The sequence below is a fragment of the Streptomyces spiralis genome (assembly GCF_014654675.1).
Lineage (GTDB): Bacteria > Actinomycetota > Actinomycetes > Streptomycetales > Streptomycetaceae > Streptomyces > Streptomyces spiralis.
Window position 1 is genome coordinate 1 of sequence record NZ_BNBC01000056.1, and the last position, 57,671, is coordinate 57,671.

Genomic DNA, 57,671 nt, shown 5'->3' on the forward strand with positions numbered 1-57,671 from the left:
TCCCGCGCACGGAGGAGGTCGAGCTGTCCTGGAAGATCCTCGACCCCATCGAGGAGTACTGGGACAAGCACGGCAGGGCCGTGCAGTACCCATCCGGGACCTGGGGGCCGGCCGAGGCGGACGAGATGCTCGCACGAGACGGACGGAGCTGGCGCCGGCCATGAAGATAGACCTCACGAACACCACAGCGGGCGCCATCGATCGCGCCCTGGTCCGCGGCCGCCGGGCCATCGGCACACCGGCCGTGGGCATGGTGCTCACCCTCGTCATCGTCACCGACGAGGAGAACGCCTACGACGCCCTCAAGGCCGCCGGTGACGCCTCCCGCGAGCACCCCTCGCGCACCCTGGTCGTCATCAAGCGGCACACCCGGGCGGCCCATGAGCGCACCCTTCCTCGGCTCGACGCCGAGGTCCGGGTGGGTTACGAGGCCGGCACCGGTGAGACGGTGGTGCTGCGTATGTACGGCGAGGTTTCCGAGCACGCCGACTCGGTCGTGCTGCCGCTGCTGCTGCCGGACGCACCGGTCGTCGTGTGGTGGCCGGTGAACGGCCCGCTCGACCCGGCGAACGACCCGCTCGGCGCGCTGGCCCAGCGCCGGATCACCGACCTGTACGCGGTCGAGGACCCCATGGCGACGCTCCAGGCCCGGGTCCGCTCGTACGCGCCAGGCGACACCGACCTCGCCTGGACCCGGCTGACCCTGTGGCGCTCCATGCTGGCCGCCGCCCTGGACCAGGCGCGGGTGCCGGTGATCTCGGCGACCGTCGAGGCCGAGGCGGAGAACCCGGCCGCCGAGCTGCTCGCCCGCTGGCTGGAGGCGCGGCTCGGCGTCACCGTCGACCGGGTGGACAGCGCCGGTCCGGTGGTCACCGCCGTGCGCCTGGGCACGGCCGGCGGCGAGATCGTCATCGACCGGCCCGAGGGCCCGCTCGCCACGCTGAGCCTGCCCGGCCAGCCCCCGCGGTCCCTCGCGCTGAAGGTCCGCCCCACCTCCGAACTCATCGCCGAGGAGCTCAGGCGCCTCGACTCCGACGAGATGTACGCCATCGCCCTTCACGGCGACGGCTCCCGAGGAACCAACTGACATGTCACACATCCAACGGCCCCATCAGAGACCCGAGTGGACCGCGCTGGCCGAGCACCGTGAGGAGCTCGGCCAGGTGCGGCTGCGCGAGCTGTTCGCCGCCGACACGGACCGCGGCACCGGCCACGCGCTGCGCGTGGGCGACCTGTACGTCGACTACTCCAAGAACCTCGTCACCGACAAGACGCTGCGGCTGCTGCGTGAGCTGGCCGCGGCCACCGACGTATTCGGGCTGCGGGACGCCATGTTCCGCGGTGAGAAGATCAACGTCACCGAGGACCGTGCCGTGCTGCACACCGCGCTGCGCGCCTCGCGTGACGCGGTGATCGAGGTCGACGGGGAGAACGTCGTCCCAAAGGTGCACGCCGTCCTCGACCGGATGACCGACTTCGCGGACCGGGTCCGCGCCGGCAAGTGGACCGGATACACCGGCCGTCCCATCCGGAACATCGTCAACATCGGAATCGGCGGCTCCGATCTCGGCCCGGCCATGGCCTACGAGGCGCTGCGCGCCTACTCGGACCGGTCGCTCACGTTCCGCTTCGTGTCGAACGTGGACGGCGCCGACCTGCACGAGGCGGTCCGGGACCTGGACGCGGCGGAGACGCTGTTCATCGTCGCGTCCAAGACGTTCACCACGATCGAGACGATCACCAACGCCACCTCGGCGCGCTCCTGGCTCCTGGCCGGGCTGGAAGGCCCCGACGAGGCGGTCGCCAGGCACTTCGTCGCCCTGTCGACCAACGCGGAGAAGGTCGCCGAGTTCGGCATCGACACGGCCAACATGTTCGAGTTCTGGGACTGGGTCGGCGGACGCTACTCGTACGACTCGGCGATCGGCCTGTCCCTGATGATCGCCATCGGCCCGGACCGCTACCGGGAGATCCTCGACGGCTTCCGCATCGTCGACGAGCACTTCCGCACCGCCCCGGCCGAGGCCAACGCCCCGGTGCTTCTCGGCCTGCTGGGCGTCTGGTACGGCAACTTCTTCGGCGCGCAGACGCACGCGGTGCTGCCGTACAGCCACTACCTGTCGAAGTTCACCGCCTACCTCCAGCAGCTCGACATGGAGTCCAACGGCAAGTCGGTGGACCGCGACGGCCACCCGGTGGAGTGGCAGACCGGACCGGTGGTGTGGGGTACGTCCGGCACCAACGGGCAGCACGCCTACTACCAGCTCATCCACCAGGGCACCAAGCTCATCCCCGCGGACTTCATCGGCTTCGCCGAACCGGTCGCCGAGCTGAGCGACGAACTGAAGGCCCAGCACGACCTGCTGATGGCCAACTTCTTCGCGCAGACGCAGGCGCTGGCCTTCGGCAAGACACCGGACGAGGTACGCGCTGAGGGTGTGCCGGAGGAGCTGGTGCCACACAAGACGTTCCGGGGCGACCACCCGACGACCACGATCCTCGCCCGCGAGCTGACCCCGTCGGTGCTCGGCCAGCTCGTCGCCCTCTACGAGCACAAGGTGTTCGTCCAGGGCGCGATCTGGAACATCGACTCCTTCGACCAGTGGGGCGTCGAACTCGGCAAGGTCCTCGCCAAGCGCGTCGAACCCGCCCTCACCGAAGGCACCGACATCCCCGGTCTCGACCCCTCCACCAAGGCCCTCGTCACCGCCTACCGAGAGCTGAAGGAAGTGCACTGACATGCAGATCGGTCTCATCGGTCTCGGCAAGATGGGCGGCAACATGCGCGAGCGCCTGCGCAACGCCGGCCACAGCGTCATCGGCTACGACACCAACCCCGGGGTCTCCGACGTGGCGGACCTCGCCGACCTGGTCCAGAAGTTGGAAGCACCACGCGCTGTGTGGGTGATGGTGCCGGCCGGAGCCGCCACGCAGTCCGCCGTCGACGACCTGAAAGAGTTGCTCTCCCCTGGCGATATCGTCGTCGACGGTGGCAACTCCCGCTGGACGGACGACGAGAAGCACGCCGACGAACTGGGCGAGCACGGCATCGGCTTCGTCGATGCCGGCGTCTCCGGCGGCGTCTGGGGCCTGAAGAACGGCTACGCCCTCATGGTCGGCGGCGAGCAGGAGCACGTCGACCGCCTCGAGCCGGTCTTCGACGCCCTCAAGCCCGAAGGCCCCTACGGATACGTGCACGCGGGCAAGGTGGGCGCCGGGCACTTCGCGAAGATGGTCCACAACGGCATCGAGTACGCGATGATGCAGGCCTACGCCGAGGGCTGGGAACTGCTGGAGAAGGTCGACTCCGTGGACAACGTCCGCGAGGTCTTCCGCTCCTGGCAGGAGGGCACCGTCATCCGCTCGTGGCTCCTCGACCTCGCCGTCAACGCCCTCGACGAGGACCAGCATCTGGACAAACTCCGCGGCTGTGCCGCCGACTCCGGCGAGGGACGCTGGACCGTCGAGGCGGCCATCGACAACGCCGTCCCGCTCCCCGCGATCACCGCCTCTCTCTTCGCCCGGTTCGCCTCCCGCCAGGAGGACTCCCCGCAGATGAAGATGATCGCCGCGCTGCGCAACCAGTTCGGCGGCCACGCCGTCGAGTCGGCGAGGAGGTAGACACCGATGGGAGATCTCCTACTGGTCCGGCACGGCGAAACACCGTGGACCGTTTCACGCCGGCACACCAGTTTCACGGACGTTCCGCTCACCGCTCGCGGTGAGGAACAGGCGCGGGCTGTAACGCCGTTACTGGCCGGACGCCCGATTGCGGCGGCGTTCGTCAGTCCTCTCAGCCGCGCCCTGCGCACCGCGGAGCTGGCCGGCCTCGTCGGCGCGGAGACCATGCCCGAGCTGCACGAATGGAACTACGGCGGCTACGAAGGCATCACCACGGCCGAGATTCACCGCACCCGGCCCGACTGGAACCTGTGGACCGACGGAACGCCGTCCGTGCCGGGCGTACCGGCGGGCGAGAGCCCGGAGGCCGTGGGCTTGCGGGCGGACCGCGTCCTGGCGCGCCTGGAACCGCTGCTGATGGACCCGGATGCGGGTGATGTGGTGCTGGTCGCGCACGGGCACTTCCTCCGGGTGCTCACCGCACGTCGGCTGGGCCTGCCGCCCGCCGCCGGGGCGCTCTTCGTCCTCGACACGGGGGCCGTCAGCCGGTTGGGCACCGAGCACGCGCGACCCGCGCTGACCGCGTGGAACATGACCGCCCGCATGCCGATGGTGGGCGGCCCGGGCGTTCCCCGGCCGTCATCACCGGCCGGGGCGCACGGCTGACCCCGTTCGACAGGCCCCACCGCCATGCCCCCTTACTCTGGAGAGCCCTCTCGTGACCCTCACCCGTCCCCCCAGCCCCGCCGCCTCGTCCCTGCCCACGCCCGCGCTCGGCCGGGTCACCTACATAGCCGCCGTGGCCGCGATCGGTGGTTTCCTGTTCGGCTACGACAGTGCGGTCATCAACGGCGCGGTGACCGGCATCCAGCACCACTTCGACGTCGGTACCAGCCAGACAGGCACGATCGTGGCCGTGGCCCTGCTCGGGTCGGCGCTCGGCGCATCGGTGGCGGGGCGGCTCGCGGAGCGTGTGGGGCGCCTGCGCGTGATGCAGCTCGCCGCCACCCTGTTCACGGTCAGCGCCCTCGGTTCGGCGTTGCCGTTCGCGGCCTGGGACCTGGGCGCCTGGCGGTTCGCGGGCGGCATCGCCATCGGTCTCGCCTCGCTGATCGGTCCGACGTATATCGCCGAAGTGGCTCCGCCCGCGTACCGGGGGCGGCTGGCGTCGTTCCAGCAAGCGGCCATCGTTCTCGGGATCACGGCCTCGCAGCTCGTCAACTGGGCCATCGCCAAGGGGGCGGGCGGTCGCAGTGAGGGCGCGCTCGGTCCCCTCGACGCATGGCAGTGGATGCTGATGACGGCGTTCGTCCCCGCAGTGGTCTACTTCGTCCTGGCCTCGCGTATCCCGGAGTCTCCGCACTATCTGGTCTCGGCGGGGCGCCTCGCCGCGGCCGGTGCGGCGGTCCGGGACATCGAGGGCCCGGGAGCGGACGAGGACACGCGGATCGCCGAGATCACGCAGGCGCTGCGCAACACCCACAAGCCGAGGATCCGCGACCTGTTCGGCGGACGGGCGGGGCTGCTTCCGGTGGTGTGGGCCGGCATCGGTCTGGCCGTCTTCCAGCAGCTCGTCGGCATCAACGTGATCTTCTACTACTCGTCCGTGCTGTGGCAGTCGGTCGGCATCGAGCAGTCCAGCTCGCTCCTCATCAGCCTGTCCACGTCGATCATCAACATCGTCGGCACCGTCGTCGCGGTCCTTCTCATCGACCGGGTGGGCCGCAAGCCCCTGGCACTGGCCGGATCGGTCGGCATGGCGGTCTCGTTGGGGCTCGCCGCGTGGGCCTTCTCGTACAAGACGGGCACTGGCGACGACATCGGCATCCCGGACACGCAGGGGACGGTAGCCCTCGTCGCCGCGCACGCCTTCGTCTTCTTCTTCGCGGCGTCCTGGGGCGTGGTGCTGTGGGTGATGGTCGGCGAGATGTTCCCCCTGCGGATCCGGGCGGCCGCCATCTCCGTGGCCACCGCGTTCAACTGGATCGCCAACTGGGCCGTCACGGAGTCCTTCCCGCCGATTTCGGAGTGGAACCTGTCCGCCAGTTACAGCATCTACGCGGCCTTCGCCGTGCTGTCCGCCGTCTTCGTGGCGGTGGTCGTCAAGGAGACCAAGGGCACCCGGCTCGGAGAGACCGACTGACCGGGGTCAGGCTTCGGCGTCCGCGCGTTCCCGCGCCTCCAGCATCGCGTCGGCGTTGCGCTCGGCCCAGTCCTTGACCGCGGCGATGGGCTCCAGCAGGGACCGTCCCAGATCCGTGAGCCGGTACTCGACCTTGGGCGGCACTACCGCGTACACCGTGCGGTCCACCAAGCCGTCCCGTTCCAGGCCCCGCAGGGTCTGCGTCAGGACTTTGGGGGTCACCTCGCCGACGCGCTCCCTCAGTTCCGAGAAACGGTGCACGCCATCGCTCAGCGCGATGACGATCAGCAACGTCCACTTGTCGCCGATCCGGTTGAGGACGACACGCGAAGGGCAGGCCGGGTCGAGCACGTTCTTTCGCATGGTTTCCATGAGGTGAGTATCGCACTTTGAAGTACTCAGTATCCAATCCATACCATGGTTGTCAGTGAGCGACGAACAACGCGCTCTAGAACCTGGAGAGTTCGCCATGCAGGTATTTCTGACGGGCGGTACCGGCTACATCGGTTCGGCGGTGCTCCGCCGTCTCGTCGCCGACGGACACCATGTCACCGCCCTGGTGCGCAGCGAGGCGTCCGCGGCCAAGGTCACCGCGGCCGGGGCGACGGCTCTCGACGCCGACATCACCGACACGGCCTGGCTCGCCGAGCAGATGGCCCAGGTGGACGGGACGATACACACCGCCAGCCCGGGTGACGCCACGAGCGCCGCCGTGGACGCATCCGTCGCGGAGGCGGCGGCCAAGGTGTACACCGACACCGGCAAGCCCTACGTGCACACCAGCGGCATCTGGGTCTACGGCGACGGCGACGCCATCACCGAGGACTCCGCCTTCGCGGCACCCACCCTGGTCGCCTGGCGCGAGGAAATCGAGAAGAAGGCTCTCTCGATCGCCGGCGCCCGACCCGTCGTCGTGGTCCCGGGCGTGGTGTACGGCCACGGCGGTGGCGTGCCCAACCTGATCTCCGGTGCGCCCCGTGACGACGACGGTGCCCTGAGGCTCGTGGGCGACGGCTCTCAGCACTGGGTCACGGTCCACGTGGAGGACCTGGCCGACCTGTACGTCCGGGCCCTGAAGGGCGGCCGTGGCGGCTCGTACTACATCGCCTCGGACGGTGACAACCCCACCGTCCGGGAGCTGGGTTCCGCGGCGGCCCGCGCGGCCGGCACCGGCGCCGTCCGCGCGGAGAGCGCCGCGGAGACCCGCGCCCGCCTCGGTGAGCTGTTCGCCGACGCGCTGCTGCTGAACCAGCGCGCGACTGGTGCCCGTGCCCGCGACGAGCTGGGCTGGCAGCCCGGACAAACCTCGCTGGTGGAGGAGCTGGAGCGCGGTAGCTACGCACCCACCGCGTAGCGGAGGCCGTAGGCGCGGAGGCGCCTGGTCAGTGCCCCGGCCTGCAACGGCCGGGGCACTTCGCTCAGTGCGCGAAGTCGTCGCATCTCTCCCGGTCCTCGCCGTCAGGCCGAGCAGCGGCCCGTGATCGGCCGTCACCCGCAGCGCCGACACGGTCGTCCACCCGGCGGACTGCCGCACGTCCTAAGCCCAGTGGCCGCGGCTGCCCACCCCGCAGTTCTTCCCGCCGCCGTACGTACTGGCGTGGGTGACGAGGGCGTGAACCCCGGATGGGAACCGGTCCAGATGGGCCCGCAACCGGCCCTGTCAGTAATGGGGGTTGCCCGCCTGCGGCCGTCTTCAGCTATGTGGGTATCGGCGCGAGACCACCGTCGTCAGCTTGTGGGAAGTGACCGACTCCCCCCGAAGTAATGATGATTACTAGTGAGAGCAGAACCCTCGCAGGGAGTGTCCCCCCGCTCGCCTCCCTCCCAGGGCCGGTAGACCACGGCCTGCAGGCCGGGGACCACCGGAGACTCCAGCGCCTCGTAGGCCAGGTCCAGGTGCCCCAGCTCCTGGTGATGCATCAGCTTTCTCCCGCTTCCCTTTCGCATAATGGGATACCGCTGCCAGATGTCACGGAATTCCAAACTTCGGGACTTCAGTTCCGCTACCACTTCCCGCACTTCACGATTCTCCGGATAAATCGCCGCGGAGGCGCGCAGAACACCGACAGAACACCGGGCAGCAGATCCCCAGTCCGGATAGAAACTCCTGCCTTCGTCGCTCAGGAACACTTCCGCGACGATGTTCCTGCCGACGACGTCTTCACCGTAGAGAAGACGCGCCCCCATGTTCCCGGCGCGTACTGTCCCGCTCGCGTCGAGGAGAATCGCCGGGTCGGTGAGCTGGTGTTCCACCAAGGTTTTCAGTCCGCTCGCCGAGGCGGGGTGCCTACGGCTCCCCGGGGCCGCCTCAGGACGCGCGAGCACGCGCAGGTGCGCCGTCTCGTCCTCGCCGAGACCAAGCGCTGCGCTCAGACCGGCGATCACCTTGGTCGACGGGTTGGTCTCCCGTCCCTGTTCGAGACGCACATAGTAGTCAACGCTCACGCCGGCGCGGGACGCGACCTCCTCCCGACGCAGCCCAGGGACACGGCGCCGCGTCCCCGTCGACACGGGAGCCGGGGGCCGGGCGGCCCGGCGTCGGGACCGGAGGAACTCTCCCAGGGGCGTGACGGAAGCCACCGCGGAACCTCGCTCTGTCGGTCGGTGTGATCGGAGCGTGCAACTACGACTGGGGGCGTCCCTATTCCCAGAGTGGCGGACCGCGCCGACTGGGTGCGGTACTCCTACCATCACCATGGTTATTCTGCGGGCCTTTTCCGCTGGTTCGCGTACCGCAAGCTGGAAACATGAGCAATCAGAACCCCGGTAAGCACACCCAGACCCCGTCCCCGCTCCGTTCCGCGTTCGCGCACAGCGGTGCCGCCGTGGAATTCCGTGCCCGAGCGGCGAAGAACGCCGACGCACTGGACCGGCTCGTGAAGGACGAGGCGAATCCCGAGCGGAAGATCCTCTTCAAGGACGCCACGATCATCACGGGCACCGCCGACCACCGGGTGCTCCGCGGCAACGTCCTGGTCGTCGGCTCCCGTATCGCTGAGATCGGGCCGGGTGCCGGAGCCGGTGTCGACGCGACCAACGGCGTGGTGATCGACGCCTCCGAGCACATCCTCATGCCCGGCTTCGTCGATTCCCACCTGCACGCCTGGGAAGGCCAGCTGCGCGGGATGTCGCCGGACGCCGACTTCGACCAGTACCTGGAGGTGGCGCACAAGTCCCTCGGCACGCTCTACCGGCCGCACGACACCTACATCGGCAACCTGGTGACGTCCCTGGTCAGTCTGTACGCCGGCGTCACCACGATCGTCGACAACTCGCACAACTCGCGCAGCCGCGACCACTCGTCGGCGGCCGTGGAGGCCCTTTTCGACTCGGGCATCCGCGCCGTCCACGCCGCTGCGGCGCCCCGGTTCGGGGAGTGGGAGGAGCAGTGGCCGACCGACCTCGACCGGCTGCAGGAGGAGTACTTCACCTCCACGGACCAGCTCGTCACCCTGCGCATGATGGACACCACCGCGGACGCTGAGACGTGGCGGTTCGCCCATGAGCGAGGTTTGTGGGTCTCCTCCGAGATCGGCTCCGACTGGGTCGACAACCTCCTGGACCTGCACCGGCAGGGGCTGGTCACCGACACCCACACCTTCAACCACTGCCTGGGCCTGAGCCACGAGGAGTGGCAGATCATCGCCGACACCGGGGTGAAGGTGAACATCTGCCCCCGCTCCGACACCCTCTTCGGACTCGGCCCGTCCTTCCCGGCCATCGACGAGGCCCTGTCCGTCGGTGTCCGGCCGGGGCTGAGCATGGACAACGAGCTGAGCTACGGCGTCGACATGTTCAGCGAGATGAGCGTCCTCACCCACCTCCAGCGCGGCCGCGTCCACCAGCGCCGCAACGCCGCCGAGCAGGACGTCCCCGAACCGATCTCCGCGCACGACGCCATCGAGTTCGCCACCCTGCGCGGCGCGGAGAACGCCGGCCTCATCGACCGCGTCGGCTCAATCGAGGCCGGCAAAGAAGCCGACATCATCCTGATCGACACCACCGTACCGAATACCCTCCCGGCCACCGACCCGGTCGCCACCGTCGTCGCCTACGCGCACCCCGGCAATGTGTCGGCCGTGTTCGTTGGCGGTGACGTCAGGAAGTGGGACGGTCACCTCGTAGGCGTGGACATGCACGCCGTCCGCGCGGTGGCCGAGCAGTCCCGCGACTGGCTGGTGGCCCGGCAGCAGGAGCGGACCGCGGCATGAGCGCGGAACAGCACACGGCCGGCGCCCACCGGTGTGTCCGGCCTGCGGCCGGGGCGTCGTCCGCCGCGACGGCGGCCCAACCCCTCGCTCTGCTCCTCACCCTCCTGGTTGGCACGTTGATTCCCTTGCAGGGCCGGATCAACAGCGAACTGAGCAGCCGCGTGGACGACGGGCTCGCGGCGGCCACGGTCAGTTTCACCAGCGGATGGCTGATCATGACCCTGGTGGCCGCGGCATCCCCCGGCGTGCGCCGCAGTCTGGGACGACTGTTCCGGGGCCTGCGGACCCGGCGGCTGCCACGCTGGTACCTGGTCGCCGGTGCCTTCGGTTCCTCCCTCGCGCTGGCGCAGTCGACGACCGCGCTGATCACGGGGCTGGCGGTGTTCACCGTCGCGGCGATCGCCGGGCAGACCCTGAGCGGGCTGATCGTGGACTCCACCGGCTTCGCGGACGGGCTGCGGCGCCGCCCGTCGGCCGCGCGGCTGGCCGGAGCGGCTCTCATCCTGGCCGCCGCGGTGATCGCTGCCTTCCCCCAGTTGTCCTCGGGGAACCTCGCGGACGCGCTCCTGCTGGCGCTGGCCCCGCTGGTCGCGGGCTTCCTGCTGGGTTTCCAGCAGGCGATGAACGGCGCCGCCGGCGCCATCGCGGGCTCACCCCTGGCTGCCACGTGGCTGAACTTCTGCGTCGGATCGCTGTTCCTCGCCACCGTCTGGGGCGCCAAGACCCTCATCGGCGGCGGTTCCGCCCGGGCCCTGCCGGCGGATGTCCGGCTGTACCTCGGCGGGCTGTACGGCGTGGTGTTCATCGCCGCGTCGGCCCTGCTCGTGCGCCGGGTCGGGGTGCTGCTGTTGGGCATGGGGTCGATCGCCGGGCAGCTCATCGGGTCGATCGTGCTGGACCTGGTCGCCCCTGCCGGTGACGGCTCCCCGGCCGTGCCCACCGTGCTGGGCGCCCTGCTCACCTTCGCGGCGGTCGGCATCGCCTCCCGCAAGGGGCCCGACCCGGCACGGCCGCCGGCAGAGGCAACCGTAGTCAAATGACCGATGCCGTCCCTCGGCCCGCAGCGCACCATCGACGCAACGCGTCCGTGCCGAGCCGGGCACCCACCTCGACGCCGCGTCCCGCAACGCCAGTCTCAGGAGACACCATGACCGCGCCCACACCGCCCTCGCCGTACACCGGCTTCGACCGCATGCTGATCGCCGGCGAGTGGCGCGCCGGCAGCTCGTCCTCGCCCCTGGTGGACGCCGATCCCTACACCGGGGAGACCGTCACGGAGATACCGCTGGCCGACCACTCGGACGCGGACGCCGCGTACCGGGCCGCCAAGGAGGCGCAGCGCGCATGGGCCAGTACGGCGCCCGGGCAAAGGGCCGGGGTGTTCGAGCGCGCGGCGCGCATCATCGGGGAGCGGCAGGCGGAGATCGTGGACTGGCTGGTCCGCGAGGCGGGTGCCACGCCCGACCGCGCCGCCGTGGAGGTGGGGATCGTCCAGGCCATCACCGCGGCGTCCGTCGGCTACACCGAGGACGTGATGGTCACCACCGCTTCGATGGTTCCGGACAAGGAGAACCGCGTCTACCGCAGGCCCGCCGGCGTGGTGACGGTCATCAGTCCCTGGAACTGGCCGCTGTGGCTGACCAACCGCTCCGTGGCGCCCGCGCTGGCGCTGGGCAATGCTGTGGTGATCAAGCCGGCCGAGGACACCCCCGTCACCGGCGGCCTGATCCTCGCCAAGATCTTCGAGGAGGCCGGGCTGCCTGCGGGTCTGCTCAGCGTCGTGGTGGGCCGGGGCAGCGAGGTCGGTGACTTCATGGTGGCGCACGAGGTGCCCCGCGTGATCTCGTTCACCGGTTCCACCCGCGTCGGAAAGGGCATCATCACCAAGGCCGGCATCAAGCGTCTCTCCCTCGAACTGGGCGGCAACGGCCCGCTGGTGGTGCTCGACGACGCCGACCTGGACCGGGCCGTGGAATGCGCGGTCTTCGGCAGCTACTACCACCAGGGCCAGATCTGCATGGCCACGAACCGGGTGATCGTCGACGCGTCCGTATACGACGAGTTCGTCGAGCGTTTCGTCGGGCAGGCCCGCGCCCTGCGGGTCGGCGACCCCCGGGACCCGGGGACGCAGATCGGCCCCATCATCAGTCAACGGCAGTTCGGATCGGTCAAGGACAAGATCGAGCGTACGGTGGCCGGCGGTGGCCGGCTGGTGCTGTCCGGCGAGGCCCAAGGGCCCACCGGCCTGGTGCTCCCGCCGCACGTCGTGCTCGGGGACAACACCGTCGCCACCGCCGCCGAGGAGGTGTTCGGCCCCGTCGCCACCCTGATCCTGGCCACGGACGAGGAGGACGCGCTGCGCATCGCCAACGACACCGACGCCGGCCTGTCCAGCGGCGTCTTCACCCAGGACGTGGAGCGGGGTCTGAACTTCGCGCTGCGCGTCGAGGCGGGGATGACGCACATCAACGACACCACGGTGCACGACGACGTGAACATCGCCTTCGGCGGCGAGAAGGCCTCCGGTCTCGGCCGGTTCGGCGGTCACTGGGTGGCGGAGGAGTTCACCACCCAGCACTGGGTCAGCATCCAGCACAAGCCGCGCCCCCTCACGTACTGATCGCGCGCCGCGCTGCCTGCTCCGGGGCGACGGACTCGTGGCCGAGCACATGATCCGGATCTCCGGTCCGTCGCTCCAGGTCTCCAGTCCGACGCTCCAGCGCGCCGGACCGGATCCGCGCCTGAGACGACGGGACGGTCGAGGAGTGCAACCGTGCCGCCGCGGGCACCGGACCCGTGCCTCAGGCGGACCTGCACCGTCACACGTCCCCGCGACGCGCCCAGGGAAGTCAGCGCCTCACCACGACCACCGAACACGGCATGACACGAGGCTGACGACGTGAAACAGCTCGACTCGATACCGATGACGCTGTCGGCGCTGATGGACGAGTTGCCCCGAGGAGCCGTGGAGGCGGTCGCCGTCACCGCGTGGACCGCTCCGGTCACCGGCATCCGGTTCTACGACTCGCCCGCCGACCTGTTGGAGGGAGCAGTACTCCTCTGTCCCGGCCTGGGGCAGGAAGACCTGGTCGGTGTCATAAGGGAGTTGGGCGAAGCAGGCGGATCGGCGGTCGTTGTGGGGAGCGACGCGGTGCGCTCGTCGCGGCACCGCCGGGAACTGGCGCAGGAGGCCGCGCACGCGAACGTGTCCCTGCTGTCCCTGGCGGCCGGCACCGACGGCACCGACTGGGTCGGCCTGGCGACCGCCTGTCAGGCGCTCACGCCGGGCCCAGGCCGGTTCGGTACGGCCACCGAGTCGCTCCCGGACGTCGTGGACGCCGTGGCGGCGATGCTCGGCGCACCCGCGATCGTGACCGATCCTGACTTCCGGCTCAGGGCGTTCTCCGGCCAGCAGGAAGGGGCCCACGAGACCCGCCACTCGGTCATCGTGGCACGGCGCCTGCCCGAGCGAAATGTCGCCTACCTGGAGAGCAGGGGTCTGGCCCGCCGACTGCGGCGGGACCGTCGGCTGGTGCACATTTCCCCCCTGGCCGACTTCGGCAACGCGCCCAAGCTGGGTGTCCCGCTGCATTCGGGCAACCGCTATCTGGGGGTGCTGTGGCTCGACGGGGTCGCCCCGCCCGACCCGGTGCGGTGCCGAGAACTCCGCGCGGCGGGGGACGCCGTCGCCAGGAGCATGGCGGCCGAGCAACGACGCCGCACGGGACTCACCGATCCCCGCGTCGAACACGTCGGAAACCTGCTGCGCGGCGTCCTCCCCGACTCTGCGACAGCCGCGGGCCTGGGCCTGTTCGACACCCCCGTCGGCGTCGTCGTCCTCGCGCCGGACTCCGGCGTCACCTGCGATGCCGCGTTCCTGAACCGCGTACGGACAGGCCTGGGCATCACCCTGGCATCGCTCCACTCGCAGGCGGTCACCGCGGTAGTGGACGGAGGAGTCTACGGTCTGCTGCCCTTGGCCGACCGAGCGCGGCATCACGACGGCGCCGAGGATCCCGAAGAGCACCTGCTGCGCGTCGTCACCGAACTGCTCGGCCGCACCGACCCCGACGGCGTCCTGCTGGCCGGTACCGGCCGCGTCGCCCGCAGCGCGGAAGAGGTGCCGCTCGCCCGCCGGGACGGGGATCGGGTCATCGACGTGCTGAGGAGCCGCACGGCTCCGGCCGCGCGACGCCGCGCCGCGACGGCCGCCGAGACCAAGGCCGAGGCCCTGCTCCTGGACGCCGCGCGGGCGGCCGTGGCCCACCACGGGGGGCTCGACGGCCCGGTCTCCCGTCTGGCCGGGATCGACGCGGAACGCGGAACACAGTTCGTCCGGACCCTGCGGCACTACCTGAACAGCTTCGGCAACGTGGCCGAAGCAGCGGCCCTGCTGCACGTGCACCCCAACACCCTGCGGCATCGACTGGGCCGTATCCAGGCCCTCACCGGTCTGGACGTCGGGGATCCCGAGGCACGTTTCGCCGCCGCCGTCGAACTCCGGCTCCTCTCCCTCCACACGGCGTGACCTGCGCGGAGCGCGTTCCGCGCACACTGTTCGGGCCGTAAGTGTGTGGGGAACGCGCAAGCCGCCCCGGGGTGCGCGCGCTCACGATGGCCCCATGGGCGCGCCGCCGCGCCGGTACGGAAGGAGCCGCACATGACCGCAACTCTGACAGGTCCTCCGGGGATGGGAGTCGACCTCTCGTCGGTGCCGCGTCTGGACGACATCCAGATCGGCCATCTTCGTCACTTCGAGAACCTCGCCTTTCTGCCGGACGGCGACTGGTCCCGGATGGGCGGCGCCGATCCCGGCCAGGAGTGGCTTGACGCCTACCGGTACCAACTCGCGCAGATGGCCTACGCCCTCGCCCTGACCCACTACCACCATCTCCCGGCCGCCCCGGCGGCCGTGCGGCCGGCCTACGAGCGGCTGGTCGCCAAGATGCTGCGCCGCGACGTCTGGGGGTACTGGCGGGAGACCAGTCGCAGTGGCCGTGTGGTCGACCCGGATCTGGAGGCGCTGCGCGAGGCGTGGACGGACCCGGTGGTCAAGGAGAACATCATGTACAGCGGCCACCTGTACGCGATGGTGGGCCTGCACGCGATGCTGTTCGACGACGATCGCTACGACGAACCGGGGGCACTCACCTTCGACTGGAACCCGATCTTTCAAGGTCTGGGCCCGGAGCGCTACGAGTACCGGCGCAGCACGCTCGGTGAGGCCATCTACTGGCAGATGGTGGAGAACGGATGGCTGGGCGTGGCCTGCGAACCCAACTGCGTGTTCATCGTGTGCAACCAGTTTCCCATGCTGGGGTTCCGCTTCCAGGACCTGCGGGACGGCACCGACCGCGCCACGGAGGCCACGACCTCGTACAGGGCCGCCTGGGACCGCAAGGGCATGTACGACGCCCAGGGCCTCCAGCACAAGTTCTGGCGCATCCGGCAGGACGACTACGTCGACTCCCCTGACATCGGCAACCCGTCCTGGACCGCGTCCGTCATGAACGCATGGAACCGGGACGTCGTCCGAGAGGTCTATGCCGGCCAACTGCGCGGCGCGCTGCGCAGCGGCCCCGACGGCACCATCACCCCCTATTCGCCGTCGGTCGCCATGCAGGCCCGCAAGGCGCTGGCCGCCGGGGACGCCGCCCAGCTCACCGAGGACCTCTCCCACCGGTGGAAGCAGCCCACCTTCGGCTATCTCGCGGCCGGGCTGTCGGAGGTCGGCGACGAACGGCTGACGGGCGTGCTCGCCCACGCCGACCGCTTCATGCTGCCCACGTGGGAGCGGGGCGGTCTGTACTACCCGCGCCACGACACATCGTTCGACGGCTCGGGGAACATGACCTACGTCGATCCGCTGACAGGCAACGTGCTGCTGGGGTACGCCCGGCTCAATGTCCCCGACGGCCTGTGGTCGCTCTACAACCGGCCGTGGGACGCGGAGCACTTCGCCGAGCCCCGCCTCGTCGGCATGAGGGGATCACTCGACGTGCTGCGCGCCTGCTACCACCGGGACAGCCGCACCCTGATCCTGACCCTGCGCGGGCGCGACGACACCGCCTCCGACGCCGCGCTGGACATCGCGGGCCTGCCGCCCGGCCGCCCGTTCACGCTACGGCAGGACGGCCGGGAGACCGACACTGCGGCGGTCGCCCGGATCGGCGCCGACCTGCGCGTCACGTTGCCCGTACACCAGGAGACGACCCTGGCCCTGCGCTGGGAGTGACTCCCGCACACGCCCAAGTTCCCCCCTCACCAGAGAGCCGTTCACCATCATGACCACTCCTGTCAGCACCCAGCCGCAGGGCCGCTTCTCGCTCATCGACCACCACGGCCGCCGCGTCACCGACGAGGACTTCCGCGGCAAGTTCCTCATGGTCTTCTTCGGCTTCACGCACTGCCGCCAGATCTGCCCGGCCGTGCTGCGGCGCAACACGGAGGCACTCGACCTACTCGGGCAGGCGGCCCGGCGGATCCGCCCGCTCTACGTCAGCGTCGACCCGGAACGGGACACTCCAGAGGTGATGCGGGCCTTCCTCACGTCGTCCTACCCGCACCACACGGGGCTGACGGGCACTCCCTCCGAGGTCGAGGCCGCCAAGGCCGCCTACCGCGTCTTCGCCCGGCGGGGCTCCGACCTGGACGAGTACGACGTGCCGCACACCTCGTTCACGTACCTGATGGGTCCCGACGGGACGTACCTCGCGCACTACCCGGACACGCTGTCGCCGGACGAGCTGGCGGCCCGCGTCCGAGGCCGACTGGCCACGCCCGGTGCGCCGTCCGGCCCGGTCGCGGCGACGGCTTCCACCGCGTCGTCGCGCGGTCGCTGCTGCGGCTGACAGGCCTGCACGGCCGATCGCACGGTTTCTCCCGGCTTGGCTTAAAGTGCCGCTGTAGCTGTGGAGATGAAGTGAGGGCGCGTGAGCGAGCAGCAGGACCGGATCATCGGACGCGACGTGGAGCGGGCGCGGATCGCGGCGTTCACCGAGGCCCCCGACGGGCGGGCGCTCGTTCTGCGCGGAGAGGCCGGCGTCGGCAAGAGCGCGCTTCTCGACGAGGTGACGGAGCGGGCGTCCGGGGCCGGTTACCGCGTGGTACGGGCGCTGGGCGTCGAGACCGAGTCGGGGCTGCCGTTCGCCGGTCTCCACCAGCTGCTGCACCCTCTGCTTCCACGTGACGCCTCTTTGGACCACGACCACCGGTCCGCGCTGGACGTGGTCTTCGGCAAGGCGTCCGGGGCCGCCCCCTCGGTCATGGCCCTCGGGATCGCCGTGCTCGACCTCCTGGCCCTCGCTGCCTCGGAGGAGCCGCTGCTGTTGGTGATCGACGACGGGCACTGGTTCGACGGGCCCAGCGCCGAGGTGTGCGCGTTCGTGGCAAGACGGTTGTCCGGGTACCACGTCAAGGTCCTGGTGGGGCTGCGCGCGGACACGGAGTCCGCGTTCGACGCGGCGGGTCTGCCCGAAGTACTGCTCGAGCCGCTGACGGAGGAGGCCTCGTGCCGGCTCCTCGACCAGCGATACCCGGGGCTGACCGACGAGATCCGCAGGATCGTGCTGGACAATGCGGACGGCAATCCGCTCGCCCTGATGGAGCTCCCGCAGACCGTGACACCCGGCGTGGCCAGCACTCTCGTCGAGGACCTGGGGGGCCGGCAGGGCATCCCGCTGAGCCGCCGACTGGAGCGCATGTACGCCCGCCGGGTGCACGACCTGGCGCCGGCCGAACGCGCCGAGCTGGTCCGCGGCGCCCTGGACGGCATCGAGGCGGGTTCGGTGCCCCGGCGGGTCACTGGTGCCCGTTACCGGATGCGGCAGGTGGACGGCGCGATGGCCCAGGGCCTGCTGACCGTCGACCCGTCGACGGGGGACTTCACCTTCCGGCATCCGCTGGTCCGCTCCGCCCTCGTGCAGCTGGCGACGCCGAACGAGCGCCGGGCCGCCCATGCCGCCTTGGCCGAGCTGCACCGGGGGGACATCGAACGGCGTGCCGTACATCTCGCGGCCGCCACCATCGACCCGGAAACGGAGGTGGCGGACGTTTTGGAGCGTGCCGCGCACTCGGCGACGCGCAGGGGTGGTGCGGCGACGGCCGTCGCGTGGCTGACGCGTGCCGCGGAACTGAGCGTGACCGCGGCCGACCGGTCCCGGCGCCTGGGCGACGCGGCGTTCATCGCCGGCCAGTCTGCCCTGCTCGACCAGGCGGAGCGCCTGGTCGACGAGTCCGGGCAGGTGTCCGGGGAGTCCGAGAACATCGGGGCGGTGATCACCTCGGCCTACGTCGCCCTGTACAAGGACGGAGACGTGCGGTCGACCCACCGGCGCGTGGTGTCGGCCGTCGAGGAGGCCCGGCGCTCCGGGGCGGACGCCGAGACCGTCACGCGGCTGCTCAACGTGCTCCTTGCCATCAGCCAGTTCTCCGCCGATCCGGCCGTCTGGTCGCGTACCGACGCCGCCATCGACTCCATGGGGGACGCCGCGGACCCGCTCACGCTGGTCTACCGGGATTCCTGGGGTGACGTGGTCCGCCGGGGCACCACCGTGCGCGAGCGCCTGGACGAGGCGTTCGCGCGCATGGCGGGCGGCGAACCGTGGGACGTGATGCGGCTGGCGGTGTCGGCCTTCTACGTGGACGCGCTGGGCGACTTCCGCCCCTACCTCCAGCGCATGGTCGAACGGGAGAAGGACGCCGGCGCGGTCACCAACGTCATGACCATGCTGCACCTGGTCATGCTCGACCAGATCAACTCAGGCGCCTGGGACGAGGCCGAGGCCAGCGGCCGGCGTGGGTTGGAGCTGACCACCTCCCACGGCTACGAGCTGTTCGCCCACCAGTTCCGCGCGTTCCTCGGTCTCGTGGCCGCCTGCCGGGGCCAACTCGAGCGGGCCCGGGAGCTGCAGTCGGCGATCGATGCCTGGGCCCGACCGCGTGGCGTCGGATTCCTGACCCAGTACGCCGAGTCGATCGGGGCACTGACCGCCCTGAGCGCGGGTGACTACGAGGCGGCCTACATCTATGCCTCCGGCATCACGGTGCCAGGCCAGTTCACGCCGTACTCCCAGCAGGCGACGCGCACTCTGCTCGACCTGGTCGAGGCCGCGCTGCACACAGGACGGAGCGACCAGGCCCGGAGCCACGCCCTCGCGGCCCGCGACGCACACCTGTCCGCCATCTCGCCACGGCTCGGTCTGCTCACCACCGCTGCCCTGGCCATGACCGGGGACGACACCGAGGCCGAGGAGCTGTTCGCACGGGCCGTCGCCCACCCTGCCGGGCCCTCCTTCCCCTTCGATCTGGCGCGCATCCAGCTGGCCTACGGTATGTGGCTGCGCCGCGCACGCCGGCCGAAGGCGTCCCGCGAGGCCTTCACGCGCGCGGCCGACATATTCGAGCGCCTCGGCGCCTCGGCGTGGGAGCAGCGCGCGAAGCTGGAGCTGCGGGCCGCGGGCCTGCCCGTCCGCAAGTCCGGCGGTGGAGTCGCCGCTCTCACCGCGCAGGAACGGCAGATCGCCGAGCTGGCGGCCGGGGGCATGAGCAACAAGGAGATCGGGGCGAAGCTGTTCCTCTCCCCGCGGACCGTGGGCGCCCATCTGTACAAGATCTTCCCGAAGCTCGGCATCACCTCACGTGCCTCGCTGCGGGACGCACTCGCTCGGGAGGGCGAGGGGGAGGATGGGGCCGATCGCTGATCCGACCAATCGACGCCCTAGACCGGCGACTTAAGTCGTTAGACAGATTCGGCGGCCATGACTGTCGGACGAACCTTGAGACGTCGCCGGGCCCCGCCCCCGCGGAGCCCGAAAGCCTCAAGGAGAGCATCATGGCCACGAACCGCACCCCCGTCGTCTTCATCCACGGCCTTTGGCTGCACGCGTCCTCATGGCGTCCCTGGATGGAGCTGTTCGCCTCCCAGGGGTTCGAGCCGGTAGCCCCGGGCTGGCCGGGCGAGGCCCCGACCGTGGAGGAGGCACGCCGACAGCCCGAGGCGGTCGCCGGATTCGGCATCGACGACGTGACCGACCACTACGCCGACATCATCCGCGGCTTCGACCGGGAGCCCGTGATCGTGGGCCACTCCTTCGGCGGCCTGATCACACAGAAGCTGCTCGGCATGGGTCTGGGTCGCGCGGGCGTCGCCATCGACCCGGCGCAGATCAAGGGTGTCAAGCCTCTCCCCTTCGCGCAGCTACGGTCTGGCTTCCCGGTCCTCGGCAGCCCGGGCAACAAGAAGAAGGCCGTCTCGCTCACCGCCAAGCAGTTCCGCTACGGGTTCGGCAACGCGATCTCCCAGGACGAGTCCGACCAGCTGTTCGAGAAGTGGACGATCCCGTCCCCGGGACGTCCGCTCTTCGAGGCCGCGTTCGCGAACTTCGCGAAGAACTCGCCGGCGGCCGTGAACACCGGCAACGCGACGCGGGGCCCGCTGCTGCTGGTCTCCGGCCAGGAGGACCACACCGTCCCGGACGTGGTGACGCGGGCCGCCTACAAGCTGTACGGCGACTCGACCGCGGTGACCGACCTCAAGCAGTTCGCCGACCGCGGCCACTCGCTGACCATCGACGGCGGCTGGCCCGCGGTCGCCGACTACACGCTGGGCTGGCTGGCCCGCCAGGGTGTCCAGACCCGTACAGAGCTCGCCGGCTGACCATCGTCCCCGGACACCGTCGCCGTACGGTGTCCCGTCCTGGAAAGGACCAGCGGCGATGACCCGCAGCGGCACGACCAAGGTTCAGGGGCTCGGCGTTCTCCGCGGCACCGCGCTGTACGTCGCAGCGATTGTCGGGCCCGGCATCCTCACCCTCCCGGCGATTGCCGCCCACAACGCCGGCCCCGCGTCCCTGCTGGCGCTGGCCGCCCTGTTGCTCATCTCCGTCCCCATCGCCTTCACGTTCGTCGCCATCGAACGGACCTCGCCCGGCGCGGGCGGTGTCGCCGCCTACGCGACGCGTGCCTTCGGCGAGACGGCCGGACGGATCGTGGGGTACTGGTTCTACCTCGGCGTCCCGATCGGCGTGCCCGCACTGGGACTGATCGGCGGCGGCTATCTCGCCGACGCGACGGGTGGCGGCAAGGCCACCGCCGTGGCGACCGCGACCGCCGTCGTCCTCGTCGCCATCGGCGCGAACCTGGGCCTCCGGGCCGGATCGGGGAGGCTGACTCCGTTACTGACCGCCCTGCTCGTCGCCCTCATCGTGGTCACCGCGGCGGTCGCACTTCCCCACGGTGACAGCACCCGTCTCACGCCCTTCGCTCCGCGCGGCTGGACCGCGATCGGCTCGGCGGCGCTCGTACTCACCTGGGTCCTGACCGGCTGGGAGGCCGTCAGCAACTTCACCGGCCGGCTGCGCGACGCCCGGCGCACTCTTCCCCGGGTCACCTCCTGGGCGCTCCTCACGGTCGCGCTGCTGTACGCGGCGGTGGCCGTGCCCGAGATCCTCGTGCTCGGCCCGTTCGCGGGATCGTCCGACGCACCCGTCACCGACATGCTGTCCGTCGCCGCCGGCCAGGGCACGGCGGCGGTCGCCGCGGCGCTGGCGGTGGTGATCGCCCTCAACAACGCCATCGCCTACGTGGCGAGCCTGCGCGACCTCGGAACCGCCCTGCACCAGGACTCGCCCGCCCCCGGGAAAGCACGGTCCCACGTCCTGGCCTGGCCCTCCCTCATCATGCTCGGCGGCCTTGCCGCCGCCGCCCTCACCTCTCTGGGCACCGAGGAACTGGTCGCCATCTGTGTGGGCTCCCAGATCCCCGTATACGTCTTCGGCCTCGCGGCGGGCCTGCGGCTGTTCACCCGCTTCAGCTCGTCCTGGTGGCTCGCCCTGGTCTCCACGGCCGCGGTCGCGAGCCTGCTCGTCCCCGCCGGTGTCCACCTCCTGGTGCCCGCTGCCATCGCCGTCGGCGTCCTCGTCCGCCGGGGCCGCCACGGCCGGCCCACCGGCTCACCCCCCTCCCCGGATCCCGTCGCGCGGATCACCGCCTAGCTGTATTGGCATGAAGCGCAGTACACGACGAAAGGAAAGCCCCATGCCGTTCATCACGGTCGGCCAGGAGAACTCGACCAGCATCGACCTCTACTACGAGGACCAGGGCACCGGCCGGCCCGTCGTGCTCGTCCACGGTTACCCGCTGGACGGACACTCCTGGGAGAAGCAGACCGCCGTCCTCCTGGACGCCGGATACCGAGTGATCACCTACGACCGGCGTGGCTTCGGCCGGTCGAGCCAGCCGACCAGCGGCTACGACTACGACACCTTCGCCGCCGATCTGAACACCGTCATGGAGACGCTCGACCTGCACGGCGCGGTCCTCGTCGGCTTCTCCATGGGCACCGGTGAGGTGGCACGGTATGTGAGCACGTACGGCTCGTCCCGCGTGGCCAAGGTGGCCTTCCTCGCCTCCCTGGAGCCCTACCTGCTGAAGACCGACGACAACCCGACGGGTGCGGCGCCCATCGAGTTCTTTGAGGGCATCGTCGACATGGTGAAGGCGGACAGGTACGCCTACTACACGGCGTTCTACAAGGACTTCTACAACCTCGACGAGACGCTCGGCTCGCGGATCAGCGAGGAAGCCGTCCGCAACAGTTGGAACGTCTCGGCCGGCGGCGGCTCCCACGCCGCGGCAGCCGCGCCTATGACCTGGTTCACGGACTTCCGCGAGGACCTGCCCAAGATCGAGGTTCCGGCGCTGATCCTGCACGGCACGGCCGACCGCATCCTTCCGATCGACTCGACCGGCCGGCCGTTCCACAAGGCGCTGCCCTCCGCCGACTACGTCGAGGTCGAAGGGGCTCCGCACGGCCTGCTGTGGACCCACGCCGACGAGGTGAACAAGGCCCTTCTCGACTTCCTCCGCAAGTAGTCCCCACAGTCCCCAGGGGCGGCACCGTCACTCCCCCGTCGGGTGCCGCCCCTGGTCCTTCCGTACACGTGTATCCCGAAGGGAACCCCCATGTTCCGCAGTATCCTCGTCGCCGTCGACCCGAGTCCCGTTCGCCATTCCGTCATCCACACAGCCAGGGAGATGGCCCGTCTGACCGGCGCCGAGGTCCACGTCGTGCACATCGCCGCCACCGCGATCGCCTGGGACACCGTCGTACGCGTCGAGGAGGATCCGGAGGCCCGGGAGGTCCTGGAAGAGGCGCTCACCGCGCTGAGGGAGGCGGGGGTCAAGGCCGACGGCGAGCTGATGCACGCGGCGACCGAGCAGATCCCGGGCGCGATCGCCCAGGCGGCGCGGCAGTACCAGGCGGACCTGCTGGTCCTCGGTCCTCACCACCGCGGCACGCTGGCCGCCTTCTTCAATCCGCGTGTCAGCGACGCCGTGGCCCACGCCAGCCGCGTGGCGGTGCTCCTCGCGCCGGAAGCACCGGACACGGACGAGGACTGACACAGGTACTTCCCCCACCGCACAGGAGGCCCGGCACCGCGCGTTCGCGGTGCCGGGCCGACGTGTGTGTAGGGGAGGGCCGTCAGTGCCGGACGGGAGCGGTGCGGCCGTAGCGCCGCTCGAAGCGCTCCACCCGGCCCGCGGTGTCCACGACCCGCGAGGTGCCGGTGTAGAACGGGTGGCTCGCCGACGAAATCTCCACGTCGACGACCGGGTACGTGGTGCCGTCCTCCCATTCGACAGTGTGCTCGGCGTCGACGGTGGAGCGGGTCAGCAACTGGAAGCCTGCCGCGCGGTCGCGGAAGACGACGGGGCGGGAGACGGGGTGGATGCCGGACCTCATGAGATGTCCCTCCTCCGAGTCGAGTGACTCGGTCATGTCAGACGCCCATTCCAACAACGCCGTCCGGCGCCGCATTCCCGTTGGTGACGGCCTCAGCGAGCACCGACCGCCGCCCGCTCCCGGGCCGCGCGCACGGCTGCCGACAGGCTGCCGATGTCGTACGCGCCCTGATGCCGGCGCCCGTTCACGAAGAACGTGGGCGTGCCCGCGACACCGCTGAGGTCCGCCGATTCCACGTCCTCGGCGATCCGCGCCGAGCCCCGATGCGACAGCAGGTCCCGGCCGAAGCGTTCGGTGTCCAGCCCGATGCGCACGGCGTACTGCCGGAGGTGGTCCAGGCGCAGCGCGCCCTGATGGCTCAGCAGCAGGTCGTGCATGTCCCAGTAGCGGCCCTGCGAGGCCGCCGCCTCGGCGGCCTCGGCCGCCAGCTGGGCATGTACGTGGACGTCCGTGAGCGGCAGGTGCCGCCACACGTAGCGCACGTCGCCGAAGTCGCCGAGCAGCTCGCGGACGACCGGTTCGGCCTGTCCGCAGTACGGGCATTCGTAGTCCCCGTACTCCACGACCGTCACCGGCGCGTGCCGGGGCCCGCGGACGTGGTCGCGGTCGGGATCGACCGGGACGACCAGATCGATGATCGTCTCGGCGTCGCCAAGCAGCGCCCGCTGCCGCAGGCGGCGCGGCAGTGCCGTGACGACGCCGGTGACGAGCCGGCTGGTCAGGAAGGTGCCGGCGAGCGCGCTCAGAATGCCGATCTTGGCCTCTGCCAGCTGGGCGCCGTCGAAGGCAAGCGTCGCGATGAGCAGGGAGACGGTGAAGCCCGTACCGGCGAGGGCGCCGCCCGCGGTGACGGCTCCCCAGCCGACCGGCGGGCGGACTCGGCCGCGGCTGAGCGTGTACGTCAGGGCGGACGCGCCGACGATGCCCAGCGGTTTGCCGAGGACGAAGGCGAGGAGGATGCCGAGCGTAACCGGCGAGGTGAAGGCCTGTCCCAACTGATCGGCGTCCAGCCGGATGCCTGTGTTGGCCAGGGCGAAGAGCGGTACCACAAGGTAGCTCGTCCACGGGTGGAAGAGGCCCTGGAGACGGTCGTTCGGCGAGAGGGCGGACGCGAGGCCGGAACGCACCGAGCGTTCCAGTTCGGGGGTCGGCTGCTCGCGGAACAACCGGAACAGGCCGGTGGCGTGTTCGAGGTCTTCGCGGGCGGCGGGATAGGCGTACGTGAGCAGCCCCATGGCGAGGCCGATGACCACGGGATCGACGCCCGACTTCAGCAGCGCGGTCCATCCCACCAGGGCCAGCAGGGCGTACACCACACCCCGGCGCACCCCGAGCGCGCGGACCAGCAGGACGACGCCGAAGACCGCCGCCGCGACCAGCAAGGCCCGCACGTCGACCCGCTCGCTGTAGGCGACGGCGATGACACCCAGGGCGAGGAAGTCGTCGACCACCGTGACGGTGAGGATGAAGATCCGCAACCCGCTCGGCAGCCGGCGGCCGAGGACGGCGAGCATGCCCAGGGCGAAGGCGGTGTCGGTGGACATCGCCGCACCCCAGCCCCGCGCGGTGGCCTCGCCCGCGTTAACGGCCAGGTAGAGGGCGACGGGCACCACCATGCCACTGACCCCGGCGACTAGCGGCAGGGCCAGACGCCGGCGGTCGCGCAGCTCGCCCATGTCGAACTCGCGGCGTGCTTCCAGCCCGACGACGAAGAAGAACAGTGCCATCAGTCCGCTGTTGACCCACTCGCGCAGCGGAAGGGACAGACCGTGCGCGCCGATCCCGACGGACAGGTGCGTCTCCCAGAACGACGCGTACGCACCGGGGGCCGTGTTGGCCCACAGGAGCGCGGCGAGCGCCGCCGTCACAAGGACGGCGGCGCTGCCGGTCTCGGTCCGCAGGAAGTCGCGCAGCGGCGACCGGGAGTCGTCGCAGGCGCTCTGGCCGGTGTAGTCGCCGGGTGGAAATGCCATGTTCAGCCGCTCACTGGACGAACGAGACGTGGTACTGCCGGATGCGCCACGTCCCGGCGTCGGTCACGGCGACCATGGACAGGTGGACCCGCGCGGCCCAGCCCGTGGGGTCGGAGAACGTCACGTCGGCGAAGCCGGCCACGGCGCCGGGAGCCGCCTCGTACTCGTGCAGGATCCGGAACTCCGTCGAGCGGTTGTCGGGCACGGCCTCGTAGTAGCCCTTGACCGCTTCCCGTCCCTCCAGGACGTCCGGCCCGAAACCCTGGAACAGGGCGTCCTGGGTGAACAGGGCGGCCATGTCGTCGGTGTGGTGCCCGTCGAAGGCCTTCTTCCAGTCGTTCAGCAGCTGCGTGAGTACGGAGCTCATCTCTACCTCGCGTCGAGTGTCGTAAGTCGGGTCCGCTGCCGCTTGCGCAACAGCGGGCCCGGGTGGTTCATTCCGGAGGCAGGGGGACCTTCCACCCCCGCCGTGGTTCGGTCACAGGCCGGTCGTCAGCACCATGCGGAAACGGGCCGCACCGGAGAGCATGCGGGCGAAGGCGTCGTTGACCTCGTTCCAGCGGCACGGTCTCGATCATCGGCCGGACGCCGGTGCGCGCGCTGAAGGCCATGGTGTCTTCCACCTCCGCCGCTGTGGCCGAGGGGTGACCGCTCACCGACTGGCTGCCGGTGATGAGCTGAAGCGGCTTCACCTCGACGGCGTCGTCGGCCACTCCGATGACGACGAGTTCGCCGCGCGGCGCCAGACCGTCGATCGTCGCCGTCATGGCGGCCGAACTCGCCGCCGTCCCGAGGACGACCTTGGCTCCGCCGAGCTCCTTGAGCGCCTGGGCGGGGTCGGCCGCCGAGCTGTCGATGTAGTGGTCGGCGCCCAGTTGCCGGGCAAGGGTCTCCTTCTCCTTGCCGCGGGCGATCGCCACGGTCTCGAAGCCCATCTTGGCGGCGTACTGGACGCCGAGGTGCCCGAGACCGCCGACACCGAGGACGGCGACGAGGTCGCCGGCCCGGGCGACACTGTTGCGAAGACCCATGAACGCCGTGACACCGGCGCAACCCAGGGGAGCCGCGTAGGCCGCGTCGAGTCCGTCGGGGATGCGGGCCAGCGCCTCGGCGGGGGCCACCATGTGGGTGGCGTAGCCACCATCGTACGCCCAGCCCGGCACCTTGAGATTGAAGCAGCTGATGAAGTCGCCCTGCCGGCAGGGGCGGCAGTGACCGCACTGTCCGCCGAACCAGCCGACCTCGACGCGGTCACCCGAGGCCCAGTCCGTCACCCCCTCCCCCACCGCGTCGATGCGCCCGGCCACTTCGTGCCCGGTGACAAGGGGGAACTTCATCCCCGGGAAGGGTGTCTGCACGAACACGGCATCCGTGTGACACACCCCCGATGCCTCGACGACGATGCGTACGTGTCCTGGTCCCGGCTCCGGAATTTCCCTCTCGACCACGTCGAATTTCCCGCCCGGTTCGGCGACTTGGGCCACTCGCATGACTGACATCTTCTTTCCCTTCTTGTTGTTGCCGGCTCTTGTCGTTGCCGACCGTTCCGCTCGAGGCACTGCATCCCAGTCGTTCGACCGATGCCTGCTCGTTCTCGTCACCGCACCATGAGTGATGTCCGCCGGACAGGGAGGGAGTAATCACATGACCGACGACCGACCGGACCGCCGCCGCGAGAGTGCGATGGCAGAAACGGTTCCGGAACTTCTCACGGACCTTCGCAGGCTGTTCGCCCGAGGCAGCCGCGAGACGCTCAGGTGCCGTTTCCGTTACAGCCTCGGCGACCCGTACGCGGTGGCCATCGACCTCATTCTCGAAAACGGCCTCTCCATCACCTGGGTGGTTTCACGGGACCTGCTGTCGGCCGGGACCAGGGGCCCGGCCGGGGAAGGCGACTTCAAGGTGTGGCCGTCGTGCAGGCACCACAGCCGGCGGCCCTGTGTCTACTTCAGCCTCGACCGCCCGGAGGGTCATGTCGCTTTCGAGGCAGGCCTGTCCGAGATACGGCAGTGGCTCGACCGGACCTACGATCTGGTGCCCGCGGGCCGCGAGAGCGAGCTGCTCGACTGGGACGCGCTCGCCGACAGTCTCCTGGGCCGAGGGTGAGGCCTGCCGGCCCGCGGACCCGGGCCGGCAGACGCCAAGGGCTACAGGCCGTACTCCTCCAGCAGCCGCAGCCAGATCTCGCTCGCGGTGGGGAACGAGGGGACGGCGTGCCACAGCCTTTCCAGCGGCACCTCCCCCACCACCGCGACCGTGCCGGCGTGAATGAGTTCCCCCACGCCGGGGCCCACCAAGGTGCACCCCGCCACGACCCCCGCCTCCTCGTCCACCACCATCTTGGCGTGCCCGCGGTAGCCGTCGGCCGACAGCGAGGCCCCGGCGACCTGCCCGAGCGGATACTCGACCGCGCGTACGCGCAGTCCCCGTTCCCGCGCGCGCCGCTCCGTGAGGCCAACCATGGCCAACTCGGGACGGGTGAACAGCACCTGTGGCACGGCGACGGCGTCGGCGGTCGCCGACCATCGTCCGTAACGCTCCGGTGCCGGCTCGGTCCCCTCGGCCCGCGCGACGATGGCCGCCGCACAGGCTCGTGCCTGGTACTTGCCCATGTGTGTGAGGGTGGCCCGGTGGTTGACATCTCCGACGGCGTAGAACCAGCCGTCCGGAACGCCCGTCACGCGGCACGTGTCGTCGACGTCCAGCCACTCCCCTGAGCGCAGACCGAACTCCTCCAGGCCCAGGCCGTCCGTGCGGGCGCGGCGGCCAGTGGCCACCAGCATCTCGTCGCTCGTGAGGACGGAGCCGTCGGACAGCGTGAGGCGCACGGTCCCGTCCGCTTGCCGGGCCGCGCGCCGCACACCGGTGTTCGTGCGCACGTCCACGCCGTCCGACCGGAGTCCCTCCGCGGCCGCGTCTCGGGCGAACGGTTCCCAGGACGACAGCAGGTGCGGTCCTCGGGCCAGCAGAGTGACGTCACTGCCCAGAGCGCTCCAGGCGGCGGCCAGCTCGGACCCGACGGCGCCGCCGCCGATGACCGCGAGGCGCCTGGGGACGACCGTGGCGGCGGTGGCCTCACGGTTCGTCCACGCACCGACCTCGTCGATGCCCTCGATGGCCGGCAGGCTCGCCGCCGACCCGGTGGCCACCACAACCGCGTGGCGGGCGATGACCACCTGAGGTCCCCTTTCCAGCGCGTCGATCGTCACCTGCCGTTCGCCGGTCACACGGGCCCAGCCGCGCAGCAGGTCGACACCGGCGGACTTCAGCCAGTCCACCTGCCCGTCGTCCTGCCATCCGTTCACGAAGCGGTCACGTCGGGCGAGAGTGGCCACCGCGTCGAGCCGATCGGTGGTCGCCTGCCGCGCTCCGTCGACCGACCGTGCCGTCTCCAGGGCCGTGGGCGGCCTCAGCATCGCCTTGCTCGGGATGCATGCCCAGTACGAACATTCGCCACCGACGAGTTCTCCCTCGACGATCAGGGCGTTCAGGCCGGCCTGGACGACGCGGGCCGCCACGTTCTCGCCGACCGGTCCCGCGCCGATGACCACGACGTCGTACGTGCCGGGCGGCCCGGACGGGACCGAAGCTGAGGGGGTCAGCCTGTTCATGGCTTCTCTTTCCGCTGCGCGAGGCGAGCACGGCAGCTGAGGGCTGGCGGGCGGTGCCCCGCTTGCGCGGGACAGCTGGTCCGGTGGCCCGGCCCGGCTCGTGGCCAGGGGCCGGGCCACCTCGGCAGGGCCGGGGCCCATCGACCGGGATGACGATCGGTTCCCATCGGCGGACGCTCGTCTCTCCCCCGAGCCGAGCCGCGTGGCCGAAGGGGAGAGGAAGGCGAGCGAGCGTCACCAGAGGTGAGCGGCGACCGCCCCTGCCGCTTCGAGACTCCCGCACCGCCGGGGCGTCCGGCATCTGTCAAAAGACTGTCGCCCCGCTCACGCCCGGTTTGTCTTCTGCAGGATTTCCAGTGCCTCACGGGACGGAGAATCGGATTCCGCCGTGTAAACGACCAGACTCTGACCTGAATCGGTTAGCTGCATGACTTCCTCGCCGAGTTCCAGTCGCCCCACCAGCGGATGCCAGTACGTCCGGGAATCGGTGAGGCATTCGCTGACCGGTCGCGCGGCCCACAGATCAGCGAAATAACGATTCTTCAAGGTCAGCTCACCGATCAACGCGCTCAACCTGGCGTCATCCGGATTCCGGCCGGCCACAAGGTTCAGATAAGCCACCGTGTCCCGCGCTTTTTCGCTCCAGTCCGCGAACAGATCAAGGAAGTGCGGATCGAGGAAGACCAGACGGGCGAGGTTCGGTCGTATTCTTGGCGTGTCGACGGACCGGAAGTCCAGGTGCGCCGCCAAGAAGGCGTGCCCCAGCGGGTTCCAGGCCAGGATGTCCAGGTTGCGCCCGAGGACGATCGCGGGGGTGGAGCAGAGGCTGTCCAGCACGACGCGGATGCCGTCACGGACCCGCTCCGGGGGCGTGGCGCGCACCCGCTTGGGCTCCGGCCGCGCGAGTGTGCGCAGGTGGCGGCGCTCGTCCTGGTCGAGCCGGAGGGCGTCGGCCAGTGCGTCGAGGACCGCGTCGGAGGCGTTCCCGCTGACTCCCTGTTCCAGGCGCGTGTAGTACGCCAGGCTGACCCCCGCCAGCATCGCTATCTCCTCCCGCCGCAGTCCGCTCACCCGGCGCCGCCCGCCAGCGTGAAGTCCGACGTCTTCCGGCCGGAGCGATGCCCGGCGGGAACGCAAGAACTCTCCCAGTGCAGCCACGAAAGCGAGTATGCCGCCACGCCGACCGGTTTGCGTGACTCTGTTTCTGGTAGGAGCGGGACTCCTACCTTGCCATGCGGTACCGGAGCAGTCGAATGACTGATGCGAACCCGCCCCGCTGACCGATAGACGAATTCCATGAGTGCACATCAGCGAGCCGGAGACAGTAATCGCCTGCGCAGTCTGCTGGGCATCGAGCATCCGGTGATCCAGGGGCCCTTCGGCGGTGGCCTGTCGTCCGTCGAACTCGCGGCGGTGGTGTCAGAAGCCGGTGGACTGGGGTCCTACGGGGCGAATATCACGCCCCCGGACGACATCCCGGAACTCGTGCGGCAGCTGCGGGCAACGACGGACCGGCCCTTCGCGGTCAACCTGTGGGTTCCGCTGCCCGGCGAAAAGGACGCACGGCTCACCGACGACGAGTTCGCGGCACACGTCCAGCGCCTGCAGCCCTACTTCGAGCGGCTCGGCGTGGCACCGCCCGAGCGCCTGCCGGCCACCCCCGACTTCCACGACCAGGCCGAGGCCCTGCTGGCGGCCCGGCCTCCGGTGATCAGCTTCGTCATGGGGGTACCCCCGCGGGATGTGCTTGACGAGGCGAACCGCCTGGGAATCGTCACGATGGGAACCGCCACGACGGTCGAGGAGGCACAAGCCCTCGACGAAGCCGGTCTCGACGCGATCGTCGCCTCGGGCAGCGATGGTGGCGGACACCGCGGCTCGTTCCTGCGCCCCGTGCGGGAGTCGTTGGTCGGCACGTTCTCGCTCGTACCGCAGGTCGCGGACGCGGTCTCCGTTCCCGTGGTGGCCGCCGGCGGGATCGCCGACGGCAGGGGCGCGGCGGCTGCGCTGACGCTCGCCGCCGACGGCGTTCAGATCGGCACCGCGTTCCTGGCGACGGACGAGTCGGGCGCCAGCGCCGTGCACAAGGAGGTGCTGCATTCGCCGGCGGCTCGTACAACGATGCTCACCCGGCTGTTCTCCGGCCGCCACGCCCGCGCCATACCCAACAGGCTGATGCGCGAGATGGAACCGTACGAGGACACGGTGCCCGCCTATCCGGCGCAGAACGCGCTGATGCTTCCGATCCGGCGCGCGTCGGGTGCCCAGGGGCTGCCCGACTACGTGAACCTGTGGGCGGGCCAGGCAGCCCCCCTCGTCCCGGCGGGAACAGCCGCCCGGTATCTGAAGACGCTACTGGCCGAGATGACGGAGATCCTGGGACAGCGAACCGTTTGAGGGCACCCTCGCGGAACGGCACGGTCAAATGACAGATGTCGATGGCCATCCGCGCCGCCTAACGTCGGTCACATCCCACCCATCACTATCCGCATCTGGGAGATCAGCCATGGCTCCGGTCGTGCACCACCGCACCGTCGAGATCGACGGACTGAACGTCTTCTACCGGGAAGCCGGGCCGAGCGAGGCACCGGTCGTGCTGCTGCTGCACGGCTTCCCGACCAGCTCGCACATGTTCCGCAACCTCATCCCCGCGCTGGCCGACCGCTACCACGTGATCGCCCCCGACCACATCGGCTTCGGCCAGTCGTCGATGCCGGCGCTCGGTGAATTCCCGTACACCTTCGACGCCCTGGCCGACGTCACGGAGTCCTTCCTGGCGCAGGTGGGTGTCGACAAGTTCGCCATGTACGTGCAGGACTACGGTGCCCCCATCGGCTGGCGCCTGGCCCTGCGCAAGCCGGACCGCGTGACGGCGGTCATCACACAGAACGGGAACGCCTACGAGGACGGCTTCGTGCGGGCGTTCTGGGACGGCCTGTTCGCCTACGCCGAGGCACAGGGTCCGGACACCGAGCCCACCGTCCGCGGCGCCCTCACGCTGGACAGCACCCGCTGGCAGTACGAGAACGGCGTCGCCGACCCGAGCCTGGTCAGCCCCGACACCTGGACTCACGACCAGGCGCTGCTGGACCGCCCCGGCAACGACGAGATCCAGCTCCAGCTCTTCCGTGACTACCCGACCAACGTGGACCTGTATCCGAAGGTGCACGAGTACTTCCGCAGCAGCCAGGTGCCGCTGCTAGCCGTGTGGGGCCAGGGCGACGAGATCTTCGGCCCGGACGGCGCCCGCGCTTTCCAGCGTGACCTGCCCGAGGCCGAGATCCACCTTCTGGAGTCGGGGCACTTCGCCCTGGAGAGCCACCTCGACGCCATCACCGGTTACATCCGTGGCTTCCTGGGCCGCGTTCTCAAGTGACCGGTTCACCGTCCGAGGGCGCCGCCGGGCCTGCTCATCGGCCGACGCCCCCGGGCGGCTGAGCCGCCTCGTGTTCGGCGAGTACCCGGGCCAGTTCGACGCGCGAGTTGATGCCCAGTTTGGTGAACGCGTGGCGCAGGTGGGAGCTGACGGTGTGCGGGGAGAGGAAGAGCGCCTCCGCGACGGCCCGGTTGGTCGCGCCCTGGGAAATGAGGCGGACGACCTTCAGTTCCGCCGGGGTGAGACCCAGCCGCGTCTCACCCTCCGTCGGACCGCGCCGGACGCCCAGCTCCCTGAGCCGGTGACGCACACGGTCGACGTCACGATCGGCGCCCGCGCCCGTGAAGAGTTCCAGGGCCCGGTCGAGATGGGTCACGGCCCCGGCGTCCTGCCGCGACGCCAGGACCCGTCCGAGGTCCTCCAGCGCCGCCGCGTGTGCCAGCCGACGCGAGCTGCCTTCGTACAGCTCGACCGCCCGTCGCAGCAGCGGCAGATCGTCCGTGATCAGCCCGCGGGCGTGCGCTGCTGCCGCCGACAGGGCGGGGAAGGTGGGGTTGGCCGCGGCCCGGCGCTCGGCGGTGCGGGCTGCGGCCTCTGCCCTGTCCGTGAGGCCGGCGCGCAGGACGATCCGCACGTACAGCGGCTCGTCCATCGGGTCCTCCGGGCTGGCCAGCGAGGGCCCCAGCCGGTCGAAGAAGCGGGCCGCCTGTCCGGTGCACCGTGCCACAGCGTCAGGATCCCCGTCGAAGTCGGCCACGAGTGCGCCGAGCCAGGAGCCGATGAGCTGCATCAGCACGGCGTCGTCCTCCATCATGCGCCGCGCGTGCTCCGCAGCCTCCCTCAGACCCGCCTGGTCCCCTCGGTGCCAGGCCACTCGGCCCAGGGTGTACTGGGAGGTCGCGTCGGCGTAGTTCCCCGGGCCCAGTTCGTCGACCATGGACAGGACTGCTTCCGCCTCGGCCTGGGCCTCGGAGAGCCGCCCGGCGTCCAGGAGCAGCCGGCAGCGGCCCATCAACCACAGGCGGGTCAGGGACGCCTCGCCGTTCTTCAGCGCCTGCCGGAGGTTGTCGTCGACAAGTTCGATCGCACGGTCGGCCTCCCCGACGGCGCTGAGCACCATGCTGCGCCAGGGGTGGGGCAGCCAGAGCGCCTCCGCCCCGTTCAGACGCCCGGTCACCTCAACGGACTCCTCGATGAGTTCCAGCGCCCCCGGCATGTCGAAGTGGAAGAAGCGTACGACGGAGTCGATGGACAGCACAGTCACCTCGGCAGCGAGGTCCTCGGCCTCGTGGGCCGCTGACAGGGCGGGCTGGAGCGTGCGCTCCGCCTCCTCCAGCTCCCCCGAGTTGGCAAGGACCAGGCAGAGCACCGCCAGCAGCCGTGCTCGTATCGGTGCCGAGAGGCCCGGCAGGTCCAGGCCGGCCCGGCACTGACGTACGGCTTCGGCGAAGGAATGCTGGCTGGAGACCATCGCCAGCCCGAGGCGGACTCGCCCCTCGGCTTCCGGATCCAGCAGCCCCTCCAGCGCGCTGTCCCCGAGCGCACGCGCTTCGGCCGCCCGCCCGCTCAGCCACAGCAGGCTGATGGTCTCCGCGATCAGGGGACCGCGATCGGCAGCGTCCTCGCCGGTCAGAGCCAGTGCGGCGCGGCTCATCTCGGCGGCCGAGGAGGGCGAACCGGTGGTGAGTTCGGCCGCCGCCTGCCGCAGTACGGAGACCGCCCACCGATCGCCGGGCTCCGCGCCCTCCGCCACCATCGCGGCGACTTCGGTCGCGGGTACGCCGTGGCGGAGCTGGAGTTCGGCCGCCCTGCGCAGCAGCGCGCGACGGACCGCCGTGGGCAGGCTCGCCTCCACTGCCTCGCGGATGAGGTCATGCCGGAACGCGATCTGCCGGTGGTCGCCCATCATAAGATCGGTCTCCAGTGCCTCCCTCACGACCGGTTCGAGGTCGGCGGGGCGCCGGCTCATCAGCTCGGCCAACTGGCCGATGGGGAACTCTCGGCCCAGCGCTGCCGTGATCTGGATCAGTTCCCGGGCCGTGGCCGAGACATGCTGCAGCCGTTGCTCGACCGAGTCACGGAACCGCAGCGGCATCCGTCCCGTGACCAGCCGGGCCCTGCCGCCGTCGACAACGATCGCCCCCTCCTCCTGGAGACCGCGCACCAGTTCCACCAAGAGCAGTGGACGCCCCTCGGCGCGTTCTGCCGCCTCCAGCACGTCCGCCCCGGCGGTTGCCTCCAGGAGGTCCTCGACGACTTCCGCGACAGCCGTGAGCTCCAGGGGCGGAACGGTCACGGTCTTCGCTCCTCCTCCTCTGAGCCGATCGAATGTGTCCTGCACGTGCGCGGCGCCGCCGGCCCGCGTCGCCAGCAGCCACATGACGGCATGGCTGGAGAGCCGTCCGGGCAGCGTGCGCAGGGCGGCGAGCGTGGCCTCGTCGCACCATTGCACGTCGTCGATCGCGATGAGGAGCGGGTGTTCGAGCGCGGAGCGCTCCAGCTGGTTCTGGACCTCCTGCAGTATCCAGAATCGCTGGTCGGCACCCGACGCGATGGAACGCAGGGCGCCTCGGTCCAGTACGGGCCATTCGGAGGCCAGCAGGGCGTCCAGCAGGGGGGCCATCGTCACGAACTGGCCATCCGGATCACCGCCACCACGGAAGACACGGATCCCGTCCTTCCGGGCGAGTGCGCAGGCCTCGGCCAGCAGACGGGTCTTTCCGGAGCCCGGACTGCCCTCCAGAACGATCACTTCACCACCGTGAAACCCCTTCACACGGTGCAGGGATGCCCGGATCTGGGACAGCTCACGGTCCCGGCCCCGGATGCGCGTGTCCGACGCCCAACTCCACCCTGATTCCTCGCCCCCGCGAAACTCGCGCACTGACCCTGCCTCTCCACCCCGGAGAGGTCATGCTAACCAGCGGGTTCCAGCCACGCAGCCGGGGAATGGCTTCTACGGGGCGATACCGCCGTCCGCCTCCTGGCTCAGAATGATCCCGACCAGTTCGACCCGGGAGCTGATGCCCAGCTTCTTGAAGGACCTGCGTATGTACGTACTGACGGTATGGGGAGACAGGAAGAGCTTCTCGGCCACTTCTCGGTTGGTCGCGCCCTCCGCGACGAGACGCGCCACGCGCCGCTCCCCCGGCGAGAGGCTGTTCCAGCCGCTCATCCGGCGCCGCCCCCGGGAAGCCGAGGCCGCCGGTCCCGTCCCGGCGGGCCGGAGCCGGCGACGGACCCGGGCGGCATCCCACTCCGCGCCCACCTCTTCGTACACGCGCAGAGCCTGTTCCAGGTGTTCGGTGCCCGCCTGCCGTCCACCGTCCCGCAGCAGCGCCCGACCGGCGTCCTCGTGCGCGGAGGCGACGGCGAGGCACCGCCCGCTGCCCTGGTACAGCTCAGTGGCGTGTACGAGGAACGCGGCGTCCTCGTGCAGCAGGCCCCTGGTGTGCGCGGCTGCCGCCGTGAGAGCGGGGAAACCGGGGCTCAGCTCGGCCCGCCGCTGCGCGACGTCCGCCACCTCGGCCGCCCGCTCCAGGTCGCCGGCCCGCAACGCGATGCGTACGAATGCCGCCTGGTCGACCGGGTCGAAGGGGACGGAGCAGCGGGGATGAACGGTGTCGAACAGTTCGGTCGACCTGGGCATCAGCTCCAGGGCACGCTTGCTGTCGCCCTCCCATTCCGCGATCTGGGCCGCGAGCCAGGTACCGATCCGCTGGATGAAGGCCGACTCGTTCTCGATCATGAGCGCGGCCTCGCGCGCCGCCTTCCGGACAGCCCTGCGGTCGCCGTGGTGCACCGCCACGACACCGAGGACGTAGCGGACCGTGGCGTCGGCGAAGTTGCCAGGGCCGAGTTCCTCCGCCATCGCCTCCGCGCCCTCGGTCTCGGCCCGGGCTTCCTCCAGCCGTCCGTCCTCCAGATAGGCCCGCGCCCTCATCATCGACCAGAAGTACAGGGTCGCGGCCTGCCCGAAACGCTTGGCCAGGCGGATACCTGCGTTCGCCGCCTCCACGGAAGCCGCGGAGTCCCCCGAGCAGCTGTCGAGGTGCATCCGCCACACCAGCGGCCCGTAGGGCAGCTCGGCCGGGTCGGCGCGGTCCGCCAGGACCGTGGCCCGGTCGATCAGCTCATAGGCGCGCCGCCAGTCAGCGCGCATGAAGGCGACGATGGACCGGGAAGTGAGCGCCACCGCCTGGGCGGCCGCCTGCCCCGCGGCCTGCCCGAGGACAAAGGCCTGTTCCGCCACCTCTTCCGCCTCGTCCAGCGTGCCGCCGCGGGTCAGGTTCAGGGCCAGGGAGCCCAGTGAGAGTGCCCTCAGACCCGGCGGCGCCGACTGGACCGCCACGCCCAGTCGTCCCTGGCGGATGGCCTCCGTGAAGGAGTGCTGGCTGGCCAGGCCTGTCAGCTCCAGGCGCAGCCGTGCCTCGGTCTCCGGGGCGAGACTGTCCAGTTCTACGAAAGCCGATTCGGCCAGGGCCGAGGCGCGCACGGCGTCCCCTCCGTGCCACAGCAGCGACACCGTCTCCGCCACCAGCGCGGGCCGGCCGTCGTCGTCCTCGGGCAGCAGCTGCAAGGCCTGGGAACTCAGCTCGGCCGCCGCCGCCGGCGCCCGGAACGCCAGCTCGGCGGCTGCCTGGCGCAGCAGCAGTACGGCGTCGCGGTCTCCCGGCTCACTGCTCTCCGAGAGCAGCACCGCGACGTCCGCGACCGGTACGCCTCGCGCCAGTCGCAGGTCGACCGCTCGTCGCTGGAGACGCCGACGGCGGGCCGGGGGGAGCCCGTTCGCTACGGCTTCCCGGATGAGGTCGTGCGGGAAGGCCAGCCACCCGTCCTGGTCGACCAGCAGCTCCGCCGCGAGTGCCTCCTGCACCGGCCGCACCAGCGCGCCCGGCGGCAGGTCCAGCAGGTCGGCGATCAGCTCCGCCGACAACGTGCGACCGAGTACGGAGGCGACCTGGACCACTTCCCGCGCATCCGCGGGGAGCTGTGACAGACGGCGCCGGACGGACGCCTGGAAGCGTTCGGGGACACCCTCCGCGGTCAGAGTCACCCGACCGGCGCGGACCGCGACCGCGCCTTCGTCCCGGAGCCCTTCGAACAGTTCTCGCAGCAGCAGCGGTCTGCCCTCGGCCTGCGCCGCGACGTCCAGCAGCTCGGGACCGGGCTCGCCGCCGAGGACGTCCCGGGCGATGCCCTTCACCGCGTCGGCGCCCAGCGGCCCGAGCCGTACGCGCTCGGCACCCGTCCGGGTCAGTCTGGCCACGGTGGTGCGTACCGGTCCCTCCGCGGCCGAGCCGCGTACCGCGAGCAGCCACACGATGGGGTAGGCGGCCAGCCGCTCGGGCAGGTTCCGCAACGCCAGCAAGGTGGTCTCGTCGCACCACTGGACGTCGTCGACGGTGACCAGCAGCGGGGCGGCGAGGGCCGCCAGCTCCAGCCGTTCCTGGATCTCCTGCAGGATCCAGTAGACCTGGTTGGGCAGCTCGGCCAGCTCGGTCAGAACCCGTACGTCCAGCAACGGATCGTTCTCGGACGCGAATGCACGCAGGACCGGACGCAGAGGCACGGCCTGCCCCTCGGGGTCTCCACCGCCGGCGAAGATCCGCACGGCCCGGTTCTCGGCCAGCGCGTGGGCCTCTTCGAGGAGACGTGTCTTGCCGGAGCCCGGGGCACCCTCGAAGACCACCGCGCCGCCCTGGCCTCGGCATGCCGCGTCCAGAGCGGCGGACAGGAGGGCTCGCTCCCGGTCACGGCCGTGCAGACGCGAGGGAGGTCTGGACATGTCCGTTCGGGCGCGCCCCACGCCGTCGCGGCTTCCCGCACCCCCGCGTATCGCGCCCTGACCCGTCTCCCGACTCATCTGCAGTCCACCCTCGGCGTCGTTCGTCACAGATGATGCCACGGCCGGAGCCCCGACGCCGCCGCCTGCGACGAGAGGTGACCGCGCTCGCTCGGCCGCGCGGCCACCGGCCCTAGAGGACGAGAGCCGACGGATCAGGTTCCGGAGCTCCGCCCGCGTCAGCCTCTCCGGCACAGCTCCTGCCATCACAGGTGCCGAACCGTCAGCCGACTGGCAGGGAAAGGGCAGGTCAAAGCCGGTTTGCGGCGGCATGGGCTTCTCTTTCGACTACAACCGCTCCAGGCGCGCCGAAGCGGCACGAGCGGCCGACCCTGGGCAGTGACCAAACTCCGAGAGTATTTGCACTAGCAAATCCCACAAGGTTGGCCAGATCGCGGACAGTGGATCGGGGGAGGCGTCGGGCGCCTCACGGACGACGTATGCCGAGTCTGCTCCAAGCACCCAACGCGCCGCTTCTGCCAACCAACCTGACTTAGCACTGTCAGGTCGGGACGGACGATGCGTCGAATGACCGATGACGCCCCGTACGCCCGCTTCTACGTTCCCCGAGGCAGGCACCGCGCGACGGCCCGTTCCCTGGAGGCACCATGATCACTACGAGTCCCGAGATCATCCTCAACAACGGCATCCGTATGCCGGCGCTCGGTCTGGGCGTCTACCGCAGCAGCCCCGAGGAAACCCGGTCGGCCGTCCTCATGGCGCTGCAGAAGGGATATCGCCTCATCGACACAGCGGCGGCATACGGCAACGAGAGGGAGGTCGGCGAAGCCCTCCGCCGCTCCGGTCTGCACCGCGGCGAGGTCTTCGTCACCACCAAGCTCTGGGTCACCGACTACGGCTACCGCAACGCGTTGCGGGCCTTCGAGCAGAGCCGCAGACGACTCCGCCTGGACTACGTGGACCTCTACTTGCTGCACTGGCCCGTCGCATCCGACCTCGCGGCGACGGTCGCCTCCTACCGGGCGGCGGAGACACTGCTCGCCGAGGGCCGGGTACGCGCCATCGGGGTCAGCAACCACGCCCCTGAGCAACTGGCCCACCTCATGGCCCGGACCAAGATCGTGCCCTCGGTCAACCAGGTCGAGCTACATCCCTTCTTCGTGCAGCGGGACGTGCGGGCGTTCGACGCCCGGCACGGCATTGTCACGCAGTCGTGGTCGCCGATCGGCGGTGTCGACCGCTATGCCGCCGAGAGTCCCCGGGCCGCACGGAACCTGCTGGCGCACCCCGTCATCCGCGACCTCGCGCAGCGACACGGCAAGACCCCCGCGCAGGTGGTCCTGCGCTGGCACCTGGAGCACGGATTGGCGGTGATCCCCAAGTCCGTGCACGCCGCACGCATCGCGGAGAACTTCGAAGTGTTCGACTTCACGCTCACACCCCAGGAGGTGGCCGCACTGGACGCCCTCGACACCGGCGTGCGAGGCGGACCGGACCCGCACTGGCTCTGAGGCCTGCCGCCGGTGCGTGGCCGGCGGCATAGTCTGATCGGCGACGGTCCGAGGGGACGGCCGCGAACAACCGGCACGAGAAGGGGCTGGGCAGTGAGCGTGGGCACCGGTACGCCGAGGCTGTGGGGTCGGGAAGAGGCGTTGACGGCGATCGACGAACTGGCCAAGGAAATCACAGCCGTTGACGCACCCGCCGGCCACACCGGTCCCGAGGGACACGCAGTCCGCCGAACACTCCTGATGGTAGGCGAGCCGGGGATCGGCAAGACGTCGGTGCTCGAGGCCGCGGGACGGCGGGTGCGGGAGGCCGGAGGCCGGGCCCGGTGGGTGGTGGGGCACCCAGAGGAGGCCGCCATCGCGTTCAGCGGCCTGGACGCGCTACTTCACCCGCTGACCAGGAGCCTGGACGAGGCGGACACCGCCGACCGGGAGCTGATCCGCGGCGCCGTCCAGGGCGGGCAGAAGCAGGCCGGCGGTGTCCTCTCCCTCGCCGGGGCCGTGGTCCGGCTGTGGTCCCGCTGGGCGGAGGAGGGGCCGCTGCTGATCCTCGCCGACGACCTGCAGTGGCTCGACCAGTCGACCCAGGACCTGCTGGCCACGTGCGCCCGCCGGCTGGACGGCGAACCCGTCGGCCTCGTCCTCGCCGCACGCCCGACCGCACTGCCCACGTCCTGGGAACGCCAGGCAATCACGGTCCGGCTGGACCACCTCGACGATGTGCAGGCCGGCCGACTCCTCGACTCGCTACCCACTCCCCCCGAGGGACGGCTGCGACGACAGGTGCTCCGCCAGGCGGGCGGCAACCCGCTCGGCCTGGCGGAACTGGCGCGCTCCGCGGCCCGCGACGCGCGGGAGACCGGAGCGGCCGGAGTCGATCTCCCGCTCACCGACCGGCTGGAGAACCTCTTCGCCCGGGACTTGGCGTCACTGACCCCCACTGCCCGCCGCCTGGTGCTGGTCGCGGCGGTCGCGGACCTGCCGGACACCGCGGCACTCGCGGAGATCCTGGGAGACGTGCTCCAGCCGGACCCGGACGAGCCCGCCGAGTTGGAGGGTGGTGGGCCCGCCGACGAATCTCCGGTCTCCGAACGGTCCACCGGCGCCGCCGTGTTCGCCGGGCGTACCCGCGTCCTCGACGTGGCGGAGGAGGCGTGGGCACGCGCCGAAGAAGCCGGGCTGCTGGTGCTGCGGGGCGGCACCGTGGCGTTCCGCCACTCTCTTGTCCGTTCGGCGGTCCTCGCCGCGTTCCCCTTCGACGAGCGCGCCCGCGTCCATCGCCTGGTCGCCTCCGCTCCCGGTCTCGACGCGGACCGCCGGGCATGGCACCTGGCGGCGGCCACCGTGACGCCTGACGAAGAGGTGGCGGCCGCCCTGGAGTCGACGGCCGACCGTGCGCGGCTCCGGGGCGGCTACGCGGCGGCGGCCATGACCCTGGAACGCGCGGCACAGCTCAGCCCCCGTACCGAGGACCGAGTACGGCGTCTCAACGCGGCGGCGCAATCCGCCATGTTCGGCGGGCACCCCAGGTGGGTGGCGGACCTCACGGCCGCCGTCGCCTCCCTGTCCGACGACGAGGAGGCCCGCGCCGAGGCCCACGTGCACGCCGGCTGGGCGCTGACCGTCACCAGCCGGCACGACGAGGCCATGGACCGTCTGCTGAAGGCCGCCGACGCCTGGGCGGACTCGGACCCGGGACGGTGCCTCGAGGCCCTCGGCACCGCGGCAACCGTCGTGTACAACAGCGGTGACCTGCGCTACCGGACGACCCTGTTGCGGCGCTATCGCGCGCTGCCCCCGCACGAGCCGAACGCAGAATCGGCCTGGATCCTGGCCAGTTGCGATCCCCATGACGGCCGCGCGGAAGCGCTGCGGCACCTTCGGCACGCGGCTTCCGCGGAGACGGTCGAGTTCAGGGCCTGGGGGCCGCTGGGGGCCGCCGCCTGGGCGCTCGACGAGACCGATGCCGCGGTCCAGTACTACGCGACGCTCCTGGAGCTGTTCCGCCAGGCGCCCACCGCCGGCGGCAACGCGACCGTGGCGAGCGCCAACGCCATCGCCCAGTTCGAGGCCGGCCGCTGGTCCGCCGCTCTGAGCGACCTTGCCGAGGCGGAGCGTGCCGCTTCGGCCGGCGGACTCGAACTGGCCATGGTCAGCACCCCTTTGCTCAACGCCGCCCTTGCGGCCGTGCGGGGTGACGCGCAACGGGCCGTCTCGGTGCTCACGGAGGGCACTCGCGACTTCGACCTGCGAGGCACCCTCACCTTCGAGGTGCGAGCCCGGCAGGCCCGTGCGCTGGCCGCGCTGGCCCAAGGCGACCATCAGGTGGCCTACTTCCACCTGAGTCGGCTGTTCCACCCGGACGGCCGGCCCGTCCACTTCCACAGTTCCTTTCACGGTCTGGCCGATCTGGCCTCCAGCGCCCGCCGCACCGGCCGCACGGAAGAGGCGCGTACGGTCGTGGAAGGTGCCGTCGCGCAACTTCCCGCGGACCTGTCACCGCGGCTGCAGCTGATCGTTCAGCGGGCCCGCGGCGTACTCGAAGAGGACCCGGCGCGGGCGGAGGAACTGCTCCGGGCGGCAGCCTTCACTTCCGGCGCGGAGCGCTGGCCGTTCGAACGCGCCCTGTCGCTGGCCGAGCTCGGCGAGTGGCTGCGCCGACGGCACCGCAACGCGGATGCCCGTGCCTCGCTGACCGAAGCTCTGGAGCTGTTCCAGGGACTGGGCGCGGTTCCGTGGGCCACCCGCGCCTCGGCGGAACTGCGCGCCGCGGGCGTGGACCGACCCGACGCACCGCGTCGCGACGCGACGATGGAACTGACCTCGCAGCAGCTGGTCATCGTCAAGCTGGCCGCCCGGGGGCTCACCAACCGGGAGATCGGAGAGCGGCTGTTCCTGTCCCCTCGCACAGTCGGCTTCCACCTCAACCGGGCGTTCCCCAAGCTGGGTGTCACCTCCCGCTTCCAGTTGCGGGACCTGATGTCCTCGCCCGAGTGATACGCGAGCGCAGTCGAATGACCGATGCCGCGGCAGACCGCTCTCCTTACCGTGGATACCGGAACGCCCGGACGGTGACCGGCAGGGAACGCGAAGGGCCAGGCATCTCGGCACTGCAAACTCCTCGTGCCCGTGGGAAGACGGGCGGTACACGGTTTCGAGCCAATCCAGAGGTAGACCAGAAAAGGCCGAATGCGAGCGGCGCGGTCGCCGCCGAAGCGAGGGGGTCCCCTTTTCGGCGGCGGCCGTTTCCGCGAATTCGGGTTCAGTCCCGGTTTTCCGCCTGGAACATCCAGTATTCCTTCTCCAGCTCCGCGGTGAGACCGATGAACAGGTCCTGTGTCACGGCGTCGGCCTTCTCCATGGCCTCGATCCGGGCACGCATCCGATTGATCAGCACACCGTAGGTCTCGACGAGCACGGCGACCACGCGGCCGTCCTGGATCCAGCCTTCGGGGAACGCGGGCAGTCCGCTGCTCTTCGCCACGGTCGTCGCCCGGCCGTCGGGACTGACCCCGATGGCGGCGGCCCGCTCGGCGACGGTGTCGGCGTAGGTGCGGGCCGCGGTGACGACCTCGTCGAGCTGCAGGTGGATCGACCGGAACCGGGGGCCGTAGAGGTTCCAGTGGGCCTGCTTGGCCACCAGCGACAGGTCGAGCAGGTCCGACAGCGCCCCCTGCAGGGCCTCTCCGGCTATCTGCCGGTTCTCTTCGGAAAGCGGGCTCTTGACCACGGACATGAGGGACCCTTCTGACTGTAAATAATTACAGAAGCCGCGAATTGGCGGTTCCACCAGCTCATCAGCGGACGTATCCCCCGGGCAAGTGATCAAGCCGCCGTCGTCCCGATCGGTCGGGAAGACCTCCCGTTCGGTCGGCCGGCGGCCATGGCGGTCACAGCTAGGGGGCCGGCGGACTGGTGGAGATGATGAACTCGACCGTCGTGTCCGTCCGGTTGAGGTAGCGGTGTGGCACCCCCGAATCGAACGTCACCGCCTCGCCGGTCCGCACGGCCGTGACACTCCCCTCGACATCCGCGCTCAGGGTTCCTCGCACGACGTACGCGCACTCGATCGACGTGTGGCTCCAAGGCTGGTCACTCGTCGCGTCCCCCGGTTCGAGCACCGCTCGCAGCACTTCCAGAGCCCCGTTGCTGGGTGTGAGCCGCTCGTAGCGCACGGCGCCGTGCGGGCTCAGGAGCAGGGAACGTTCCCCTGGGCGGCTTATGTTGACGGAGACCGGCCGGCCCTCGGTCAGCAGGTCGGCCACCGACATCGCGTAGACCTGGGCGAGCCTGCGAAGAGTGGAGAGGCTGGGCTCGGTCACGCCGCGCTCGACCTGGCTCAGCAGAGTCGGGGAAACCCCCACCGCGGTGGCCAGGGCGCGGAGGCTGAGGCCCCTCGCGGTGCGAAGCTCCCTGAGTTGACTGCCGATCATCGCCATCCATCGTGTCCATTGCGTGGCGTCCCGTGGCGCCTGCATGCCGACGTGCTCGCGGGCTTGCGCCCACGGCGGGCAAATCCCATAGCCGAGGGAGAATCGTCAGCCCGCCGGGCAAGGATAGTGAATTTACATCCGTGCACTGTCACTGCACATTCGGCACCGGTCTCACGGTATTCCGCAGCGCGGATCAGCAATTCACGAAGCCTTCTCCTCAGACGACACCCTTACGGATCCCGTATGCCACGGCATGGGTGCGATTACGCAGTTTCAGGCGGGTCGTCACTTCGTGCAGCACACTCTTGATGGTGCGTTCGGAATAGCTGAGCCGGTCCGCGATCTCAAGGGTACTCAGTCCTTCGGCCAGCAGCCTCAGGACGGCGGTCTCCCTCGGTGTCAGGTCGCTGTCCCTGAGCAGCGCCGACGACTGCAGTACCCGTAGCTCTTCGACGACCGTGCGGACAAGGGCCGGCGGCATGGGGGCTTCGCCGGAGAGAGCCTTCCGGGCAGCCAGCAGCACGGTGGAGTAGCGGGCCTCGCGCCGCAACAGCACGCCGACCACTCCGAAACGCACGGCGCTCAGGAGGTGCCTCTCGCTGATCTCGTCGACGACCAGCAGGACAGGGGGACCTTCCCCGCCCGTCTCCTCGAACAGATCCTGCAGCCTGCCGACCGTCGCGTCCGTCACCGCGTGGTCCAGTACCAGCACGATTTCGGCGCGTTGCCGCTCGTCCCAGGGAACCAGAAGCACTGCCTCGGCACCGCTGAGGTAAGCCTCGGCGCCTTCGCCGGTGATCGCGTCAGCCGCTCTGACAGTGATGGCCACAGGGCGTGGCTCATGCATCACGTCCGGGTGGCCGGTCCCATCAGGCGTCCGGGCGGCGGGTACGGCCGTGAGGTGGGCGCGCCCACCTGTGCCGGAACGCACGGGTACCGGTGATGTCACCGCGATGACTCCCTTCATGTGCGGTCGTCGAAGTCCCGCAGGGCGCTCCTCAGTTCACGGCGTGAGCTGATGCCGAGGCGGGGGAAGACCTTGTAGAGGTGGGAACCGACGGTCCTCGGCGAGATGAAGAGCTGGTCGGCGATCTGCCGGTTGGACAGTCCGGCGGCTGCCAGACGGGCGATCCTGCGCTCCTGCGCCGACAGGAAGAGCACTCCTGAGGTGGGCGTTTCTTCGGCGCCTTGGTCACGGACGCTGACACCGGTCGCCCGGAGCTCCCGACGGGCCCTCTCACGCCACGGCGCGGCGCCCAACCGGGCGAACGCGTCGTGCGCCGCGCGGAGCTGAGTGCGGGCCGCCGACGTCTCCCGCTGCCGGCGCAGCCAGCTGCCGTAGTCGAGAGCGAGCCGCGCCCGGTCGAAGGGACAGGAAGACTTCCTGGCCGCCTCGTGGGCACGCCTGAACCTGTCCTCGGTGTCGGGGGCTCCCGCATGGGCGGAGATCAGCGCTTCCCCGTGGCCGACCCGCACGGCCATATCCGCCGACACCTGGTCGAGCCCGAGCTCGACCGCCCGATCGTGCTGCCGTCGAGCCCCCGCAATGTCCTCCCTGGCCAGCGCAGCCTGCACCACGTCGACGTGAGCGCGGCGAGCCACGGTGCTCACCAGCGAGTCGTCCGCGACCGGGAGGGCCACCAGCCCCACCACGTCGGCCGGTGTTTCGTCACCAGCCGCGAGAGCCATGACGCACGCGGCGTGAGCCGCCAGTTGGACATGGTGGACGGAGCCGTGGTCCACCCCCCACTGACGCACCTGTCGCAGCAAGGGCTCGGCCTCGTCCCGGCGGCCCTGGTAGGAGCAGACCATCAACAGCTGGGCCCTGATGTCGACGCCGCGGCGCGCGAGCCCGTCCCGCCCCGCCGCCTCGATCCGCGAGGGAGCGATCCGGCGGAGCTCGGCCCACCGGCCGGCGGAGACCATCAAGTCGGCCTGGAGCGCCCAGCAGTGATGCAGGCGCGTCCGGTCGTCTCGTTCCACGCGGCGCAGTGCGGTGGAGACGAGATGATTGCCGAGGGCCGTCTCATCGATCCGGAGCGCGGTGTCCGCGAGCCAGACGAGTTCCCGGGCGTCGAACGGGCCCTGAGCGGTGTCGAGCCTGTCGGCGGCCTCGTGCAGCTGGGCCCTGCTGCCGGCTGCCCGGGAGGTGGCGGCGAGCTGGGCCGTCACGGCGATCCGCAGGGGCGCGCCACCCTGGCCGAATCGGTCCAGCCAGTCGAGGGCCTGCCTCGCGGGACCGGGCCGGTGCAGAAGCGAACTCAGCTCGGCCAGGCGCAGGACGGTCTCGTCCCGCACGTCCGCGCCGACGACGGGGCCGGGCTTCAGAGCGTCCGCCAGTTCCCGGCGAGCGTGTTCTGCGAAGAAGGCGGTCTCGTACTCGGCGCACGCCCGGACCAGCTGGAGCGTACGGGCGGTGGCCGACCGGCCGTCCGCGATGTCCGACTCCCGGGTCAGGGCCAGGGCCAGGCCCGGGCGCCCCGCTCGGAGAGCGGCGCTGCCTGCCGCCACGTGGCGTCGCGTCCGTTCGGCCGGAAGCGTGGTCAGGTCGCCCGCCCGCTGGTACGCCCGAACCGCCACGTTCCAGTCGCCGCGGGTCGTCGCCGCACGCGCCAGTGCCTCCAGCCGCGCGGCGGTGTCCTCCCCCCGTGTATCCGCCCGGCCCCGGTGGCCGAGGGCGTCATAACGGGCCAGTCCGTACTCCGCCCACGCCGCGTACGCCTTCCGCCGCAGGGAGGCTGGTGCCGTGGAGTCGGCCACCGAGCGGTACACCGGTTCGGCGAAGCACAGTACGCGGTCCCCGACGACCAGGCCGGCCCGCTCCGCCACGGCGATCGCGTTCGGGCTGATGCCCAGGTTCTCCGCCACCGAGTTGACGAGCTTCCGCTCGACCTCGCCGGCGGCGATCGCCATCAGCGACAGAACCGTACGGGTGTCGGCAGGCAGTTCACGGAACCGGCCGCCCAGGGCGCGGTCCAGCGCCGGACCTGCCGGAAGCGGGTCGGGCAGCAGCGCCTCACCTCGCCGTTGTCTGGAGGTCAGCGCCGCCGGAAGATCGAGCAGAGCCAGCGGATTGCCCCCGGCGGCCGCCATCACGGTGGACCGAACGAGGGGCGCGAGGCCGGGGTGGTGGTCGGCGAGCAGCGCGGCTGCCGAGGTGTCGTCCAGTGCGTCGAGCACGATCTCCTTGACGTCGTCGCCGTCGAACGGGCCGTGACGGTGCGACGGTGCTGCCGCCAGGATCACCAGCCGACTGCCCTGCAGACGGTGCGCGAGGAACGCGAGGGCCCGCGCCGAACCGGGATCGAGCCAGTGGCAGTCGTCGACGATCACGAGTGTGGGGCAGGCCCGTGCGGCGGCGAAGAGCATCTGCCACAGCGCGGAGTACGCCAGCAGCGCGTCCGAGGAGCCGACGCCGACGGCCATGGCGTCCAGAAACGCACTGCGCAGCGAGTACGGCAGGTCCGGTGACGTGTTGAGTACGGGGTAGGCCAAGGACCGCAGGGCGGCGAACGGGACGAGCGCGCCCTGATGGGTCCCTGCCAGGTGGAACACCTGCCAGCCTTCGGTGACCGCCCGGTCCGCCGTCCAGCGCAACAGGGCGCTCTTTCCGCTACCGGGGCCACCGCGCAGCACCACCGCGGTTCCGTGGTGCTCCCGTGCACGGTCGAGGGCCATACCGATACCGGTGAGCGCCTCGTCCCGGCCGCGCAGCGGGGTGCCGACGACGAGTGCCGCCGCCAGGGCGCCGTATCCCCGGGTGTTCGATCGCCCCACGTCCGTCGCCGGGTCCGGCGTGGGAGGGGTCGGTGATGGAGCACTGGTCCGGACGTTCATGGTTTTCGCCCCTCGTAGTGACGTACCACCGGACGAGGCTCAGTGCCGGTGTACGAGCCACCCTGGCACCGGGCTCATGAGTGCCGCATCGCATGGTCATGCGACAAATCCGCCAAGGCTCGGCGAGGCGGCCGTCGTTCCCCCGTCGGCCCGCTTTTCCCGGATCGGTGCGGAGATCGGTCACCGCCTAAGCCGTTCGGCAGATGCCTTACCCGGCGCTGTCGACGGAGACTCGCCTTTCCCACAACTCCCGAGAAGGAGGGACTGGCATGTCCACCACCGAACCGACCGTGGCCGGCATCACTGTTCCCGACACCAAGCTCGCTCGCGCGGCCACCAAACTGATCAGGGACACGACGTCGGACCTGGTCTACCACCACTCCCGCCGCGTCTTCTGGTTCGGCAGCCTGCAGGGGCGCAACCGTGGGCTGAGCTTCGACGCGGAGCTTCTGTACATCGGCGCGATGTTCCACGACGTCGGACTGAGCGAGTCCTTCGGCACCAGCGGCCGGCGTTTCGAAGTGGACGGCGCGGACGAGGCACGGCGCTTCCTCCAGAGCCACAACGTCCCGGAGGACAGCATCCGACGGGTCTGGACGGCCATCGCGCTGCACACCACGCCAGGTATCCCCGAGTTCATGGAGCCGGAGGTCGCCCTGGTCACTGCCGGAGTCGAATACGACGTCCTGGGCATCGGGTACGCGGACATCGGCGACGCGGACCGGGCGGAGATCACCCGGCTGCACCCCCGGCCGAGCTTCAAACAGAACATCCTGAAGGCGTTCACCGAGGGGATCGCGCCGAAGCCCGAGACGACGTTCGGGAATGTCAAGGCCGACGTGCTGGAGCGGTTCTCGCCGGGGTACCGGCGCGAGAACTTCGTCGACATCATCGAGAACTCGGCCTGGCCCGAGTGACCACCGCACCGGGCCAACGGCCCGGTAACGGCACCGCCCCCGTCGCTTCCGCAAGGCATGCGACGGGGGCCCGTGTGTTTCCACGCCGGGGCCGACGCCCGACGCCTGCCCGATAGTGCCCCATTCCTGCCCGGTGTGTCGGTTCAGGAAAGAAGGCACAGGTCAGAGATCTCTCGCACGCTCTCGCCCGCCCGCCCGTGAGAGCGCTCCCGGGTGTGCGACCGCCGGCACTGTGTAGTCTGGCTGCACGCTATGACCCGATTGGCTGCCCACGCGGCGGCCTGCCCGATCTTCCCCGCGCACCCGCTTTCCGTGCAGCTGGCAGCGCGCAAGAGCGAACTCCCCCACAGCCGGGTCCTTGCCACAGCAGTCGGCACAGCTCCCATACGGAGGAGGCGGACGAGTGCACGTACCGCACGACGACGGCCTGTCGATTCCCGATACCGGGGGAGAAACGGCAGGCACAAACCGTTTTCAGGACTCCGCTCTCGCCGGACGTGGGCCCGAGTTGCTCATCCTGGACCGCTTCCTCACCAGGGCCGCGCGGGCCGGGGACGTCCTCGTGCTCTCCGGCGACCTGGGCGTCGGCAGAACGGCTCTGGTGCGAGCCACGGTCGGCGCCGCGCGGCACGGCGGATTCACCGTGGTCGAGATCAGGGGCCACGAGGCGGAGGCCGACGTGCGCGGGGCCGGGCTGGCCCAGGTTCTCGCGCAACTGGGCGGGGCGACCGGACAGACGGCCGACTCGGGGCAGGGCGACGGTTTCGCCTCCCGTATCGTGGCCGCCGCCCAGGGCCCCGAGGCGGCAGGTCTGACGTTGCTGGACGCGCTCACGGCGACGTGCGACGGCGGTAGGCCGCTGCTCCTGACACTGGACGACGCACAGTGGTTCGACACCGGATCCCTCGACGCTCTCCTCTTCTCCATGCGGCGCATGGCTGATCGGCCGGTCGGCCTGCTCATATCGACTCGCAGTGACGACCGGCGGGCGTTCACCGACCGGTTTCCCCTGTTGACGCTCAGCCCGTTGGACGCCGCCGCGAGCGAACAGCTGCTGCATCGGCGGGAGCAATATCTGCCGCCGCCCCTGGCGAAACGGGTCCTGGCGGAGGCCCAGGGTTACCCGGCAGGCATCGTCGGGGTGGTCGACGAACTCAAGCGCGCCGGCATACCGGCGGCGTACCTGCTCGCTCCTCGGCTGCCGCTGGGCGAAGCATTGCAGCGGCGAATCGCTCCTATGCTGGCCGGTGTGTCCGGTCATGCCCGGGCGTTCATGCTGCTGGCGGCCGACGCCCGCACCGACCGCGTCGACATCCTCGTCAAGGCCGCCGAAATCAGCGGAGCGGACGGCGCCGGGCCGGCTGCGGCCGAGGCGACAGGGCTGATCGACGTCAGCGGAGCGCGGCTGCGCTTCCGGCACCCCCTGCTGCGGTCGGCCCTGCACTGGACGTCCTCGTTCGGCGAGCGGAAGCGGGCGAACGTCGCACTGGCGGAACTGCTGACCGACGATCCGTACCGCCGCGCCCTCCACGTCGCTGCGGTGTCGTCCGCGCCCGACGAAACGACCGCCTCCGCCCTGGAGGACGGAGTGGCGGCGGACTTGCCGGAGGCCGCGGCGGTCCTGGAGCTGGCCGCTGACCTGAGCCCGGCCCCGGGGGAACGGGCGCGGCGGCTGGTGAAGGCGGCACAGGCCGCCGCCGCCCGCGGGCACGTACGCGGCATGAGGCGGCTCGTGGGGCACCTCACGGCCACGCCGGTGCCCCCCTCCCTCGTCGCCGCGGCCACCGCGCTGGAGGCGCGAGTGGCGTACAACAACGACGGCACCCCGGGACTTGCCGCGACGCTTCTCCTGCGCTCGGCGGCCGCCGACAGTTCTGACTGGCCGCCGCCCTTCGTACCGGTGGCCTGTTCGATGGCGCCCGCGCTGTGCGTCCCCGCCACGGGTGGAGCACTGCGGCCAAGGCTGGAGGAACTCCTCGGGCAACCGGGACGCGCGGACGACGCGGACCTGCTGTCGACCCTGAGCTGGGTCGACCCGGTGGCCTACGGACCACGGGCACGCACGCTGCTCGACCGGGCCGTGGCGGAGGCGATGGCGGGCACACCACCCGCCGACGTAGCACGTACGGTGGCTCTCGTCGTCATGACGACCGGACTCGACGATCCGGTCGCGACCGACCTGATAGGCAGTCAGGCGCTCAACCCTCTCGTGGCGCGGGGGCACTTCGGTACAGCGATCACCGTCCTCATCCACCTGCAGATCGCCCACGTGAACCTCGGTGACCGTGCCGCGGTCGAGCACGACGCCGAGGTCGGCGGCTACTGGGCTCGGTCGTCGGAGGACGATCGCGCACTGATGGCGTTCCGGTCCGGTGTAGCCCAGGCCCGCGCGTGGCGTGGGGACGAGAACGGCCACGACACCCTCACGGACGAGATCCTCGCCTACTCGCTGCCCCGCCGACTTCAGATGCTCGCGGCCCGAACCCGCTGGTCCCGTGGTCTCATGTCCCTCACCCACGGTCGTCCGGAAGAGGCCTTCGAGGAGCTGTCCCTAGTGTCGAGGACGGACGGAGACGCCTGGGACCCGATCGTCGCCGGCTGGGCTCTGGGGGACCTGGTGGCCGCGGCCGTGGCCTCCGGCCGAGGGGCCGAGGTCCGGTCGGATGTGGAGCGGGTCGAGCGCGTGGGCCGGCGCACCGGATCGGCGCTGCTGGAGCAGCTGGTAGCGCGCTCGTACGCGATGCTGAGTGACGGCGAGGTGGCGGAGCGGCATTTCACCGCGGCGCTGGCACCGGCCGGCGCACCAATGCGGTACGAGCGGGCGCGCACTCATCTGGCCTTCGGTGAGTGGCTGCGCCGGCAACGGCGCGTACTGGAGGCCCGTACCCATCTCCAGCAGGCGCACGACTCGTTCAACGCCTTGGGCGCCGACGCCTGGGCGCAGCGAGCCGCCTCGGAGCTGCTGGCCGCCGGGGAGGCCCCGGCGTCCGGTCACCCGGCGTGGGCGGAGCGGTTCAGCCTCACCCCTCGCGAGGCCGAGGTGGCCCGGCTGGCCGCCGCCGGACTGACGAACCAGCGAATCGGCTGGCACCTCGGTCTGACGCACCGCACGGTCGCCAGTCATCTGTCGCGGGTCTTCCTCAAGGTGGGAGTGCAGTCGCGCCGGCAGCTGCCCTCGGTACTGCGGCGGTAGACACATCGGCGCCACCGCCCGGGAACGACGTAGAGCATCGGGTGCGGGTGGAAGCAGTCAAACAACAGAAGCCGACGGGTGTCCGCCCGGAGCACTCTGAGAGGGAAGCCGCGGGCGGTGCGAAAGCTGGCCGCGGTGGTCCATCACCGGCCAGTGACGAACGCCTGCCGCACCACGGCACCGTCCCTGCGCCTTACCTCACTTGGAGATTGCCGTGCCTTCTCGCCGAGTCATCACTGCCTCGCTGGCCACCCTCGCGGCCGCCGGTCTTGCCGGCGGCGCACTGTTCACCCCGCTGGCGAGTGCCGAGCCAAGTCAGTCCCACGGGAAGTCGGCGCCGAAGCCCACCGTCGTCCTGGTCCACGGCGCCTTCGCCGACGCCTCCAGCTGGAACGGTGTCGTCAAGCGCCTCCAGGCCGACGGATACCCGGTGAAGGCTCCGGCCAACCCTCTGCGCGACGTGCCCGGTGACGCCGCCTACATCTCCAGCGTCCTCGCCCAGACCGAAGGGCCCATCATCCTGGTCGGCCACTCCTACGGTGGCGCCGTCATCACGAACGCCGCGGCCAGTGACCCTGACGTCAAGGCTCTGGTGTACATCGCCGCGTACGCCCCGGACGCCGGGGAGACCGTCGCGCAGCTCGCCGAGCACCCGGTGGAGCACCCCATCGCCCCGCTGCCCGTGGTGCCGAACACCTACCCCGCCCCCGACGGGTCCGCCGGCGTGGAGCTGACGATCGACCCGACGAAGTACCGCGACACCTTCCTCAGCAACACGGTCTCCCGCGCCACCGCCGCGTCGCTGGCGGTGGCCCAGCGTCCGGTCTCGGCCGCCGCCCTGAACGGCGAGACGAAGGACCCGGCGTGGAAGAAGCTGCCGTCCTGGTACCTGGTGGCCCGCCAGGACCACGCCATCGGTGCCGACCTGGAGCGCTTCATGGCCCAGCGCGCCGGTGCGAAGACCGTGGAGGTCAACGGGTCGCACAACGTGATGCTGAACGCACCCGGTGCGGTGACGAACCTCATCGAGAAGGCCGACAAGGCCACCCGCTGACCTCACCGCGAGATCAGCGACAGGGACCTGCCACACGGGATGCCCCGCAGCGTGCGCTGCGGGGCATCCGCCGTCGCGCACCGCACCGTCCGCCGCCGACCGGAGTGCCCGTTAGGACACGTATCCCGCCTGTCCGCGCAGGTTCTCGCCTCCGTCAGGCTCGTCCGACGGACGTACCGCCTACGATGCCTGGCGTCCGGCCGTCGCTTCCCGGGAGCACCTCACGATGGGTCAGCTCTACTCACACCGAGACGCCTCCCCGCGGGTGGCGCCCTCGGCTCTTCTGTTCCCCAGCGCGGAACTGGTCGGTGACGTGGTCGTCGGTGAGGGGACGGTCATCGGTGCCGGGGCCCGGGCCATCGGAAATCGGCAGAACGGGGTCCGGATCGGAGGCGGAGTCGTCATCTCGGCGAACGCGGTGCTGCATGCCGCGGCGGGCAGCGAACTGGTCATCGAGGATGATGTGGTGATCGGGCCGGGTGTGGTACTCATCGGCTGCCACATCGAGCACGGCACCGTGGTGGAGGCTGGCTCCCTCGTCGACACCCGCAGTCACATCGGTGCCGACAGCTTCGTCAGTGCGGGTGCCCGGGTGACACGTGGCTGTGTGTTCCCGCCCCGGTCCGTCCTGGACGGCTTCCCCGCGGACGTGATGGGGCGGCTCAAGGCTCCTCCGCCCCGTCCGGACTGGGTGTTCGACGGCAGGGACATGGCGACGCTGCGGGTAATCGACACCGTGTAGGCCCTGCGCTCATCATTCCGTCGGCATGTCGGCTTCCCTTCCAGGTTCCGGCGCTGAATCCCGCTGTGAACAGGCCTCGTACTCTGATCGTCGGAGCCGGAATGTCCGGCCTGGCACTGGCCAAGTCTCCGCTGGACCGAGGGCTCCCGGTGGACGTCGTCAAACGCCGTGCCGAGGATGAGCAGGCCGCCCTGGGTGCCGGTCTCTACCTTCCGGCGAAAACCGTCCGCGCGCTGCCGAGTATCGGCGTGGGGGACGCGGTGGCCGAGCTCGCGGAGCCCGTGTCACGGCAGCGGCTCCACGACCACCGCGGGCGCCTGCTCGCCGAATTCGGTGTGGACCGGACTGGGGCGATGTCGGTCCTTGACTGGCGATCCCAGACCGTGGCCTTCGCGGACGGCACCACCGAGGCGCACGACCTGGTGGTGGGCGCGGACGGCATCGACTCCGCCGTGCGGCGCTCCCTGTTCGGCGGCCCGGCGCCGCGCTTCCTGGGCCAGCTGTGCTGGCGGTTCATCGCCGAAGACGTGACGTCCGGCATCACCGACTGGACCGCGCACCTGGGTACAAAAGGCCGTACCTCCCTGACCGTTCAGCTCGGCGCCGGCCGCGTCTACTGCTATGCCGACATCAACAGTCCCGTCCCCGCCGCTCCAGCCGGCGACCGGCGCACGCTCTTCGCGGACTTCGGCGGCCCTGTCCCTCGCCTGCTGGAAACGGGGCGCGATGCTCACTTCGCCGCACTGCGCGAGAGCGTGAACAGGGTCTGGACGCGTCCGGGCGTTGCCCTCGTCAGTGATGCCGCGATTTCACTCTCCTCCGCACGACCTGCCCTGACAGGTGTTGCTGGCGGCGGTGGAACAGACCGGCCAGGAGGTGTTCCCCCGCTTCCGTCCCCCGGGATCGTTGAGCCGGTGGGGCACAGGAAGAGGGCCACACCCCGCCATGAGGTGTCGCCCTCCGCTCCGGTTCGTCCGGTCGCTGTCCGCACCGCGCTGGCGGCCGTCGGTTCAGGAGAGGTAGTGCTCCACTTGTGAGGCCGGCCGCACGTGTGCCTCTTCCGGATCCTGCCCCGCCGTGATCCGGGCTCGCCGCTGGCGCAGCAGGTCCCAGCACTGATCGAGTTCGGTCTCCAACCGGGCCAGGCGCTCGTGCTCAGTCGATCGGTCGATAGTGTGCTGCGTCAGGCGGTCACGCAGGTCCCGCTCCTGACTGATCATTTCCGTGATGCGGCCGAGGATCTGCTTCTCGGCCTCGGCTTCGGATCCCGACATGGTTGGCTCCCTGGACAACGTGTGACGTCTCGGCGGATCCGGCACGCCTGCCGGTCCCGCCACGGCAACTCTCGCGTACTGAACCGCGGCCCCGCATCAGTCGGATGACTGTGCCCACGGCCATCGGCACACCGCAGGTTCAGTCGGTCCAGGCGTTGAACAGCATGTTCAGCCCCTCCGCCATGGTGGGGTGGGCGATAATCGAGTCCCTGAGCATCGTGTACGGGGCGCCCGTCAGCATGGCGGTCTGCACCACGGTCAGCACCTCGGAGGCGTCCGGACCGAGCAGGGCCACGCCCAGGATCCGGTCGCTGTCCCGGTCGACGACGGCCTTCCAGACCCCCCGGGTGTCCCGCAGCGTGCGGGCGCGTGGAATGGCAGCGACCGGCATGCGCGCGATACGCACGTCGTGGCCCGCTGCCCGGGCCTCGGTCTCGGTCATACCTACCCGGGCCAGCTCGGGGGTGGTGAACAGGTTCCAGGGCACCAGCCGCCCTGTGGTCCGCCGGTCCCCGCCCGTGATGTTCGCCTTGACGACGCGGTAGTCGTCGAGCGAGACGTGTGTGAATTGGGGGCTGCCCGCGACGTCGCCCACCGCCCACGTGCGCGGCGCCGACGTCGCCAGCCGGTCGTCGACCTCCACGAACCCGCGGGCATCCGTCCGCACGCCTGCCGCATCGAGGCCCAGTTCCTTGGTCACCGGCTCACGGCCGACGGCCACCAGCACGTCCGTGCCGGTCACCTCCGTCCCGCAGCTCAGCCGCACGGTCACGCCGGACGGGCCGCGCGAGACCTCGGTGATGGTGACACCCATGTGGAGACGCACGCCGGCGTCCGCGAGGAACCCTGCCACCGCCTCCGAGACGTCCGGGTCCTCCCGGGGCAGAACCCGCTGACCGCGGTGCAGCAACGTGACCCGACTGCCGAACGCGGCGAACATCTGGGCGAACTCCAGCCCGACATAGCCACCGCCGATCATTACCAGGTGCTCGGGGATGCGGTCCAGGTGCAGCAGCGTCTCGCTGGTGAGAGGCTCGGCCTCGGCGATGCCGGGGATGTCGGGCATCCCAGGGACCGTGCCGGTGTTGATCACGACGTCCTTGCCGCGCAGGAGTCGGGTGCCGCCGTCGTCCAGGTCGATCCGCACGGTGCGTTCACCGGTGAAGCGGGCGGTCCCCAGAATGAAATCCATGCCACTGTCGAGGAACTGGCGGTGGTTGAGATCGACCATCCCCGCCACGACGCCCTCCTTGTGCTCGCGCAGGAGGGCCAGGTCAGCCACGGGCTTGTCGGTGCGGATGCCGACCTGCTCAGCCCGGCTCAGGCTGTCGAGGAGCCTGGCACTGGTCACCAGGGTCTTGGTGGGGATGCAGGCCACGTTGATACACGTACCGCCGATCATGCCGCGCTCCACCATGGCCACCCGCCCGCCGCCGCGGGCGATGTCCATGGCGAGCGTCTTCCCGCCCTTTCCCCCTCCGACGACGAGGAGGTCCACGTCTTCCACGCCGGTGTCTGCCTGCGCCATGTCCTGCTCCTTCACCACAAATTCCGTACCTCTCCAGCCTCGGCCGTCGGCCCGTCGACCGCATCCGTCAGACAACTGTGCGGACCACCACACGGGCAGTGAACGCATCATCGCGTGCCCGGGAGGAAGGACCCTCCGGACACGCGACATTCCACCTTGTGAGGGCGGGTCAGGCGGCCAGTCCGGCCTTCAGCGCGCCGGCGATCTGGACCACGCGCTCGGCCTGGTGCCGCGCGGCGTTGCGGGTCTCGTCACCGATCGGGTTGTTGCCCTGGCCGTCCACGTGCGACGTGCCGTAGGGGTTGCCGTCCACGAACTTGACGGGGTCGGTGTAGCCGGGCGACACAACCAGGCCGCCGAAGTGGTGGATCGAGTTGTAGAGCGCCAGCAGCGTCGACTCCTGGCCACCGTGGGTGGTCGCCGTCGTGACGAAGCCGCTGTACACCTTGTTCGCCAGCTTGCCCTGCGCCCAGAGGCCACCGAGCGTGTCGAGGAACTGCTTGAGCTGGGAGGACACGTTGCCGAAGCGCGTGGGCGTGCCGAGGATGACGGCGTCCGCCCACTCCACGTCATCCGGCGTGGCGACGGGGACGCCGGCACTGGCGGCCGCGTGCGCGGCCCATGCCTCGTTGGAGGCGATGGCGGCTTCCGGCGCGAGTTCGGCGGCCTTCAGCAGGCGGACCTCGGCTCCCGCCTTGGT

At 70.5% G+C, this 57,671-nt stretch carries 43 protein-coding genes and 2 pseudogenes (1 of these 45 running past the window's edge); 28 read left to right on the forward strand and 17 right to left on the reverse strand.

Annotation, left to right across the window (positions count from 1 at the left end; translation table 11 throughout):
* The 6 genes and pseudogenes from IE318_RS37555 to IE318_RS37580 form a co-directional block, all read left to right on the forward strand.
* A pseudogene (locus IE318_RS37555) lies at window positions 1-164 on the forward strand (glucose-6-phosphate dehydrogenase); the annotation flags it as partial.
* Window positions 161-1,087, forward strand: coding sequence for a glucose-6-phosphate dehydrogenase assembly protein OpcA (gene opcA / locus IE318_RS37560; protein WP_189907403.1), 927 nt, complete (start codon window positions 161-163; stop codon window positions 1,085-1,087). The pseudogene IE318_RS37555 and the gene opcA, both read left to right, overlap by 4 nt.
* Window position 1,088: 1 nt before the next feature.
* A complete protein-coding gene (gene pgi / locus IE318_RS37565; protein WP_189907404.1) occupies window positions 1,089-2,738 on the forward strand; it encodes a glucose-6-phosphate isomerase in 1,650 nt (549 codons plus the stop codon).
* A gap of 1 nt (window position 2,739) precedes the next feature.
* Window positions 2,740-3,621: a phosphogluconate dehydrogenase (NAD(+)-dependent, decarboxylating) gene (gnd, locus tag IE318_RS37570; RefSeq protein WP_189907405.1), complete on the forward strand. Its 882-nt coding sequence runs from the start codon at window positions 2,740-2,742 to the stop codon at window positions 3,619-3,621.
* Window positions 3,622-3,627: 6 nt separating this feature from the next.
* Window positions 3,628-4,287: a histidine phosphatase family protein gene (locus tag IE318_RS37575; RefSeq protein ID WP_189907406.1), complete on the forward strand. Its 660-nt coding sequence runs from the start codon at window positions 3,628-3,630 to the stop codon at window positions 4,285-4,287.
* A gap of 52 nt (window positions 4,288-4,339) precedes the next feature.
* Window positions 4,340-5,764, forward strand: a complete 1,425-nt coding sequence (locus IE318_RS37580; protein WP_189907407.1) for a sugar porter family MFS transporter — start codon at window positions 4,340-4,342, stop codon at window positions 5,762-5,764.
* Between the two features lie 6 nt (window positions 5,765-5,770).
* Here the strand turns inward: IE318_RS37580 and IE318_RS37585 are convergent, their stop codons facing one another.
* A complete protein-coding gene (locus IE318_RS37585; RefSeq protein WP_189907408.1) occupies window positions 5,771-6,136 on the reverse strand; it encodes a winged helix-turn-helix transcriptional regulator in 366 nt (121 codons plus the stop codon).
* 97 nt (window positions 6,137-6,233) lie between these two features.
* Between IE318_RS37585 and IE318_RS37590 the strand changes: the two genes are divergently transcribed.
* Window positions 6,234-7,118: an NAD-dependent epimerase/dehydratase family protein gene (locus IE318_RS37590; RefSeq protein ID WP_189907409.1), complete on the forward strand. Its 885-nt coding sequence runs from the start codon at window positions 6,234-6,236 to the stop codon at window positions 7,116-7,118.
* 374 nt (window positions 7,119-7,492) lie between these two features.
* Here the strand turns inward: IE318_RS37590 and IE318_RS37595 are convergent, their stop codons facing one another.
* Window positions 7,493-8,461, reverse strand: coding sequence for a helix-turn-helix domain-containing protein (locus tag IE318_RS37595; protein WP_308438622.1), 969 nt, complete (start codon window positions 8,459-8,461; stop codon window positions 7,493-7,495).
* A 50-nt stretch (window positions 8,462-8,511) separates the two neighbouring features.
* Here IE318_RS37595 and IE318_RS37600 point away from each other — a divergent pair, with 50 nt between their 5' ends.
* From IE318_RS37600 to IE318_RS37650, 11 genes are all read left to right on the forward strand, one after another.
* Window positions 8,512-9,975: an amidohydrolase family protein gene (locus IE318_RS37600; protein ID WP_189907411.1), complete on the forward strand. Its 1,464-nt coding sequence runs from the start codon at window positions 8,512-8,514 to the stop codon at window positions 9,973-9,975.
* On the forward strand, window positions 9,972-11,015 hold the full coding sequence (locus IE318_RS37605) for a DMT family transporter (RefSeq protein WP_189907412.1): 1,044 nt from the start codon (window positions 9,972-9,974) through the stop codon (window positions 11,013-11,015). The genes IE318_RS37600 and IE318_RS37605 overlap by 4 nt, the downstream gene beginning before the upstream one ends.
* Before the next feature lie 107 nt (window positions 11,016-11,122).
* Window positions 11,123-12,595 carry an aldehyde dehydrogenase family protein gene (locus IE318_RS37610; RefSeq protein ID WP_189907413.1) on the forward strand — a complete coding sequence of 491 codons (1,473 nt, stop codon included), beginning with the start codon at window positions 11,123-11,125 and terminating at the stop codon, window positions 12,593-12,595.
* Window positions 12,596-12,874: 279 nt separating this feature from the next.
* Window positions 12,875-14,503, forward strand: coding sequence for a PucR family transcriptional regulator (locus IE318_RS37615; protein ID WP_189907414.1), 1,629 nt, complete (start codon window positions 12,875-12,877; stop codon window positions 14,501-14,503).
* 132 nt (window positions 14,504-14,635) lie between these two features.
* Complete coding sequence (locus IE318_RS37620; protein ID WP_189907415.1) at window positions 14,636-16,210, forward strand: linalool dehydratase/isomerase domain-containing protein; 1,575 nt, start codon at window positions 14,636-14,638, stop codon at window positions 16,208-16,210.
* Window positions 16,211-16,259: 49 nt separating this feature from the next.
* A complete protein-coding gene (locus IE318_RS37625) occupies window positions 16,260-16,826 on the forward strand; it encodes an SCO family protein (protein ID WP_189907416.1) in 567 nt (188 codons plus the stop codon).
* Window positions 16,827-16,907: 81 nt separating this feature from the next.
* Window positions 16,908-19,676 (forward strand): helix-turn-helix transcriptional regulator, encoded by a 2,769-nt coding sequence (locus IE318_RS37630; protein ID WP_229904014.1) that lies wholly within the window; start codon window positions 16,908-16,910, stop codon window positions 19,674-19,676.
* A gap of 131 nt (window positions 19,677-19,807) precedes the next feature.
* A complete protein-coding gene (locus IE318_RS37635; RefSeq protein ID WP_189907417.1) occupies window positions 19,808-20,632 on the forward strand; it encodes an alpha/beta hydrolase in 825 nt (274 codons plus the stop codon).
* A 58-nt stretch (window positions 20,633-20,690) separates the two neighbouring features.
* Window positions 20,691-21,968, forward strand: a complete 1,278-nt coding sequence (locus IE318_RS37640; protein ID WP_189907418.1) for an APC family permease — start codon at window positions 20,691-20,693, stop codon at window positions 21,966-21,968.
* A 43-nt stretch (window positions 21,969-22,011) separates the two neighbouring features.
* On the forward strand, window positions 22,012-22,848 hold the full coding sequence (locus IE318_RS37645) for an alpha/beta fold hydrolase (protein ID WP_189907419.1): 837 nt from the start codon (window positions 22,012-22,014) through the stop codon (window positions 22,846-22,848).
* 90 nt (window positions 22,849-22,938) lie between these two features.
* Window positions 22,939-23,376 (forward strand): universal stress protein, encoded by a 438-nt coding sequence (locus tag IE318_RS37650; RefSeq protein WP_189907420.1) that lies wholly within the window; start codon window positions 22,939-22,941, stop codon window positions 23,374-23,376.
* A gap of 82 nt (window positions 23,377-23,458) precedes the next feature.
* Here the strand turns inward: IE318_RS37650 and IE318_RS37655 are convergent, their stop codons facing one another.
* The 4 genes and pseudogenes from IE318_RS37655 to IE318_RS37670 form a co-directional block, all read right to left on the reverse strand.
* Entirely contained in the window at window positions 23,459-23,719 is a 261-nt protein-coding gene (locus IE318_RS37655) for a type B 50S ribosomal protein L31 (RefSeq protein ID WP_189907421.1), read from the reverse strand.
* Between the two features lie 92 nt (window positions 23,720-23,811).
* Window positions 23,812-25,692: a Na+/H+ antiporter NhaA gene (gene nhaA, locus IE318_RS37660; RefSeq protein WP_189907422.1), complete on the reverse strand. Its 1,881-nt coding sequence runs from the start codon at window positions 25,690-25,692 to the stop codon at window positions 23,812-23,814.
* A 10-nt stretch (window positions 25,693-25,702) separates the two neighbouring features.
* Window positions 25,703-26,059 carry an SgcJ/EcaC family oxidoreductase gene (locus IE318_RS37665; protein ID WP_189907423.1) on the reverse strand — a complete coding sequence of 119 codons (357 nt, stop codon included), beginning with the start codon at window positions 26,057-26,059 and terminating at the stop codon, window positions 25,703-25,705.
* 111 nt (window positions 26,060-26,170) lie between these two features.
* Window positions 26,171-27,191, reverse strand: a pseudogene (locus IE318_RS37670) (alcohol dehydrogenase catalytic domain-containing protein).
* A 145-nt stretch (window positions 27,192-27,336) separates the two neighbouring features.
* Here IE318_RS37670 and IE318_RS37675 point away from each other — a divergent pair.
* Window positions 27,337-27,798: an SsgA family sporulation/cell division regulator gene (locus IE318_RS37675; RefSeq protein WP_189907424.1), complete on the forward strand. Its 462-nt coding sequence runs from the start codon at window positions 27,337-27,339 to the stop codon at window positions 27,796-27,798.
* 41 nt (window positions 27,799-27,839) lie between these two features.
* On the opposite strand, the gene IE318_RS37680 is transcribed toward IE318_RS37675, so the two are convergent.
* Both IE318_RS37680 and IE318_RS37685 read right to left on the reverse strand, forming a co-directional pair.
* Window positions 27,840-29,303 (reverse strand): dihydrolipoyl dehydrogenase family protein, encoded by a 1,464-nt coding sequence (locus IE318_RS37680; protein ID WP_189907425.1) that lies wholly within the window; start codon window positions 29,301-29,303, stop codon window positions 27,840-27,842.
* Between the two features lie 324 nt (window positions 29,304-29,627).
* The gene (locus IE318_RS37685) at window positions 29,628-30,461 is read right to left on the reverse strand and encodes a helix-turn-helix transcriptional regulator (RefSeq protein ID WP_229904015.1); all 834 of its coding nucleotides are present in this window, start codon (window positions 30,459-30,461) and stop codon (window positions 29,628-29,630) included.
* Between the two features lie 138 nt (window positions 30,462-30,599).
* Here IE318_RS37685 and IE318_RS37690 point away from each other — a divergent pair, with 138 nt between their 5' ends.
* A complete protein-coding gene (locus IE318_RS37690) occupies window positions 30,600-31,700 on the forward strand; it encodes an NAD(P)H-dependent flavin oxidoreductase (protein ID WP_189907426.1) in 1,101 nt (366 codons plus the stop codon).
* Window positions 31,701-31,809: 109 nt separating this feature from the next.
* A complete protein-coding gene (locus IE318_RS37695; protein WP_189907427.1) occupies window positions 31,810-32,679 on the forward strand; it encodes an alpha/beta fold hydrolase in 870 nt (289 codons plus the stop codon).
* A 34-nt stretch (window positions 32,680-32,713) separates the two neighbouring features.
* Here IE318_RS37695 and IE318_RS37700 read toward each other — a convergent pair whose 3' ends face one another.
* Together IE318_RS37700 and IE318_RS37705 are read right to left on the reverse strand one after the other, a co-directional pair.
* On the reverse strand, window positions 32,714-35,563 hold the full coding sequence (locus IE318_RS37700) for an ATP-binding protein (RefSeq protein ID WP_189907428.1): 2,850 nt from the start codon (window positions 35,561-35,563) through the stop codon (window positions 32,714-32,716).
* Window positions 35,564-35,635: 72 nt separating this feature from the next.
* Window positions 35,636-38,467, reverse strand: a complete 2,832-nt coding sequence (locus IE318_RS37705) for a helix-turn-helix transcriptional regulator (RefSeq protein WP_189907429.1) — start codon at window positions 38,465-38,467, stop codon at window positions 35,636-35,638.
* 665 nt (window positions 38,468-39,132) lie between these two features.
* Here IE318_RS37705 and IE318_RS37710 point away from each other — a divergent pair.
* On the forward strand, window positions 39,133-39,996 hold the full coding sequence (locus tag IE318_RS37710; RefSeq protein ID WP_189907430.1) for an aldo/keto reductase: 864 nt from the start codon (window positions 39,133-39,135) through the stop codon (window positions 39,994-39,996).
* Between the two features lie 93 nt (window positions 39,997-40,089).
* Window positions 40,090-42,990, forward strand: coding sequence for an AAA family ATPase (locus IE318_RS37715; RefSeq protein WP_189907431.1), 2,901 nt, complete (start codon window positions 40,090-40,092; stop codon window positions 42,988-42,990).
* Between the two features lie 265 nt (window positions 42,991-43,255).
* Here the strand turns inward: IE318_RS37715 and IE318_RS37720 are convergent, their stop codons facing one another.
* The 4 genes from IE318_RS37720 to IE318_RS37735 all read right to left on the reverse strand — a co-directional run bounded on the left by IE318_RS37720 (window position 43,256) and on the right by IE318_RS37735 (window position 48,203).
* Window positions 43,256-43,729: a Dps family protein gene (locus IE318_RS37720; RefSeq protein WP_189907432.1), complete on the reverse strand. Its 474-nt coding sequence runs from the start codon at window positions 43,727-43,729 to the stop codon at window positions 43,256-43,258.
* Between the two features lie 160 nt (window positions 43,730-43,889).
* Window positions 43,890-44,426, reverse strand: a complete 537-nt coding sequence (locus IE318_RS37725) for a helix-turn-helix domain-containing protein (protein WP_189907433.1) — start codon at window positions 44,424-44,426, stop codon at window positions 43,890-43,892.
* A gap of 217 nt (window positions 44,427-44,643) precedes the next feature.
* Window positions 44,644-45,255 (reverse strand): response regulator transcription factor, encoded by a 612-nt coding sequence (locus tag IE318_RS37730; RefSeq protein ID WP_229904016.1) that lies wholly within the window; start codon window positions 45,253-45,255, stop codon window positions 44,644-44,646.
* Between the two features lie 134 nt (window positions 45,256-45,389).
* Window positions 45,390-48,203: a helix-turn-helix transcriptional regulator gene (locus tag IE318_RS37735; RefSeq protein WP_189907435.1), complete on the reverse strand. Its 2,814-nt coding sequence runs from the start codon at window positions 48,201-48,203 to the stop codon at window positions 45,390-45,392.
* Window positions 48,204-48,532: 329 nt separating this feature from the next.
* Between IE318_RS37735 and IE318_RS37740 the strand changes: the two genes are divergently transcribed.
* The 5 genes from IE318_RS37740 to IE318_RS37760 all read left to right on the forward strand — a co-directional run bounded on the left by IE318_RS37740 (window position 48,533) and on the right by IE318_RS37760 (window position 55,206).
* On the forward strand, window positions 48,533-49,180 hold the full coding sequence (locus tag IE318_RS37740; protein WP_189907436.1) for an HD domain-containing protein: 648 nt from the start codon (window positions 48,533-48,535) through the stop codon (window positions 49,178-49,180).
* Between the two features lie 403 nt (window positions 49,181-49,583).
* Window positions 49,584-52,373: a helix-turn-helix transcriptional regulator gene (locus tag IE318_RS37745; RefSeq protein ID WP_268256773.1), complete on the forward strand. Its 2,790-nt coding sequence runs from the start codon at window positions 49,584-49,586 to the stop codon at window positions 52,371-52,373.
* 214 nt (window positions 52,374-52,587) lie between these two features.
* Window positions 52,588-53,427, forward strand: coding sequence for an alpha/beta fold hydrolase (locus IE318_RS37750; protein WP_229904017.1), 840 nt, complete (start codon window positions 52,588-52,590; stop codon window positions 53,425-53,427).
* A gap of 226 nt (window positions 53,428-53,653) precedes the next feature.
* Window positions 53,654-54,169, forward strand: a complete 516-nt coding sequence (locus tag IE318_RS37755; RefSeq protein WP_189907439.1) for a gamma carbonic anhydrase family protein — start codon at window positions 53,654-53,656, stop codon at window positions 54,167-54,169.
* 65 nt (window positions 54,170-54,234) lie between these two features.
* Window positions 54,235-55,206 carry an FAD-dependent monooxygenase gene (locus tag IE318_RS37760; protein ID WP_268256774.1) on the forward strand — a complete coding sequence of 324 codons (972 nt, stop codon included), beginning with the start codon at window positions 54,235-54,237 and terminating at the stop codon, window positions 55,204-55,206.
* Here the strand turns inward: IE318_RS37760 and IE318_RS37765 are convergent.
* From IE318_RS37765 to wrbA, 3 genes are all read right to left on the reverse strand, one after another.
* Window positions 55,180-55,443 carry a DUF2630 family protein gene (locus IE318_RS37765; protein WP_189907441.1) on the reverse strand — a complete coding sequence of 88 codons (264 nt, stop codon included), beginning with the start codon at window positions 55,441-55,443 and terminating at the stop codon, window positions 55,180-55,182. The two genes, IE318_RS37760 and IE318_RS37765, sit on opposite strands and share 27 nt — an antisense overlap.
* 139 nt (window positions 55,444-55,582) lie before the next feature.
* Window positions 55,583-56,971 (reverse strand): dihydrolipoyl dehydrogenase family protein, encoded by a 1,389-nt coding sequence (locus IE318_RS37770; protein WP_189907442.1) that lies wholly within the window; start codon window positions 56,969-56,971, stop codon window positions 55,583-55,585.
* 169 nt (window positions 56,972-57,140) lie between these two features.
* Window positions 57,141-57,671 carry the 3' portion of an NAD(P)H:quinone oxidoreductase gene (wrbA, locus tag IE318_RS37775; protein WP_189907443.1) on the reverse strand. Its footprint extends 87 nt past the window's final position, so 531 of the gene's 618 nt are visible here — the last part of the coding sequence; its start codon lies off the right edge, out of view — the gene reads right to left on this strand; its stop codon occupies window positions 57,141-57,143.

What these genes read in the sequence shown, in the direction of transcription:
- IE318_RS37620 (WP_189907415.1), top strand. Translation starts at nt 14,636, where the DNA reads ATGACCGCAACTCTGACAGGTCCTCCGGGGATGGGAGTCGACCTCTCG.
- IE318_RS37600 (WP_189907411.1), top strand. Translation starts at nt 8,512, where the DNA reads ATGAGCAATCAGAACCCCGGTAAGCACACCCAGACCCCGTCCCCGCTC.
- IE318_RS37770 (WP_189907442.1), bottom strand. Translation starts at nt 56,971, where the DNA reads ATGGCGCAGGCAGACACCGGCGTGGAAGACGTGGACCTCCTCGTCGTC.
- IE318_RS37590 (WP_189907409.1), top strand. Translation starts at nt 6,234, where the DNA reads ATGCAGGTATTTCTGACGGGCGGTACCGGCTACATCGGTTCGGCGGTG.
- IE318_RS37705 (WP_189907429.1), bottom strand. Translation starts at nt 38,467, where the DNA reads ATGTCCAGACCTCCCTCGCGTCTGCACGGCCGTGACCGGGAGCGAGCC.
- IE318_RS37655 (WP_189907421.1), bottom strand. Translation starts at nt 23,719, where the DNA reads ATGAGGTCCGGCATCCACCCCGTCTCCCGCCCCGTCGTCTTCCGCGAC.
- IE318_RS37585 (WP_189907408.1), bottom strand. Translation starts at nt 6,136, where the DNA reads ATGGAAACCATGCGAAAGAACGTGCTCGACCCGGCCTGCCCTTCGCGT.
- IE318_RS37740 (WP_189907436.1), top strand. Translation starts at nt 48,533, where the DNA reads ATGTCCACCACCGAACCGACCGTGGCCGGCATCACTGTTCCCGACACC.
- nhaA (WP_189907422.1), bottom strand. Translation starts at nt 25,692, where the DNA reads ATGGCATTTCCACCCGGCGACTACACCGGCCAGAGCGCCTGCGACGAC.
- IE318_RS37650 (WP_189907420.1), top strand. Translation starts at nt 22,939, where the DNA reads ATGTTCCGCAGTATCCTCGTCGCCGTCGACCCGAGTCCCGTTCGCCAT.
- IE318_RS37645 (WP_189907419.1), top strand. Translation starts at nt 22,012, where the DNA reads ATGCCGTTCATCACGGTCGGCCAGGAGAACTCGACCAGCATCGACCTC.
- IE318_RS37635 (WP_189907417.1), top strand. Translation starts at nt 19,808, where the DNA reads ATGGCCACGAACCGCACCCCCGTCGTCTTCATCCACGGCCTTTGGCTG.
- opcA (WP_189907403.1), top strand. Translation starts at nt 161, where the DNA reads ATGAAGATAGACCTCACGAACACCACAGCGGGCGCCATCGATCGCGCC.
- IE318_RS37625 (WP_189907416.1), top strand. Translation starts at nt 16,260, where the DNA reads ATGACCACTCCTGTCAGCACCCAGCCGCAGGGCCGCTTCTCGCTCATC.
- IE318_RS37605 (WP_189907412.1), top strand. Translation starts at nt 9,972, where the DNA reads ATGAGCGCGGAACAGCACACGGCCGGCGCCCACCGGTGTGTCCGGCCT.
- IE318_RS37610 (WP_189907413.1), top strand. Translation starts at nt 11,123, where the DNA reads ATGACCGCGCCCACACCGCCCTCGCCGTACACCGGCTTCGACCGCATG.
- IE318_RS37575 (WP_189907406.1), top strand. Translation starts at nt 3,628, where the DNA reads ATGGGAGATCTCCTACTGGTCCGGCACGGCGAAACACCGTGGACCGTT.
- IE318_RS37640 (WP_189907418.1), top strand. Translation starts at nt 20,691, where the DNA reads ATGACCCGCAGCGGCACGACCAAGGTTCAGGGGCTCGGCGTTCTCCGC.
- IE318_RS37595 (WP_308438622.1), bottom strand. Translation starts at nt 8,461, where the DNA reads ATGGTGATGGTAGGAGTACCGCACCCAGTCGGCGCGGTCCGCCACTCT.
- gnd (WP_189907405.1), top strand. Translation starts at nt 2,740, where the DNA reads ATGCAGATCGGTCTCATCGGTCTCGGCAAGATGGGCGGCAACATGCGC.
- IE318_RS37710 (WP_189907430.1), top strand. Translation starts at nt 39,133, where the DNA reads ATGATCACTACGAGTCCCGAGATCATCCTCAACAACGGCATCCGTATG.
- IE318_RS37755 (WP_189907439.1), top strand. Translation starts at nt 53,654, where the DNA reads ATGGGTCAGCTCTACTCACACCGAGACGCCTCCCCGCGGGTGGCGCCC.
- IE318_RS37680 (WP_189907425.1), bottom strand. Translation starts at nt 29,303, where the DNA reads ATGAACAGGCTGACCCCCTCAGCTTCGGTCCCGTCCGGGCCGCCCGGC.
- IE318_RS37695 (WP_189907427.1), top strand. Translation starts at nt 31,810, where the DNA reads ATGGCTCCGGTCGTGCACCACCGCACCGTCGAGATCGACGGACTGAAC.
- IE318_RS37720 (WP_189907432.1), bottom strand. Translation starts at nt 43,729, where the DNA reads ATGTCCGTGGTCAAGAGCCCGCTTTCCGAAGAGAACCGGCAGATAGCC.
- IE318_RS37690 (WP_189907426.1), top strand. Translation starts at nt 30,600, where the DNA reads ATGAGTGCACATCAGCGAGCCGGAGACAGTAATCGCCTGCGCAGTCTG.
- IE318_RS37665 (WP_189907423.1), bottom strand. Translation starts at nt 26,059, where the DNA reads ATGAGCTCCGTACTCACGCAGCTGCTGAACGACTGGAAGAAGGCCTTC.
- IE318_RS37675 (WP_189907424.1), top strand. Translation starts at nt 27,337, where the DNA reads ATGACCGACGACCGACCGGACCGCCGCCGCGAGAGTGCGATGGCAGAA.
- IE318_RS37725 (WP_189907433.1), bottom strand. Translation starts at nt 44,426, where the DNA reads ATGATCGGCAGTCAACTCAGGGAGCTTCGCACCGCGAGGGGCCTCAGC.
- IE318_RS37765 (WP_189907441.1), bottom strand. Translation starts at nt 55,443, where the DNA reads ATGTCGGGATCCGAAGCCGAGGCCGAGAAGCAGATCCTCGGCCGCATC.
- pgi (WP_189907404.1), top strand. Translation starts at nt 1,089, where the DNA reads ATGTCACACATCCAACGGCCCCATCAGAGACCCGAGTGGACCGCGCTG.